This window comes from Paenibacillus sp. Y280 (assembly GCF_056786335.1).
Map to the genome: position 1 here is coordinate 1 of NZ_JBXCIW010000004.1, position 57,671 is coordinate 57,671.

Genomic DNA, 57,671 nt, shown 5'->3' on the forward strand with positions numbered 1-57,671 from the left:
ATCGCTCAAGTATTTCATTACTAATATTGGCCGTAAACATATGAAAACACCTCGTCCTCTACTGGTCTTTTAATTTCCAGTATTGACAGGTCTTTTAATTGTTAACGGCGAGGAAGCATTTTTCTAAACCATATTGCAAGAAGATACCCTAATATAGGAGCGAACCAAAGAGTATGAGCAATCTCATCTTTTAGCAACAATTTAGAAATATCCGGAGCAATTCCTGCGACTCCTCCGATTAAAAGCAGCAGTAAAGATTGCAATTTGGTCAATTTCGTTTCTCCAAATGCAACGATTAAATAGCATAAAGTCGATCCAAGCAATAAATGCGTCATATGAGCAATGATTATATCAAACATATTACGACCTCTTTAATGTTTTGTTAGGCAAATTGCCCAGGAGATAAATACACCTGGGCATTTTGCCTATTCTTACGTATCCTATTGATTTACTGATCCCCAGATATGAACAGTTTTTGATGAACTGCTGCCGTCTTGGTTATTCCAATTCCAGCCTCTCAAGTAAGCATTTTTCCCACTTCCGGCATTAGAGTTACCAGTAAAGGTATTGCTATAGCTGCCAGCATTTGAATAGGTACCGCTAGTGCTATAGCTTGTGCCAGTAAGCAGAACATCGTCCGAAGGATCCGTCGCCTTTGTTCCTTTATCTACAAACGTATATTGAATGTTTAAACGTTCCATCATAATCAAAAACGGTAGCAGCAGAACCTCCGGATCATGTCAAGCACTACTGGGAAGCAGATTTGACAACGACCGAAGAGAAAATTTTATCGATGGTCGCCGACAAATACACGAACAATAAAATTGCCAGCATCATCCATGTTAGCGAGAGCTCCGTCGAAAATTATCTGAAAAAGATTTATGGCAAGCTTGGTGTTAAATCAAAAGCTGAGGCCCTTGCCAAAATTACGAAGGATGACCGTTTTCAACGCATCGACAATTAAAATCCCACAGCGCTTTAAAACGCAATGATGCCTGACGAGTAAAGAAAGACGAGCAACACTAGAATCGGCGCTACGTAGCGCAGCATGAACATCCACAGCCTCAGCCACCATGTAGACAAGCCTGCTTCCTCCGCCGCACCCTTCCATGCATAGCCGACGAACAAGGTAACCGCTAGCCCGCCGAGCGGAAGGACGATATTAGAGCAAATGAAATCCATCCAATCAAAGAAAGACTTGCCGCCAAACGTCAGCCACGGCGCTTTATCTCCTAATGATAGAGCGGAAGGCAGCCCGACTAAGAAGCAAAGCAGCGTCAGGATCACGACTGAGAATTTACGGCTCCAGCCGAATGCTTCGCGGACGAAGGCAACGGGCACCTCAAGCAGCGAGACCATGGAGGTCAGCGCCGCGAAGGCTAGCAGCACGAAGAAGAGTCCTCCAAAGATGGCTCCCAGCGGCATCGCTGAGAAAGCAGCCGGCAGCGCAACGAATACGAGACCAGGACCTTGCGATGCTTCTAGTCCGTATACGAACGTCGTAGGGAATATGATCAATCCAGCAAGAAAAGCATAGGCTAAATCCCCAATGCCAATGGCTAGCGTAGCGAGTCCAAGCGATTGCCGCTTGTCGACATAAGCGCCGTAGGTCATAATAGCCCCCATGCCGAGCGATAACGAGAAGAAAGCATGTCCAAGCGCAACGAGCGCTGACTCAGCCGAGAGCTTGCTGAAGTCGGGCTTTAGGAAAAAAGCGACGCCCTCCCCTGCTCCCTCTAACGACAATGCGCGCACGCAAAGTACAATGAGCAAAATAACGAGCCCCGGTATAAGAATCTTATTAAACTTCTCGATACCGGCTGACACACCCTTGATAATGACGAAGCCCGTCAGCAGCATGACGATAAATTGCCAGAGTACAGGCATCCAGCTTGCGTTAAAATTGCTGAAGAGCAGCGTATAATCCTTAGTTTCGAACAGCTTTCCCGTAAAAGACAGCATTGCATAATGCAAGGTCCAGCCAGCCACCACCGCATAGAAGGACAATATCACAAACGCACCTATAATCGTAATAAATCCAAAGCCGCCCCAAATCTTCCGTCCACTGAGTCGAATGAGCGAGGTGGCTGCATTTCCTCTGCCTCCCCGTCCCACCGTCAGCTCGGCGAGCAATACGGGCAAACCAACAAGAAGCAAGCATATTACGAATAACATGAAAAAGGCCGCGCCCCCGTATTGGCCTGTAATATATGGAAACTTCCACATATTTCCGAGACCGACTGCACTTCCGATCGCCGCCAAAATAAATCCCGAGGACGAGAACCTCTCTTCCTTATTTTTCACCTTGCCATGCAAAGGCCCTGACTGAAACTGATCCTTCATTAAATAATTCCTCCCAAATTTCTTTGCAAAATTCCTCTAAGGTGCTGATGGGTAGTATGACCATTTCCTTAAACAAATCTGCATTCGTACTAGCCAACATAGCACAAGATTCAATTCATAAAACAACCCTATCGATCAATATCCAATGTACATTATATCCGAAGGCCTCGTCTCTGCACAGACATTTGCAGCAATAATCTCACTTTCTTTGCAATAAATAGATATTTTCAAAATGCCGTAAAGTGCTCTGCGCTATAGCCACTAACTAGCATTACTTCCCCGCTATTAGCGCATATATGCGCTTATTGCTCTTTTTCGATGTGATTTCTACTCAAACTTCACTCTATAAGAACATATAGGTGCTTAAAGGCCACAAATTCGCGTTACTCCTTCGCTTTAAGCGCATATATGCACTTATAGCTCTTTTTCGATGTGATTTCTACGCCAAATCCACTCTATAAGAACATATAGGTGCTTACAGACCACAAATTCGCGTTACTCCTTCGCTGTAAGCGCATATACGTGCTTAAAGCTCTTTTTCGATGTGATTTCTACTCAAACTTCACTCTATAAGAACATATAGGTGCTTAAAGGCCACTAACTAGCATTACTCCCCCGCTATTAGCGCATATACGTGCTTATAGCTCTTTTTCGATGTGATTTCTAGGCTTGGCCAAGATTATGAGAATAAAACAGTGACCGATGCGACGAAAATTACATGGCGGGCGGCATAACTAAAGGGGGATTTTACCAGCATATTTCACACCCTTTCCCCAGCGCCTAACCCGATCTCATTAATCAATTTCATTTTCATCAAAATATGAGTGTATATTTATTATTTTTGTATAATTAAACTCTTTCAAATGGATAGACACATTTCTACCATTATTCAAATAAAATACTATAATTAAAGGAATTCAAGCACACTTAAACTTAAAAACTTCATCATTTTTATTGCACATAAACAACTTAATATCACACTTATTTAAGCGTAATATTGCATACCAATCGGTCTCCAAGGCATAAAAAATAGATAGAAACAGGATATCCGTTTCTATCTATTTTCAACCTGTCACGACAAATAGCAGCACATCCAAAAATCAACCCAAGTTCAACAAATGCAGATGCGTTGGCGCACGAATGGAGTGACCAAACTGCGAAGCAACCAACCACCTAAACTGCTGCTGCAGAGTAACCAAGCCCCAATATGAGGCGTGTTCTACGTGTGTAAAAGGAGTAAGCAAGGGGGGCAAAGCCAGCCTTTTGTATCTACAGCATTTTCGCCATTAATGCGATCCTCTTGCATGAGGCGATGCTCAGCATCTATTGCCCCCTGTATAGAGGAGTCGCCTCTTTTCCTACGTATGGCACGCGTACCGCAGGTGCTTATCCGTCATTCGCCGCACAAGAGATCGCCAGCTTGCGTCACTTCTCGCTCTAAAACGACTGAAACAGCCAATAACTGGGCTTTTTTTCGCCGGGAAGCCGCATGTATTTCATTTTTTAGTGAGGGAGCACTACAGCAGCTGCTCGATATCGGCCTTCATCTCGAGGGGCTCGTCGGTCGATTCGAACCGTTTGACGACATTTCCTTCACGATCGATCAGAAACTTCGTAAAGTTCCATTTGACCGAATTGCCCTCGAGGTAATGAGGGAGCTTCTCCTGAAGAAAGGCATGAAGCATTTTGCCGCTAGACTCGTTCACATCAAAGCCATTGAAATGCGCTGCTTCCGTCAAATGCTTAAATAACGGATGAGCTGTTTCGTCCCTTACATCGGTCTTAGCGAAGAGAGGGAACGATACCCCATAATTCAACTGGCAAAAGCTTTGCACATCGGAATTCGCACCAGGCTCCTGGTCGCCGAATTGGTTGCTTGGAAAGCCAAGAATTTCGAGCCCCTGATCTTTATACTCTTCATACAACTTTTGCAGATCGGTATATTGCGGCGTAAAACCGCATTTGCTAGCTGTGTTGACGACGATCAACACCTTGCCCTTATATTGCTCCATGCTTATTTGCTCACCTTTAATGTTCTCTAGCTCATACGAATAAATGCTCATGGCCTGAATACCTCCTGTTGATCTGCGTCTATTTGAGTAAATTAAATTGTATACAACTTAATTATTAGAAAAGAATACCATAAAGAGAATCTGCTTGTCAAACGAATCTATGCTGTCCATTTGTGCGGCTTGCCGTCGATTTCTTTCGAGTATATTTTCAAAAACCCCTCCTGAAAAATAAAAAGACTGCTCCCGAGGCAAAGGTTTCGCCTTCTGAGAGCTGTCTTATTTGTGTACGGCTATTTATAAATGCGATTGCTTCTTTCTTCCGCTTAACCAATCGGTGAACAAAGCGTAATCATGCTCAGCTTGATCTGCATAGGAAATCGCCCAATTCGCAATCGAAGTACAGAATGCGTCCTCATCATTGCCCATTGCTTTCACGATTTCCACTTCGCTGTGGTAAGCCAAAATGCCTTGAGCAACATCGGCATCGGCACGCGCGTGCATCTTTGCCGTCAATTTCCCCATGCTGTCCGTGACCGATAGCAAATCACCTGCCGTTTCAAGCGATTCAAGCTTAAGCCGCTTCTTATACGGGGATCGCTCACGCACATAGAATTGCCGATCGCCTATAGTCAGCCACCCAAGGTAAGGGTCCGCTTCGTGATGCATCGCCTTCTGCGTCATCGTCACCCGCTGGCCCTGATGCTCGAACATGGTCCAGAATGACTCGTCATAAGGCATGAAGTAAGCAGGAACGGGAACGCGCACCTCTTTCACCTCTAGCACGATATCATCCTCACCCTGTGCTTCTTCGCCCGCTTCAATGAGCACATAGAACCGGTCAAGCCCGATAGAGGCCGTCCCCGAGCCATGCTTCACCGCAATATCCTTCACCTGAAAATGTCGCAGCTCCTCCGTATCATCCGCTGCAACGGTAGTCAAATAATCCGGCCATGCTTCCAGCAGAGCAGCCCGCTCCTCATCGGTTGGCGGTACGATTTCATCGGTCGCCGCAAATTGCCGATGCTCCTGAACGAGCGCGGTTACCTTCTCCAGAAAATGCTGATCCTTGCGCTTCTGCAGCTTTTTGAGCAGCTTCTTCACCGGGCCTTCCGCCTGCTCCATATCTATCGAATACGTGCCAGGGTCATCCTTCCCCTTTGCGAATCGGCGCATTTGCTTGGAATAGGCCTGCAAGTAAGCTTCAATCGAGCTGAACTGGCTTTCATAGGTCTGTCCCTTGAGCCTGCTGACAAGCGCAATGCTCACTGACATCCGCAGCAAGTCATACAAATACGAGCCCAAGTACCCTTCATCAAAATCGTTCACGTCATAAACGAGCGTACCCCGCTCATTGCGGAAGGCGCCGAAGTTCTCAAAGTGCAAATCGCCCTGAATCCAGGTTGGACGGCTAAGCGGCGTATGATAGGGAAACCATTCCCGTGATACGTCAAAATAAAACAAATAAGCGCTGCCGCGAAAAAACGAAAATGGCGTTTCTGACATTTTCAAATACTTTTCCTCGCGCTTGCTGCGATCAAGCTTCATAATCTTTTGATCAAACTCTTGAAATATCGCGGATAATGTCCGTTTTCTCAGTTTGTTCTGCGTCAGCTTTACACGTTCTGCGAGCTTCGGATCCATATGCCTTCCCCCATTCAATCTATGTCTCTACTTTTTGAAGCCTCATATAATCGCTAATCATAGCAAGCCGCCACGGAATAATCATGCCAAACGCCAGCAAGTAGAAGATAGCGCCGGTTTGCGGAATCGACATATACTGCTCCACAACGCGATGAAGCGCTAGCCTACTGACGAACAGCGTCAGCATAATAAATATGAACGCCTTCGAGCGCCTGACGTAGATTTCGGATTCCACACGCTCCAGGCGGGTTGTGACGATTAGCGGAAACGCAAAGATCAGCAGGCCGGTTAAAAACGAGGACAAGCCCCATACCCATGGAATGTGCGTCGCCGAGAAGGCAAACATCATGAAGCCCGTTGCCATGCCAAGCGGCGGAATAATAATTTTGCGCAAAGAGGTTGGCTGCTTCCCTGCACGAATGCGAAGGATAATAAGTGTAAGCCCAGCCAAAGCCGATACGATGATCGAGCTGACTTGAATAAAATATGTAGAGAGCAATACGGCGTCCTCCCCTATGTAATGGTATGAGTGCCCTATTATTTCTTACATCGTACTGCAAAACAGGGATCACTGCAAACCGCCCTAGCCTCTTATTCCGTCTCGCCCAAGCGGTATGCCTTCGGTGAGATGCCCTCGGCGGTGCTGACTATGGCGCATCCCTTAAAACAAAATTTGCTGCCGGCGACGCTCCTGACATTTTCTCCAACGGCGGCTTTGCAGAAATGGAAATGTGGCTGGACAAGCTGGAGGATCTATCCGACCAAGCATGGGTGAAGGATCTTGTTCCTTTAGCTGCTGAGCCGATGACCAAGGACGGCAAAGTATACGGCATGGCGATGAACCTTGAAGGGTTCGGCTACATTTACAACAAGGATCTTTTTGCTAAAGCAGGCATTACGGAGCTTCCAAAAACGTACTCTCAGCTAGAAGCGGCCGCAAAAACATTAAAAGCAGCCGGCATTACGCCATTCGCTAACGCATACCAAGAGTGGTGGTTGATGGGTAACCAAGGCATTAACCCTGCATTTGCGCAACAACCGGACGTGAATGCATTTATCGCAGGACTTAACGATGGCTCCGCAAAAATTCCCGGCAACGAGAAATTTGCGGAATGGGCTAAGCTGATGAAGCTGACGGTTGATTACGGCAACAAAAACCCGCTTACAACCGACTACAACACGCAAGTATCGCTATTTGCAAGCGGCGAAGCGGCAATGATGCAAGAAGGCAACTGGGCACAAGTGCAAATCGACAGCATCAACCCTGATATGAACCTTGGCGTTCTGCCAATGCCGCTTGGCGAGGATGCTGAAGCGAACGACAAGCTGAACGTTGGTATTCCGGCTAACCTTGTGATCAACAAAGAATCCGATGTGAAGGAAGAGGCCAAAACATTCCTGAACTGGCTCGTGACTTCTGATATCGGTAAAGAATACATCGTGAAAAAATTCAAATTCATTCCGGCTCTTTCCACGATTACAGCTACTCCCGAGGAAATGGGCGATATCGGAACCGAGGTTTACAACTATGTACAAGCTGAGAAAGTACTAGGCTTGCAATCCTCGAAATTCCCCGATGGTGTAACGCAGGAATTTGCCAGCGTCATTCAACAGTACATCGCAGGCAGAATCGATGAGTCCGCATGGGAGACTGGCATGCAAGGCGCATGGGATAAGCTTAAGAAATGATAGAAAAAAGGAAACAGCCGTTTAACCGTCCATCATGGAGGTTAAGCGGCTTTTTTTCTTGACCTATAGCTGCAGCGAATTACCTGCCGTTATTAACGTCTGGCTCTTCGCTTCTATTCTTTCCCCAGCTTGCGCGACAGCAGCTCGGCAGCTTGCTGTACCGCTTGAATCGATAGATGTCTTAGCTTGTCATCAAAGCGGTATTTGGGACCGGCAATAGACAAGCTCGCAACTAGTGTGCCTCTCGAGTCGAAAACAGGTGCGCCAACGGCGAATGCATCGGGATCAATCTCCCCCTGCGTGAGCGCATAGCCCTGCTCGCGAATGCCGTGCAATTGCTGCAGCAGCGACTCCTTAGACAGATCCGGCGCCCACCTGTCTAACACATTCTGAATCGTTTTTTCGCTCTCGTAGGCTAGAATCGCTTTGCACGACGCCCCCAAGAATAGCGGCAGCATTCTTCCATTTTCAGCAGAATACTGGATGAGCGCCTTGCTCCTAACTGTCTGGATGCTGATTGCGCTCGTGCCCGAACGGATGAACAGCAGCGAAGTTTCATTCGTTGCCTGAGTCAATTCCTCCATGACTGGAAGCGCCAGTGGTACAATTTCTCTATGCATCTGTTGACTAAGGCTCCGCGCAAGGTCCAAAATCCGCATGCCAAGGCCGATCTGCCCTTTCCCTCTGCGCTCCACGATTCCGTTTTGCTCCAGCGTCTGCAGGAATCGATAAATCGAGCTCTCCGGTATAGCCACCTTCTGTGCGATGTCGGTAACGGACAATGCCCCGTCCGCTTCGGCAAGCGCGAACAGGATGTCCAGCGCTCTGCCTAACGTTTGCGTGCCATTAATAGACCTTGCCTCGGCGTTTACATTTGAATTTGCTTCTATCGCTTTGGTGGTCATCATCCTATTCCTGAATGCCTTCCAGCGCATAGATCGCGAGCGGTATCCCAAGTGCCTTCTCTACTTCGGGATATACGGTAGGGTCCTTGACGCTTGAGCTTAGCGGGACATGGTTCTTGTTGATAGAAAGCACGGCAAGCTTGCTGCCTACCTCCACATGTCCAACGCTGACAGGCAATCCCGTATCGGTAGACAGCGTCGTAATGACATCAGGGTACGTCGTTAACCGGTTGCCGCGACTGTCGTCCGCAGCCATATATTCGTTCATGACATGAAACTTGATGGTGTCACCCTCAATCTCCACATCAATCGTTCCGATATCGAAAGCTCCTGAATAATGAACGTCTCTGCGCGTAACAACGCCTTGCCCCAGAATAGTGCCTTTTGTCTGAGTTACAATCGTATCGATAACCGCTTGAGCGCCTTGCGGCTGCGCTGCAATAATCGCTTTCCCAAGCTCAATTGCGATCGTAATGCCGCCGATTGCAGCATGCTCTTTAATATAGGAAGCCGGAAGCGGATGGCGCGCCGATGCGATGAAGCCTCCTGCTTGATCGGCGGCTGTGCGCAATATGTTTGACGTCTTAGAGGGCGAGCCTTTGACGACGAGCTCAAGATAGGAGCCATGCTCGCGTTTTCCTCCCACGACCACTTGAATCGTTTCGTAGTCCTCCAAAGCGGCGAGGCCCATCGAGCCCATTTTTCCGGTAGGATGCGCGCGGATGTCCCCAGTTGCATCAACCACCGCCAAATCAAGCAGCGCGGCCGGAAGCCAGCCGTTGATCGTGCTGGACATTCCGTTTTGAGGAGTCATGACGCCTACGATTTTGCCGTCGTAGTTCTCTTGCAGCAGCTTCACTGCTTTAATATAATCCGTTCCGAGCATTTGCCAATCTGTACCCGCAGGCGCACCGATTGCCGTTGCTGTAATAACAATGGCATCATCCGGCAGCTCATGGACAGAAACGAGCCGCGGCTTCCCGATCGCTACAGCTGCTCCTCCGATTTGCAGCCCATGGTCCACCCAGCCACCGCCTCCGCATGCAAAGACCGAGCCTCCTCTTACCGCTGCCCATACATCCTCATCCGTCAGAATACGCATACGATTTCCTCCTATTTCAACCTCGATTACGAGTTTTTTTGTAACAATTGATTATCCAGACTTCCCTGCCTCTGCGCTTGGTTTCCGATTCCATGAATAGTTGGAAATAAATACGCCAGCCAAAATAATCACTCCGCCCAGCATCTGAGACCCTTCAATGGCATCTCCCAATATCAAATAGCCGGCAAGGAGCGCGATGAATGGCGGCAGGTTATTGAATATTGAAGCGGTTCCGGCACCCACAACAGCAACGCCGCGGGTCCACCACCAGCCTGCCAGCACGTTCAATAGACTTGCGGCAGCAAGCAGCACCCACATCATGCCCGCTCCGCTTGCTTCAAACTTGCCAAACACGCCTTCACCAGCTGCAATCGGGAGCATGAGTGCTCCCCCCAGAAACGTGGAATAGAGATTGACTGTAAATGCCGAAAGCCTTTGCGATAGCCTGGGAATGAACAGCAAACTGATTGAGAAGCCAAGCATCGCAATGATTAAATAAAGATCGCCAATCGATACGCCAAAGTCTGATCGGCCTGAGGCAACGATGGCGAGAACGCCGGAGAAACCAAGAAGCGCCCCGCCCAGCTTCCTGCCCTCCAGCCTCACTCGGAAAAATATAGCCTCCAGCAGAAGGGTCGCAAGCGGGGCAACTGCATAAATCAGGGCGCCTTTGGCAGCAGTCGAATACTGAAGACCAAGAAAGTAAAGGGGCTGCTGAATGAATGTGAAAAAAAAGGAGGACGCGAGCAGCAGCAGCCACTCGGTCCTTGTTGGTTGCTGGAGGGACTGCGTCCTGCTGATCACCAGCAAGATCACCGCTGTCACTAAGATCCGAAGAAAGGATAGGAGCACGGGGGAAAAGCCTCTAAGCAAATAGGCGCTAAGCACGTAGCCGATTCCCCACAAAACCGTAACGGCAAACAGCCCAATAAAAGCCGATTTTCTTGATGGCAGCGCAGCTAGCATTACAACCACTTCCCGAGTTGCTTATTCATCAGGAATGAGACGCGGCATTTTTATACGGGAGCCGGGCCGCTTCCTGCAGCTTCCACTGTACGCCATCGACATAAATGGCATCGACTTCCTCATTATAAAAGCTGAGCCGCCCAGCTATTTCATGCACCTCCGGAAGCGCATCGGCATAGCTCCACACAATATCATCGATCGTTTGCCCATCCTCGCGAGCAGCCGACCAGTAGGAGGCCGTCCCTTTGTACGGGCATTGCGTCGTCGTGGCGGAAGACTTCAGCAGGTCGAACCGAATATCCTCTTTCGGCAAATAATAGCGGGGCGTCAAGCCGGTTTCGTACAAAATAACCGGACGACGACTGTCCGCTATCAGCTTGCCGCCTATGTATACCTGCACATGGCGGGAGCTTGGAATCGCATCGATTCGGGAATACGGATCTCTGGTATGAACGAAAATTTGCTCTTCTTCCTCATACCAGGCATCCGCCAATTTTAAGACAAAGGAGACATAGCCTTCTATGACCGAGCTCTCGCCTGCTGGCTCTGGATATTGCCAGGCAGCACGCTCAAAGATCCGGTCTCCGACTGTAATATCCCCATAGACAGTCTCACCCTTGTTCCCTTGCTTCTCGCGCTGCTCCGACCAAGCGATAAGCTCCGTTTTCACATCCGCCAGAGGGAAATAGTAGACAGGCAGCCGTCCCGTTTCCGTAACGACCAATACCTGCTTGCTACCCGCTACAGTAATTCCGCCAAAGATGACGCGAATCCATTTGGGGCTGCGCTCCGCTCTGATTTGCCACCCTTCCTGCTGACCATCACGCAATGACCATTGGGGATCGATATGCGACATATTCCATCACTCCTTATCTCATTAGATACGTACGGACGTATGCCGATTGGACGGGCGCTGCAAATTCAGATGCTCGCGAAGCGTACGGCCCGTATATTCCGTGCGGAACAAGCCGCGGCGCTGCAGCTCGGGAATAACCAAATTAACAAAATCGTCCAGACTGCCAGGCAAATGAGGGAAAGCGATATTGAAGCCGTCAGCCGCTCCATTCACGAACCATTCCTCGAGATGGTCGGCGATTTGCTCCGGCGTACCGGCGAAGCCGCGCTTGTTCGTTACCCGCTGATACAATTGACGGAGCGTTAAAGGCTCTTTCTTCAAAATCTCCAGTATTCGCTCCAGACCGCTCTTGCTCTGATTGAAGCTGTCTAGTTCAGGAATGAAAGGCAGCGGCTCGTCAAGCGGATAACCGGAAATATCGTGGCCAAGATAGTGCGACAGCAGATCCAGTCCCAGCTTCTGCGGCGTAAGCTCCTCAATTACAGCGAGACGCTCCTTGGCTTCCGACTCCGTCCGGCCGATAATCGGCATAATGCCCGGCAATATTTTCAGCTCGTCAGGATGTCTGTTGTATTTGACCATTCTATCCTTGATATCCTTGTACAGACGCTGTCCATCCTCGAGCAAACCGCCTGGCGCAAACGTCGAGCCCGGGGCAAATACGACCTCCGATTTGGCGGCAGCCAGCTCCTTGCCAGCCTCGGATGCACCCGCCTGAATGAGCACGGGATACCCCTGCGGCGGACGAGAAACGTTAAGCGGACCTCGTACATTAAAATCGTTGCCTTTGTGATCTAAGTTATGAAGCTTATCCTTATCGGCAAAATAACCGGTTTCCTTGTTGAAGAGCAGGGCATCATCCTCCCAGCTGTCCCACAAGCCTTGCGTCACATCTACGAACTCGCTTGCCCGCTCATATCTCAGCGCATGCTGGAGATGCTTCTCCTTGCCGAAGTTGCGTGCTTCCTCATCCGTTTGAGAGGTTACGATATTCCACGCCGAACGTCCGTTGCTTAAGAAATCAAGCGTAGCCAGCTTTCTGGCGATATGATAAGGCTCGTTATAAGTAGTGGAGATCGTCGCGGCCAGCCCTATGCGCTCTGTCACAACCGATAATGCCGATAAAAGGGTGAACGGCTCCGGCCGAATGCTGTTGGAATGGCTTACGCCGGATTCGAACCGATCCCACACGTATAGCTCATCCGCATAAAAGAACATGTCGAATTTTCCGCGCTCAGCCGTCTGCACAATTCGTTTGTAATAATCGAAATCAAGCACTCCTTCCGCTTCCGCCTCCGGATGGCGCCAGCTGGAAATATGCTCCCCAGCCGGAAAATACATCATGGCGCCTAGTGCCATCTGTTTTTTTGGTGTGCTCATTTACAATCACTACTCCTTCAAATTTGTTATTTTTCAAGCAATCCGTTAGCTGTCAGCCACTCTTTAGCAACATCCAGTGCTGGTCTTTGCTTTAATTCCACTTCACCATTTAATTTCTGCATTTCTGCATCTGTAATTTTTCCGGAAAGCTTATTCAGCACTTCTTCCAGCTCTGGGTGATCCTTCAGCACTTCGTCACGAACGATCGGTATCGCGTAGTACGGTAGAAAAACATGCTTATCATCTTCAAGCACGACAATTGGCTTCACTGTAATTTGGCTGTCAGTCGTGTATAGAATCATCGAATCAATCAGCTTCTGCTCAATGGCTTGATAAGCGAGCCCATGATTTTGAATCGTTTTGATTTCTTTGAATTTCGGATTGTAGGTTTCAAGTATCGGAGGCCAAGCGTCAGGACGGTTAATGAATTCCTCGCTCGCGCCAAAGGTCAGCTCGCCGGATTTCTCAGCCAATTGGCTGGTCGTCTTAATGCCGTATTTCCCCGCTTGATCCTTATGCAGGCCGAAAGCATATGTGTTGTTGAAGCCAATCGGGTCCAGCACCGTTAGCTGGTTCTTCTCTTTAAGCTCGCTTTTCACCTTATCATAAGCCTTCTGAGGATCAAACTCCGGTTCTGCTTTAAGAAAATTGATGAGTGCTGTTCCAGTGTACTCTGCATATACATCCACCTTGCCCTCCTGTATAGCGCCCCAAAGCAAGGAGTTGTCAAGCGTCTCTACATTTGCCTTCAGCTTCGTGTCATTCTCAATGAGCAGCTTGAACGCATTCGCCAAAATATCCGATTCGGCAAATCCTTTGGTTGCGATGTTTATCGTGCTTGATTTGCCTGAGCCTGAAGACGAGCATCCGCTCATCACGGCAATCAATAGTGCCGCTGCCCCCAAAGCGATCGTCTTGCGCAGCGAATATTTCCCCCTGCTGTCGTTGCCTGCTGTCCATTTTCTTATGTACATTCTCTTCTTCCCCTTCCGTAATTTCCCTTTTATGTTTTGTTTTGCTGCCGCAAGCCCTTAGGCGTTAAGCGATGGTTAATCAGCAACAGCAGCAAATTAACAACGATGACAAGCAATGAAACTGGAATGGCCCCCGCTAAAATAACATTCGTATTGATCATCGAGATGCCCCTCGTAATGATATCGCCAAGCCCGCCTGCTGCTATATAAGTAGCTATCGTAGCCAAGCTGATCGTCTGTACCGCCACAACGCGAACGCCTGCCATTATAAAGCTGCGTGCGATTGGAAGCTGAACCATCCTCAAAATTTGCCAGCGCGTCATACCCATTCCTGTGCCGGCTTCAATTAACGCCGGAGTAACGCCGGATATACCCACATACGTATTTTGCAGAATAGGAAGCAGCGCGTAGAGCGTCAAGGCGATTATGGCAGGCTTGGTGCCAATGCCCACCAGAGGAATCATAAAGCCGAACAAAGCGAGGCTTGGTATGGTCTGAATAACAGACACAACCGTTATGATGCCATTGGCTAGCTTCTTGTGCGTCGTCAGATAAATGCCGATCGGAATAGCGACGAGGCAGGCGATAATCACTGAAATGAGCGACAGCTCCATATGCTCGATCGTCTTTTGCAAAATATGCTCCCAGTCCGCTTTGACCGTGTTCCAGAATTGATTCATGCAAGCATCTCCTCCTTGTTAAACTGATTCCCAAACGCCTCGATCAAGCTCGTTTGCTTGATTTCGCCGAGATGAAGCGCATCGACTGCGATGAGGTCATGTGCGGAATCGTCGTTTTCCAGCATGAATCCCGCGCCATAATTTTCACTTGCCTGCTTGAACTCCACGGCAGCTTCGCTCATCCCCATCCATCCCTTCTAAAAAATAAAAGGCCCCACTTTCCCCTAAAGGAAAATGAGACCTCCTAGCGTAAGGTTGACCTCAAACATTATTAACATATGATAACCAATGACAATATCGCAATAATAGTATAGGCATTATCCGTTGTCAATTATTATTTATACTAATCCTATAGGAATTAAGTGTTTAAATGAAAATATAAAAAAAGACCTCCTGTTTACAGGTCAGTCATCCCTAGCTATGCCATGTATTTCGGGCTATCGCTTAATTTCGCTCGCATTAAAAAAGTCTAGCGCAGAGCGGTACCAGCTTGGCTTCTCTTCCTTCACTCCGTCTACAAAAATAGCGTCTACCCGTTCATTGTAAAAGGAATGCAGGTTAGCGATTTTCGGTATTTCCGGAATCGGATTCGGATAGCTCCATAAAATATTTTCATACGACTGGCCGTTGATGTCAGCAGATAAATAGGCAGCCGTCCCTTTGTAAGGGCAGCTCGTTTCCAGGTTTGATTCGGTGAAGTACTCCTGACGAATATCCTCGATAGGCAGGTAGTAGCGCACAGGCACACCCGTTTCAAAAACGATAACCGGCCGCTTGCTCTCCGCTACCGTCACGCCGTTCAGCACGACCTTAATATGACGGGAACTGGCGATAGCATCTACCCGCTTGTACGGATCGCGAGGATGAACAAAAATTTCTTCCTCTTCCTCCAGCCATTTGTCGACTTTATCCCAGTAAAAAGCGACATATCCGCGCAGCGCTTCACTCTGAGGAATCGGGTTCTGGTAGCCCCACACCGCATTTTCAATCAAGCGGTCGCCTACTTGGATGCTCCAGTACGAGGCGTCTCCCTTCAAAGGGCAATGGGTTTGATGCCCGGAGGGCACCAGCAAATCCTTGCGGACATCCGATTCCGGAAAATAATAGACCGGCAAATGCCCCCGTTCATGCAGCGTCAATACGGATTTGCTGTCTGCAATGGTCACTCCTCCGACCTGTACGCGAACCCAACGGGGATTCAGCTCCGCTTTTACATTTTTCTTCGACGTATCCGCCACCTGACAGGATTTCTGCTCCGTTTCATGAAGACTCATCCAATTCCCTCCCTCTTAATATCAACTATAGATAATTAATTATCACCACTACATAATATCATCGTGTTTTTCATTTCTCAACAGTTATTCAGATAAAACCAATAGGAATTTAAGTATATAGATTCTGAAATTAAAAAAGCGCCTCACGAGCCGCCTTGCGACCGTGAAACGCCATTCCTCTTCGTGCTCTACTGCCTCATACACAACTTGAATAACGAAAATATTTTTTTATGTTTATGCAGCTGCTATATATCGGTATAATACAAAAAAAGAAATCATTGTTGATTATTCGTGGAAAGGTGGGGACTTTATGCTGGCGAGTGTCGTATTAGTTAAACCGGTATTGGGATTAAAAGAAGCTTATTTGTCCTTTTATCAGGAGTGGTTGGATAGCGGAGAAAACATTGTTCCATGGGTGGTCAGCATAGACCCAACTGATTTTCCAGGCATGCTGCAAACTCTGCTTGCTAACGAGAAAGGCGAGAATTTGCCCGTGGGCTGGGTGCCTGACTCTACCTTTTGGCTTGTAGCTGAGGACGAACGGATCGTCGGAGCCGTGAACATTCGACATGCGCTTACCGAGAAGCTGATGAATAGCGGCGGTCATATTGGCTACGGCATTCGCCCATCCGAGAGAGGCAAGGGCTATGCGACAAAGCTATTGGCGCTAGCGTTAGAGGAAGCGCGGCTGCTAGGAATCCACAAGGCTCTTGTCGTATGCGACGAGAGCAATATCGCCTCGGAGAGAACGATTATCCGCAATGGCGGCGTGCAGGACAGCTCGTTCGCGGAGGAAAACGGAAACGTGATTAAGAGATATTGGATCTAATTCAGGTGCAGACTTCATCAATTTGATAGAATCTACGCGGTCGAGCTTGGTAACCCCGCATAATTTAAGCCGAATTTTAAACAGTTTTATACTAGCAAGCTAGTCGAACGGTATTCTCCTAGTCATCTAAGTAACGAAAGAAATCATGAGCAAGCTCATATCGGACAATCCGTTCACTATTGCCGCGATAATAGGGCAGCAGCCAGCCCTTGGCACATAGCTTTTGCAGAAGGATAACCGCCGTTTTGTGGTCTATTTCAAAATGCCGCTCCACGTCCTTTGGCCGAATGGGTTCATCTCGCTGAATGGCAAGCCGAATAATTTCTTTCTCCGCAAGCAGGGCGCGCGAGATTGGCGATTGTCCGGATTGATACCTGCTTATCACCATGCGAAGCATCGTCATGCAAAGTTCAGGATTTTTCTCTACGTCATCGTAAGCGAAAGAGATAACATGATAGCCCATCACGTGCAGGAAAGCTTCCCGGTTTAGTTCGTTGCTGTACTTTTGCCGATCCATGTCGCGTACATGCGAAGCAAAACCCTTGATTTCAAAAATCAATTTCACCCTCCCTGGAAGCCAGGCAAAATCGGCAAAATATGATCTCCCACGCCAGTCCAACACCTCATACTCAGGATGCAGATGCTGAAAGTCCCCGCGAAGTGGCCACCACACATTGCGCAAAAACAACGATTCGGCGTGTCCATGACCTCTCTCCAATCTGCCCCGGCGTTCTCCCGACCTATTGTCGATATGATTCTGAATAAAGGCGCGATGCGCCTCTTCATATCCCATTTGCATACATCCTCTCTCTCTCGAAAATAGAAAACGCCCCGCTATCACTCACCTAGGAGTGTTAACGGGACGTTCTTCGTCTCTTGCCTCTGATTATAGGACAACTTGCTGGATAAGGCCAGTCCTAGTTTAAAATTGTTTTAATACCTTCACACTTTTCGAACTGACTTCATACGTCAACTTTCTCCAAACACTTGTGCTGCACCAAAATGCTCGTAAGTCGCCACTACCAAACACACTAACCATTTCGTCAACTACTAGGCATTTCCACCTTCTCTGGGATCCAACACCCGCTGCCTCTCAATGACACATTGAGCTGATTTATCGAATGACATTCGATTGGTCCTGATATTACAACTAATTGATATAGAGCTCGTCGGATTGATTCGAATGCGATTCAACCTGGACCATCACCGACTGCAAACCCACGGCAGCTATACCAAAATGTGCCATAATTTCCTGACTCGAATGATTTAACTGGAATTTCTCCCTCTAAATCATACGATTTTCGAAGGAAATCACACTTAACAGGAATTTCTCCTGTTAATTTTTAGCAGAAGCCTTCGAAACGGCCATTTTCGATAAATTAACGGGAGTTTTTCCTGTTATTGGTCGATATCTAGCCGCAGACACGTAATTAGAGGGAGTTTTTCCTGTTAATTGGTATGGTATCGGGTTACAGGCACGTCGTTCGTGGGTTAGTGGTGCAATAACGGGTCACAAACATGCATCTAGCGAGAGGTCTTCCTGTAACAGGCACGATATCGGGGCACAGACACGGCGTTTGTGGGTCAGTGGTGCAATATCGGGTCACAAACTCGGCCACTTATTGCTGGCGTTGAACCGATGCGGCTTAGGCCTATCGGCGGAAAAGGGCTTTAGTGCTTCGCGAGTCAATTACCGTAGGGAACGAGACTATAGAGGATGGCGAGTCAGGCAAAAGAGGACACTTTATTCAGCACATGTTGCCCATTAGAGTGCCCTTCTTCTTGCAAAAGCCGATATGATTGCAAGGAAGCGACAGCATGCCTTCAATCGACAAGAAAGCCAATACATTTTTTAGCAAATGGACCGTCCCATGCTTCTGATGCTCTTCCACTATACGCTGAACACTGCCCAATAAACGCATAAAAGGGGAGGCACAAGTCATGCTTCCCCTAATTGCATTATCCCCTCGGGATAAACTTGCTTATATCAACATCAAGTGCTTGCGAGAGCTTCATGCCAAACGTCCGGTCGGCGCGGAAAAAGTTGCAGATAGCGCGGAGCCTAATATCATCATTCGTTTGCTTCAGCTCACCAACCACGTTGGCAATAAGATTCGCCTGCAGCTCCTCCGGCAAAGAGCGGTAGCGCTCCCCTGCTTGGGTGAAGTCGTCGGTTTTGTCGATCTGTTGGCGTCCAGCCGAGCCTTGAAGAGGAACATAGGAATCTGCGTAAGCTGGCGCCTCCTTCGGGCTTTCTGAGGAGCTGTTAGGCTCGTAATTGACTGAAGACGGGTTAGCCTGCATCGTCATCGCGCCATCCCTCTGATGGTTGCGCACTGGCGCATAAGGACAGTTCACCGGAATATGCAGGTAGTTCGCGCCCAAGCGGTAACGCTGCGTGTCCGGATAGGAGAACAAACGACCCTGCAGCAGCTTGTCCTCAGACGGCTCGATGCCTGGCACTAACGCGCTAGGCGAGAAGGCCGACTGCTCCACCTCTGCAAAATAGTTGACCGGATTGCGATTTAATGTCATTGTTCCTACCTTTTGCAGCGGATACATATCCTCCGGCCACACCTTCGTTGGATCCAGCGGATCGAATGCATACCGCTCTACATGGTCAACCGGCATCAACTGCACGTGAAGCTCCCACTCGGGAAAGTTGCCAAGCTCGATCGCATCATGAAGGTCGCGTGTCGCATGGTTAAAATCTTTGCCCTGCATCTCGCTTGCCTCGGCCGCCGTAAAGTTGCGTACCCCTTGCAGTGACTTCCATTGATATTTGACATAGGTTGGCTTGCCCGCATCGTTTATCCATTTGAAGGCATGTACGCCAAAGCCGTCCATTTCGCGGTAAGTGGCAGGCGTCCCGTCATCCGAAAACAGCCAAGTCAGCATATGAGTGGATTCCGGCGATAGCGTCATGAAATCCCAGTAGCGTGCGGGATCTTGGATATTTGTATTTGGCGCAGGCTTCAAGGAATGAACCATATCAGGAAACTTCATTGCATCGCGGATAAAAAAGACCGGCAAATGGTTGCCTACAATATCGTAATTGCCTTCCTGCGTATAAAATTTAACCGCAAAGCCGCGCGGATCACGCGCCGTCTCCGGTGAGCCCGTTCCGTTGATTACGGTCGAAAACCGTACGAACACCGGTGTTTCCACACCAGCCTCCTGCATAAAATGAGCCTTCGTGTAATTCTTCATGCTAACCTCTGTACGGAACACGCCGTGTGCGCCTGCCCCTCTTGCATGCACGACGCGCTCGGGTATGCGCTCCCGATCAAAATGTGCCAGCTTCTCTAGCAGATGGTAATCCTCTAATAATGCGGGTCCGCGCTGTCCTGCCGTTCGTGAGCTTTGATTATCGCCTACAGGCGTTCCTAGATTGGTCGTTAGGTCGTTTTCCATGATAGCACCTCATCGATAGTTTGTGTATTTAGACTTGATCTAAATCTTTAAACCAATCATATCGAATCCGTGCTGGACTGTCATGAAAACACTATGAATAATCAATGAACGTTTCATGAAGTCAGCCAGCCTCCCCGCCGCATCAAGCAACAATGAGGAGTTCCATGTTCCGAGTGCTTATCGGTCGCGTAGATCCGCAAGCCGGTAGCCTGTGCCGCGCACTGTCACAATATATTTTGGCGTTACGGCGCTGTCCTTTAGTTTTTTGCGCAAGCTCTTAATATGCGCGTCAACCAGGTTGCTGCCGCCATAGAATTGCAAACCCCATACCGTATCTAGCAACGATTCCCGCGTGAGGACAGAGCCGTCCGAGGATATGAAATGAAGCAGCAAATCATATTCCGTCTTCGTGAGCTCGATGCGCTGTCCGTCGCGATCCACTGTCATTTTCTTCAGATCGACCGTTATATCCTTGAACGAGCGAATATCGTCCGTTGCTGCCTTGGCAGCGCCATTCGGCCGATTCAGCAGCATGCGGTTGATTTGCTTGACCGCTTGCTCCGGCTTAGCCGGCCACACTAGCAGCTCCGCTGCTCCAAGGGCGAATGTGCCGCGCGTATCATAGGACTTCTGATCCAATAAAATCAGGACAGGAACGGCATGCATATCGGCAGATTCCAGCAATTCCGCTCCTGCCTGCAGCGTATTGCCGCTTGCCGCATGCACAACCGGAATCGCATCATAAACAAGCAGCTCCGGCTGAAGGCTTTGCAGCATGCTTTTGTTGAAATCATGCAGCGAAAACACGTCAAAGCATTCGGACGACAACGCCACGAGCAAGCTTTTGACCCGTTCGGGCAGCGGGCTAATAATCATGACTCGCTGGGTGAGCGAGCAAAGCATTCCGTTTTGAAGCAGGTCTTCCTCCGAAAGGCTTGCGGCCTCGTTCTGATCAGAGGAAGCTCCCGCTTTCAAGGAGGATTCATCTGCCGCGATGGATGCATTGCTTTGCTCTAAGGAAGCCAGCCTTTCCCTTGAAGCCTCGTCTTTTATGATTGCTTCGTCGCGCATGATTCGCAAACCCCCTCTAATACAACCTGAGCATGTTCAATTGTATACTTCGTCGCAAGCGCTACATTCTGCAGCCATTCGCTTGGCAATTCGACAAGAACCTCATCCACCCGGCCGCACACCGTGCACACAATGTGCTGATGCTCGTCGGTCCGTGCATCATACCGGCTTACCGCCTCGCCCAGCTTGAGCTCACTAATAAGTCCTGCATCGGTCAAATAGCGCAGCGAATTGTACACTGTTCCGTAGGCAAAGTTGAAGCCTTTCGCGCGCAGCCGATCAATGACGTCCGCCGCCGTAGGGTGATCTACAGCATGCTGCACCACTTCCAATATCGCTTTACGCTGTATCGTTAAGTTAATTTTGTTCATAAGAACATCAATCCTTCTAGTAATGACTTTAGACTAAGTATAAATTCATATGCATAATTGGTCAACCTCGATAGCTTCTGCGCGTGCCCTAAACACTCTGAACCGTCAGCTAGTTTTGTTTTGAAAGCGGTGCAATTTTTTTGTCGAATTAAATAATCTGAATATTTACAAAATTCAAATAATGATGTATACTGAGCCTATCTTAACCGAAAGGGGATATGCCATTTAAGTAGATTAGCGAAGCATGTCTTATTAAATCGGGAAGGAGTACCGAAGCAAATATTGGACATGCGGGGACAATAGCGAAAGTGATGCAAACGACCCTTTGGATGAGAAGTACTTATTGAAGGAAAGGATTTGAAACAAATCGAAAGGATGTTGATCGAGGTCAAGAAGGATAGGATCGAAGTCGATAAGGTTTGTAACAAATTCGAAAGGACAAAGAAGAATCAAGGCAAGCAGCGGATTGGAGCGTTTGAATAAATTGAATAGTAGTTTTCCAAGCACGTGAAGGGCTTCTGGTTATCATAGATAAGCAGAAGCCCTTCTTACGTCTGTCTACAGGATTGGACTGAGCAGTCTGGAGATCGATTCCTTGAAACGATTCATGAGCGGACGCTTGCCATAAATTTCAGGCGTAAGCTTCGTACAGCTTTTCATATCCGTCTCGAAAATCCGTTGCAGCTTAGCCGCCGTCTGCGTATCATAGATAAATGCATTCATCTCAAAATTCAGCTTGAAGCTTCGGATATCGAGATTGGCTGTTCCAACAGATGCGACCTTGCCATCGATGACCAGCGTTTTCGCATGAAGGAACCCTTTCTCGTACAAATAGCATTTGACCCCGCCTGCGAGAAGCTCGCCCAAATAGGAATGAGTCGCCCAATAAACGAAGAAATGATCCGGCTTGCTCGGCAGCATGATGCGCACATCGACTCCGGACATGGACGCAATCTTCAGCGCTGTCATTAAGCTTTCATCCGGTACAAAATAAGGCGTTTGCAGGCAAATCGTCTCTTTCGCGGCATAGATCATTTTGATATACGCATCTTTGATTTGCTGATATTCAGTATCCGGTCCGCTTGCGACCAGCTGCATGCCAATCGTGCCAATATCATCGCTCATGATCGGAAAATACAAATCATTCAAAATGATTTTTCCGGAAGCAGCCAGATTCCAGTCCATTAGAAACTGCGCCTGCATTTGCAGCACCGCATTGCCCTGCACCCTCAAATGCGTATCTCTCCATTCGCCGAAATGCTCGTTCAACCCCAAATATTCGTCACCGATATTAAATCCGCCAATATATCCGACCTGACCATCAATAATAACGAGCTTGCGATGATTGCGATAATTGATTTTCAAATTCAGATATGGAATTCGCGATGGGAAAAAAGCCGCTTCCCGGCCTCCGGCCGCGATCAGCTCTTGAAAATACCGCTTCGGCAAGCTGGAGCTTCCAATATGGTCATACAAAAACTTAACCTCAACGCCTTCTGCCGCCTTCTTAGCTAGCGCTTTCACCAGTCTTCTGCCAAGCTCATCGTCGCGGACAATATAATACACAAGATGGATATGATGCTGAGCAGCTTCGATATCCTTAAGCAGCGCGTCGAACTTTTGATTGCCCTCGGTGTAGATCTCAACCGCATTGTTGCTCGTGAATACCGCATAGCTCGTTTTCAGGTTCATATAGATCATATCCTGATAGCTGTGCATCGCCGGATCATGAAATGAGATTTCACCGTCGCGGAGTTGGCGCATCTGTCTCTCTATCGTATGCTCGATAATGCGCTGGCTGTCGCCGAGGAGCTTATAAAGCTTTCTTTTGCGTACCTTCTGCCCCAATATTAAATACAAGACAAACCCGAAAACGGGGATAAAGAAAAGAACCATTAGCCAAGCCCATGTCGTACTCGCATTGCGTCTTTCGAGAAAAATGACGGTAACCGCCAAAAAAATGTTAAGAATCATAATCATTGCGTATGCGTTTTGCATAATGGCCATTCGTATAATAAGCACCTCAATCTGATATAAAAGCTAATGCGATCATACTCCAAGCAAGGTGTATGTTCAAGCTTCATAATATGCTACAATTCAAGCAGAAAAGCCTAACGCTTCATTAAAGAGAATAAAGATTCACCCTACTTTAAAAATAAGCCATAAACATTAGGCTGAAACAATAGTCTCATTTCTTTTAATAAAACGCATAAATGGTACTGGAGGGACAACGATGGACATACGCAAATTTAGGCTCGACGAGAAAGCGCTCAGTACCTATAGTGAAGAGCGCGACGAATATGAGCGGGATTATGCAAGGCTCATACAATCCCCTGCCTTTCGCCGCCTGCAAGGTAAATCGCAGGTATTTGGCGCAGGTACGGGCGACTATTACCGGACAAGATTAACCCATTCGCTGGAAGTTTCCCAAATCGCGCGCGAGGTTGCACGCAGGCTGGGCAAGCAATACGGCTTCCTATCCCGCAAAGAGCATCCGGGACTCGTATTGGACCCCGCGGTCGTAGAGATTGCTGCGCTTGCCCATGATCTCGGCCATCCGCCGTTTGGACATAAAGGCGAGGAAGTGCTTAATCATCTGCTTATGGGGGAATACGGCATTCCTTACGAGGGCAATGCCCAAAACTTTCGGATCTTGATGTTTCTGGAGAAGCGCGCAGGAAGCGGAAGCGGCCTTGATTTGACCGCAGCCGTCTTGCTCGCCATTAATAAGTATCCGTTCAGTCTTGATGAGCCCGGACGGCTCAAAGGCTTATACCGTTCCGAATGGGGAGAAATCGAGCAAATTCGCCAGTCCTGGAAAATGCCGATCGGCTGCTCGACGCTGGAAGCCCAGCTTATGGATCTATGCGATGACATCGCTTATTCGACACATGACATCGAGGACGGCATCCGTGCCGGCAAAATTCAAATGAACCACGCCTTCTTCGAGGACAGCAGGCTCATTGACCATGTCGTTCAAGAAATTGTAGAGGACAAGGTCAATAACGGCATCGGCTGGGACGAGGTCGACATTTCCGCCATGGTTAAACGTGTGCTCGTCTCTTATTTCCAGCAATGGGAATCGCTATATGTTAGCTGCGAGCGCGAGCCCTCCCGCACGAGACGGGAAATGAAAGCGCGCTGGGTCAGCCTGTTCGCAGGCAAGGTTGGCATTATTGACGATACTTCTCGCGGCTGGAAGAAGGTCACGTTCGTCAACAACGGACAGCAGGATATCGAATTGCTGCGGACGATGGAAATATTGAAGAAGCTGGCATGGGTGACGCTCATTAAGGATTTCCGCGTTCAGCGTCTGCAAATGCGCAGCGAGATTATGGTCCGCAGGCTGTGGGACAGCTTTAAGGTGCCCGACTCCGGCCGTCTCATCATTCCGCCGGACTGGATCGAGAATTATGAGCTCCATAAGAACAAGTGGAGCTGGCCGCGCTTTGTCGCGGATTATATTTCAGGCATGACTGACGCCTACGCGGAGAAGGTCTATGCCGAGCTTTACGCCAGCAAATCCGGCTCGATTTATGAAATGGATTAACATCGCTTCTAGTCCTGTTCTACATTCACACTAACCGCGCCTGCGGACAAATCCGTAATGTAATCAAAGAAACGAACCGGATCTACGTCATAGACGAGGCTAACCGGACGGCCATCCGCACGCTCTACCGTTCGGCCTTGGCTAGGACCATCCTTAATGACGCCGCTATTCACCGTCTTAATCTCTACCAGTTCGGGATTGCCAACGACAGCCGTCGTAAGCACATCCCATAGATAATAGGTCGAATTGGTTTCCATGTAGACAAGTGGAGGACATGCCGCATAGCATTGCCCAACAAAGTCCAGACCCTCGTGCTTCCGAAGCGAAGCCCAGCGATTGCGAACGTCCATCGTAAGAGGAACCTTATTCGTGCTCTCCAGCGCGACAAGCAGAATCGGTATGCTGCTTGCCCATACGCGGTGCACAGCTTCCGGGTCCCAGAAGGCGTTCCATTCCGCTGTACCGTCATGCTCAGGCTCTTGGACGTTGCCCCGTTCATTATAGGTGCCGCCCATCCAGACGAGCTTCTCGATTTTCGCCTCCACGTCCGGCGCTTCATCCAATGCTCTTGCCAGATCGGTAAGCGGACCGGTAAACAGCAAGGTCACCTTCTCGTCGGAGCCGCGAATCTGCTCGATCATATGTTGATGCGCCGGCAGCGCCGCAACCTTCGTGCGAATCGTGCCCGACTCATTCAAAATAGGGAGCGCGTCTACAAAAAACGTATGCATCCGCCACTCAGCGGGGAATGGATTTACGCCGCGCGAATTCGACCTTGCGACCTCGATCTCCCCCGTCTTCGCCGGGTTGCCGAAGCGATCGATGATTTTTCGGCTAGCCTTCTCGCCAGGCTCCAAATAGCCGTCAGCCGGAATAACCGATACGCCAAGCAGCTCAACATCTTTCATTTGCAGCAAAAGAAATAACGACACCAGATCATCCACACCAGCATCATGATTGAAATAAAGCTTCATTCCCATACGAATCCGTCCTCTCAGCGTATAAAACGATATATCGTTTGTCCATCCTATAAATAAGGAGGTGATTGGTCAATGGCTAAGGACGTGCTTTGCGAAGTGAATTCATGCAAGTACTGGGCAGCAGGAAATCACTGCGCAGCCTCTTCGATTTATGTTGTCAGCAACCGTGGCAAGCAAGCCAGCAACTCCGAGGAAACAGATTGCAAAACGTTTGAACCAAAGATCTAACGAATGGCTTTATCAATAGAAAGCAGCGCAAGCACACGGAGCTAACTAAGTTTCAGCTACAGATATCGCTTGCGCTGCTGCTATTGCTTCTTATTTTGCAACCGGAACCGCGTCAAAATACTCCTCAAGCGTCTCTCCGCTCTTCACAATCTTGACTGCCAAATCCTTGCCTACATAACGAAGATGCCAGGGCTCGTATTGGTAGCCCGTAATTACTTCCTTACCCTCCGGGTAGCGGATAATAAATCCGTAATCATGAGCATGCTGCTCAAGCCACAGCGCTTCCTTCGTATCCGCAAAGCAATCGGCCGCCGCGCATTTGCCGTCACTGCCGGACACATCGATCGCCAGACCCGTCTCATGCTCGCTCGTTCCAGGAAAAGCGCTGTATGTTCTTGCCTTCTCAAGACCGTCTCGCTCCACATAGCGCTCAAACAGCGTTTTTTGCGTGCTGTGCGAGCGATAAGCGGAAACGCCTGCCAGCAGAATGTTGTTGTCCTCGGCCGCTCCAAACATCTTCTCAAGCGCCTCAGCCGCCTCTTGCCTCATTTTACGCTTGTCCACTTTTTCGGAAAATATAAAACGTACGTCCGGATATACTAAATCTGAAGGGTTATATTCCTCAGGGAGCTTATGCTGCTTATTGACGAGCACCGCCATTTCCTCAGGCTGCGCGATAACAGCCATTCCATCCTCAGTCTGCTCATCTTTTCCAGCTCCAGCGTTTTCGCTCGGCTTATCTGTCGGCGCCGACGTTTTGGTGTCCGAATTGCCGTTAGCAGCATCGCCATCTGGCTCAGCACCGGCATTGCCAGAAACTTCCCCGCCGCTTTCAACCGTTCCATTTCCAGCAGCCTGCTTCGCCGGCAGCGTTTCCGAATCACCGGTTTTCAGAAAAGAGTAACCAATGACCATGGCGGTGCATACCATAACGAACAAAAGCAGCCTACTTCTTCTTCTTTTTTTCATGTTAAGCCTCCAACTAATATTTTACATATATTTCATGTAACTATACTTGTATTCATGCTATCTCTAATTGCAGCTAACTAATAGACTACTAAAACCGAAGTAATGTTTCAATCAAATAGCTTGGTAATCATGTAACCATATAGAAATAGAACAAAAACATGTATGAACTGCTTATTTGATTATTATGAGATTGGGCATGAAGGAGCCTTTTGCCTTTTGACATTCGACTATAATTAGGAGCATAATGGGATAAGAATTTACAGAACGCATATATTTTATTATGAGCTTGCTGGCTGACTCGGAGAGAAGGCCTGTTTTTGCTGTGAAAGGTAGGCGGTTATATGACATTTTTAACACCCAAACGAATGCTAAGCACTCGTCCCATCCTGTTTTTCTCGTTTATCATGCTGCTCAAGAGCTACCTGGCTTGGTTGGTTATTTTCGAGGATGGGTTTTCTTGGACCACGATTCTAAAAGAAATTCCGTTTGTACTGATCGTGTACTGCCTCATTGAGTATTTTGCATCCAAGCGCAAGCTTATTTACTATTTGATAGCGAATCTATTGATGACTCTCATCCTATTCGCCGTCATTATGTATTATAAGTATTATGGCGTCATCGTGACTTATCTCGCGCTAGAGCAGGTCAATCAGGTAACGGCGGTCAAAAACAGCGTATTCTCGCTGATGGACCCTTACTATCTGCTAATCTTTATCGACATCATTATTATGGCAGTTGTATTGTTTCGCCCAAAGAGGGCGATTAATTGGAAGAAAGCCAGCTCCCGCAAGGAGAGCAAACGACTCGTTGTTGCCCTGTTTACCATTTCAATTGCGCTTTGCTTATTCAATATTTTGCCAAATCGTGCCAGCATGAATGAGATCGTTAAAGCGGAGCAAATGGGTATTCTCAATTACGAGGCTTATATGATTTTCAAAAATAAAGATATTGATTTCGTCGATCCAAACCATATTACACAAACCAAAATCGATAGCGTCAAAAAAATCGAGCTGCCGGCAGCACCGCAGCTATGGAAGACGGCAGCCGGTAAAAACGTCATTATTATTCAAATGGAATCGTTCCAAAACTTCCTCGTCAACCTAAAAATCGACGGGAAAGAAATTACGCCGAACATTAACAAGCTCGTGAATGAAAACTATTATTTCAAGCATTTCTATCAGCAGGTCGGCCAGGGCAACACCTCCGACGCTGAATTCGTCGTCAACACATCCTTCTACATCCCGCCGCGCGGCGCGGCAACGATGATCTACGCCGATAAAGAGCTTCCAAGCCTGCCGAAAATTCTCAAGGCAAATGGCTATGACACAACAACATTCCATACGAATGTCGTTGAGTTCTGGAACCGCGGCGAGCTTTACAAGGCGCTTGGTTTCGACCGCTATTATGATCAGAAGTTTTTTGGCGATGAGGATGCCGTATTTTTCGGAGCCTCTGATGAGCATCTTTATAAGAAAACAGCAGCCGAAATGGATCGCATGAGCCAAAACGGCAAGCCGTTCTACTCGCACGTCATTTCAATGACATCGCATCATCCGTATACGATCCCTGCGGATAAATACAAAATAACGCTTCCGGACCGTTATGAGAATACTTTTGTCGGCGACTATATCCGCGCCCAAAACTATGCCGACTACGCGCTTGGCGCGTTCATTGCCGATTTGAAGGAACGCGGCATTTGGAATAACAGTCTGATATTGCTCTACGGCGATCATCTCGGCCTTCCGATTTACTCGCTGGACCGTGATGACAAAGACCTTATGGCTGAAATTTACGGGCATGAATACGGCTATACCGATATGATCAATATCCCGCTTGTTGTCGCATCGACAGGTGTAACAGAAGGAAAAGTATTCGATCAGCTCGGCGGTCAGGTAGATATTTTGCCAACGATTGCGAATATGCTCGGCATTTCCTTGGATGATCATATCCACTTTGGCCAAGATTTGTTCAATCAATCCTATAACGTGCTCCCACAGCGTTATTATCTCCCATCCGGCTCATTCTTAAGCAGCAAAGAGCTGTTTATGTCCGGCAGCGGATACGAGGACGGCAAGCATTACTCGTTAGCTGGCGATGGCATCAAGGAGCAGGAGGCAACCGAGGATGAGTACCAGCGTGCGCTGGAACTGCTCAATCTCTCCGACAGCTACGTAAGCCAGTTGCCAAGCTGGAAGAAAGAATAAGCGAACGATAAAAGGCTCACCTTGAAGCGCGATACGCTGCTTCAGGGTGAGCCTTCTTTTATGTCGCAATCATTTAGATGCTTTTTACCGCCTCAAGCACTTCCTTGACATGTCCGTCTACGCTCACACTGCGCCATTCCTTTGCAAGCTTGCCCTGCTCATCAATTAAGAAGGTTGAGCGCTCGATTCCCATAAACTCCTCGCCGTTCCAGCTGCGCAGCTTCCATACGCCAAACAGCTCTGAAACCGAATGCTCTGTATCCGACAGCAGCAGAAACGGCAGCTCATGCATACCCACAAACTCCTCATGCGAAGCCAAATCATCGGGACTAATGCCGATAACCGCTGCGTTGTTTGTCCCGAATTCACCGTTAAAGTCGCGGAAATCGCACGATTCCGTTGTGCAGCCAGGCGTCATATCGCGCGGGTAAAAATAAATAACGAGCTTCTTGCCTGCATAATCAGCCAGCTCTACATCCTTGCCGTTTGATGCTTGCAGCTTGAAATTTGGAACGAGATCACCTATTTTTAATTGCTCTCTCATTACGCATGCTCCTCTAATTTATATTTTCAATCGTCAAACCGTGTTCATTCTTGCTCAAATACAGCTCTCCTGCCTCGCGTACGGTAACCCGCACTGGGAAGCTCTTTGCCGTTTTGTTCGAGAAATGCCATCTTCTCCCCACCGCTACAACCAATAACAAGCCGTTATGATCACCGATCGAATAAAATCTATCATTAAACGTCGAATATGTCATTAGGCCAAGCCTACCCAAATTTTCCACCATAGCAGGAACGTCCTGAGTCGGAACGCCAATCTCGCTGATGCAAATGATGTCCTGCTTCGGATCGAATGGCCGCTCTACGCTATTGTCCATCGTGTGGCGAGCGATCAGCTCCAAAATATTGCCGGCGGGGTCTTCAAAATAAATACCATGTGAATTCCACGATTCACTGTACGACACGTCCTCGCCTTCCTCCGTACTAAGTGGAATCATCGCCTCAATCCATGCTTTTGCCTCAGGCAGCTTATTCTCCGAAATGGTAAAAGCAAAATGGTAATAATGCTCCTCATCGCTGCGATGACCTTTCTCTTGAAACGTCAGCTCGCTCCAGCCAGCCTGCACCGTAAAGCTGCCTTTCCCTGCGCGAATAACCGGAAATCCAAGAACATCGCTGTAGAAGGGCTGAAGGCTTGCCGCGTTTGCCGTTATTAGCACTAGCTTTTCAATAATCATTTTACACCTCATTATGTACATAATACAAAGTGGCTTGCGATACAAATGCTTTGACCTCTTCTTCCAGCTGTTAGGCTGGATAGTCAAGCAAGAAGTCAGGGATACTGCGTGTATACGCCCAGCTTCACGTGAGAGAAGATTTTTTTGTTACAGGTTAACACCTTAAATGCGACATGTTCGCTCACATCCTTCGTTTTTTCATATTATTTTATAAATTGTAAATAATAATAATTATCATTGTCAATGCTGTAAGAAAGGCAACTGATTGTTAAGTATTGCAAATTACATGAGCCTCGCCGGTTAGATCAGCCGGTTAGGCATGAGCTAGTCCTGCGTTGCACTCTATGATAAAGACCGAGGTGACTCAAAAGATGGATCAAGTCAACGAAGACGAGCGCCGTGACTTCGGCAAGCGATATTTTAGCCGCGGCGGTGTCAAATTTGCTCTGTTAAAGCTTCTTGAGCAAGAGCCTATGCATGGCTATCAGATGATAAAAGCAATAGAGGAGCAATCAGGCGGCATGTATAGCCCAAGCGCAGGCTCCATTTATCCCACGCTGCAATTGCTCGTAGAACGCGGCTTTGCAGCTGTTATGGACGAGGACGGCGGGAAAAAGGTGTATATGATTACCGAACAAGGCCGCTCCGCGATACCTTTGCTTCCTCATACAACGAAAGATGATGCTGCTCGGAATGGCCGTTATGCACCTAAGGCCGAGCCGTTTCGAAATGATAAAATCCGTCTCAAGCTCGGACTTTCGAACGAATCTTATCATCTGCTTCAATTGGTGAAACAAGCCGAGCAGGAAGCATCCGCCAGCATGGAGCGCAAGGAGAAGCTGCAGCGTCTGCTGAGCGATCAGCATCAGCAGCTTAACGCGTTTTTGGCTGCGCGCGAGCAAGACTCGGCCGATGCAGCCCACGAGGCCCTGCTTGCTAAAAAATGAACTTGGAAAAGCCGCTGCTTGGTTATACGTGCAAGATAACAAAAAAGGGATCACCTTAATGTCTTTGCTAAGACTTTAGGCGATCCCTCTTTACATTTAACGATTAATGCGTTGAATCATGCGAGACAAGGTGGCCCTTAAGCTTTTGACCGTCATGAACGTGATTGTCTTGCTCAGCGTCCTGCTTGCGCGGCATGAACGGCCACCAGTTGGCTGGTCCGAACGTGCGCACCATTACTGGAATGAACAATGGAAGCATCAGGAGTGCGTACATGAACAGCCCGCACAGCACGATCGTCGCGATTTGCAAGAGCGACATGACGCCTGAAGGCAGCATTGCGGCGAACGTTCCGCCAAGAATAACAGCTGCCGACATAATGACTGTACCCATATTTTTCATCGCTTCCAGTATGGCTTCCTGCGGCGACAGATGACGGTATTCCTTAAAGCGGTCCATCAAGAAAATACTGTAGTCGATTCCGAGCGCCACCAGCATGACAAAGCCGAAGAACGGCACTGCCCAGCTTATGCCCGACTGTCCAAGCAGCCTTACGAATATAACCTCCGCAATCGCCATCGAGGAATAGAACGTAACGAGCAGCGATGCGATCATATACAGCGGCATTACGATGGAACGGAACAGGATGATCAGAATGATCGATATCCCGATCAGCATCAGAATAACGGTACGCGAGTAATCGGCGTTCGAGATGTTGCTTAAATCATGGTTCATGCTCGTTACGCCGCCGATAGCAACCTGCGCACCTCTGTAATCCGTGCCTTGAATGGCACGATTCACGGCCGCTTCAAGCCCATCAATCTGAGCCATCGTATCTTGGGAATACGGATTGCCGCTAAATACGACATCGAATTTTGCCGTTTGGCGGTCTTCTGACATATAAACATTAAGCGCAGTTTGGAATTCCTCGTTCGCAATGGCTTCCTCTGGAATATACCAGCCCGTCATTTGCTTATTAGGCGATCCGGCAAGACCGTTCAAGTAACCGCCGGCTGAGGTCAGCCCTTCCGTCACCTGCGATAAGCCGTCAACGCTTTGATCAAGCCCGCTCGTAAGCTCGCCGAGCTGATCATTTAACGATGCGAAGCCCGCCTGCAGCTCCTTCTGGCCATCCGACAGCTCATTAAAGCCCTGCGTTACGCTTGGCAGCTTCGAGACGATTTGACCTTGGCCTGCCGCTGCCTGCGCGATTCCCTTCTGAAGCTCCGCAAGTCCAGCAGCCAGCTTGCCTAGTCCTGAAGCTAGCGCGGATTGCCCTTCCGATGCTTGCAATAATCCGGCACTCGCTTGCGTCATGCCTGCGGATAGGCCTGAAAGCTGTTCATTCAGTTGCGACAGCTGCCCGCTAATGCCTGCTGCTCCCGCTTGCAGCTGTCCAAGCGTACTAAGCGCTTGGTTAAATGTCTCATCGTTTTGCAGCTCTGGATAGCTCTCTTGCAGGCCAGATAGGCTCTGCTCTACGCCTGATAGACCGTCAGCCAGCTTCGCCTGCTCCGATGCGATGGCGCTATAAGCACCTGTCAACTGACCAAGACCTCCGCCTAGCTGCTCATAGCTGCTTAGCAATTTGCGGCTTGCGCCAGCCAGCTGCTCTGCACTAGTTTGTGCCTGCTTTAGACCTTCGCTAAGCTCCCCGGCACCTATTGAACCATCCTTCAGCCCCTGCTGAATTTGCTTCAGCCCAGCGCCTAGCTGTACGATACCCGCTTTCAGCTCATTCGTACCTTCGACAAGCTGACCAGCTCCATCCACCGCTTCATTCAGCTTCGGGGCATTTTTGCTTAGCGCGCTGCTTGCCTCGGAGAGACCGTCACCGATTTTGCCTAACCCTTCACCGCTCTGGCCAAGACCGTCCTCTAGCGTAACGACTTGATCGGATACGAGAAATTGCTCCATCACATCGCCTGTCGGACGAGTGGCGCTGCGAACAGCCTTGACGCCAGTCGTATTCGCAAGCTCGCGGCTCACTTGCTCCAAGGCTGCCAGCCCCTCAGGCGTATCCAGCGGCTTGTCGGTTTTGACAATGACCGTTGTCGGCAATGAATCGCCAGGCCCGAAGCTATCCGAAATAATATTAAATGCCTTGACTGAATCATATTTGTCGCCAATCTCATCAAGCGAGTTGAATGAGATCGTACCTTTGTAAGCGGTCAGGAAAGGAATGATGATAACCGCCAAAATAATGAGCGCCCACACGGGCCGTTTCAATGAAAATTTACCGACTGTGCCCCATAGCTTGCTAGGCTTATGCTCCAAAGAACCCTTCGCCGGCCAAAACAGCTTCGTGCCGAGCACCGCCATAAAAAACGGCACGATCGTAAACAACGCGATCAGTAGAACCGCTACCCCGACTGCAACGGCCACCGCCGAGCGGTACAGCATAAACGTCGAGAAGCCAATAGCCGCAAAGCCGACAAGCACCGCTAAACCGGAAAATAATACGGTTTTGCCCGCTGTTCGGTAGGTCTGGATAATCGCTTCCGTCTTGTTGCCGCCGCTATGAGTCAGCTCTTCTTTAAAGCGGCTTATGAGCAGGATGCAGTAGTCCGTTCCAATCCCGAACAATACGGCAACGAGAAATATTTGCGTAAAGTTAGAGAGCGGAAAGTCAAAGTAATCGACTAAGAATGCAATAATGGATTGCGTAGTTAAGTAAGTGAAACCGACCGTAACAAGCGGTACGAGGGGCGCTACCGCCGAACGGAATACGACGAACAGGATAACCAAAATAAAGCCAAGCGTAATGAACTCCGTTTTCTTAAGCCCTTCTTGAGAGCTCTGCACGACATCCTCCGAGATGATCCAATTGCCTGTGTAATAATGCTCCACCTTCACATCGGAGATCGCCTCATATAGACCGTCGCGGAGCTCAACAAGCTCGCTGTCGCCTGCCTCGACATTGACGAGCGCAAGGACAGTGCTTCCATCCTTCGATACCATCTGCTTTTCCAGCTCTTTGGTATCAAAGTGGGTCGTGACAGAAAGAACGCCGATGGCCTCCCCTTCGCTCTTCAGCTTATCGATGCCGCTCTTCACATCGGTCAAATCAGCGTCTGATAAGCCGCCCTCCTTGTGAAAAACAAGCACGGTCGCCATGCCGCTGCTAGATCCGGCGCCGTCATTCACTCCGATTTCCGCTTCCAGCTCGCTAGCTATAGTCGATGAATAACCATCAGGAACGAATACCTGCCCCTTCGTGCGAACAAGCTCCTCCATGTTTGGCGCGCTGAGCATCAAGCCTGCTGCAGCAACCAGCCATAATGCGAGTACGACCCATCTTAATTTCAGTACGGTTCTCATCTCTTTAGTCCCTCCAATAAAATAGTACTAAGATTGCATCATTTTCCTCGCAAGCTTCTCGAATGTCGTAATAAAATCAAGCGCTTCTTTCTCGTCAAAATGGGTTATATATTGGGCTAGCAGCACTTGAATCTTTTCCTCCATCCCGTCGCATACCCGGTAGCCTTCTTCGGTAAGCGCCAAATAAATGACGCGGCGATCCTTCTCGTCAGGCAGCCTTTGAATCAAGTTTTTGACGAATAATCGGTTAATGATCGCGGTAATTGAACTCTTGCCTACGCAAAATATATCTGCCAGCTCGGAAGAGGTGCTCTTATCTCGCGTTCGCAAATAACGCATGACAGTAAATTGGTCAACGGTCAGATCTTGCGGCATTAACTCACGGATCATCGCGTTTAGTCTACGATTAACGACAAAGTTGGCGGCCTCATAGCGATCGATGATTTGTTTTAATAACGCTCGATCCACACAGGTGTCCTCCTTCAAGCGCAGTCATGAAATGACCGCTAAATTAATTCTATTATAGAATAGTTTCACAATAGAACTATATCAGACAAATATACCCAAATCAACGCTTCAATTATGAAAAGTTCGTGAACATATTTTGGAAATAAATTCGGTAATATGCAATCCTGTCGGCAGCTGCATAAGGAAAAAAGGATTATAGCTGATACTGTCGAATATTAGGGAAAATGAGTGGTGCACCGTATCTTTTGAGAAAGAGGATGTCCACGCCTACTAACAATCGTTTTTGTCACACTTCAGGAGGCCGCAGGTGAGCAAACCATTCGATCAGCCACGCAACAAACAAATGACGATTGTTTTCGCATTTGCCATATGCATGCTTCTTGCATTAGCGGCCGAATCGAACCATTTTCATTTTTTGTATGGCATTACCTTTTCATTTACGAGCTTGTTCGTACTTCTTGGCATGCGCCTATTCGGCTTTTGGCCAGGGCTCTTGAACGCTGCAGTTGTCCTCGCCTTCGGCACGCTGCTGCATGAACAGCTTGCCTCCCATTTCATCCTATTCCTTGAAGCAGCAATAGTTGGACTGCTCCTCCGTAAATATAAGAACCAGCTGTTCGGGCTTGATGTTGGGTTCTGGCTCCTAGTCGGAATTCCTTCCATCTATTGTTTTTACATAACCGAATCTACGCTTGGCTCAAATGATTTGCTGCTTATAGCAAGCATTGTCGCTCTGAACAGCATGATCAATGCCTTATTTGCCGAGATGATCTATCAATATATGCCTTTGCCAAAATGGAGCGGCATCTCCTTCGAAATGCGCCGCCCTAATTCATTCAGCAAGGTGCTGTTCCATTTCTCGATCGGAATTGTTTTCGTTTCTTTTTTACTCAATATATTTATGAACAGCTTAAGCTCCTTAAAGGAAGTTAGCCTGTACGCCGAGCGGCTCTCCTCTGCTGAAGCAGGGCGCGTCTTGGAGGCATGGGCTAATTGGTCGCTGCCGAGCACCCGCATGCTCGTGCCGGAGCATATCAGCTTTTTTCAATACTTGCTCGAAAGCACACCCGCAGACATGCGGATTGCAGTGACGAATTCAGCGCATAAAATCGTTGCATCCAACCATTCGAGCGATATCGGTCAAATACTCAACATTTCCAAAGGCAGCAAAATAAAGCCGGTAAGCCCCAAATTCGATATAGCCATACCTAATGGAAAAAAGAAATCAATACACCGTCAAACATGGCATGATGGATATTTCGTATATACAGAGACGATCGCTGCAGATCAATGGTTATTAAACATTCAGATTCCGATCAAAAATTATCAAAACTACTTGTTCTCCAAATATTTTACTCATTTCGTTTATTTGATCGGGCTCGCCGCCTTTACCGCAATCATAGTCTTTTTGATTAATCGCTGGCTCTCGCGCGGCTTAACGCAGCTAGCCGCTGCGACAACGAATCTACCGCTGAAGCTAAAGGAAATGAATACGATAGAATGGCCCGCCAGCAGTATCGTGGAAGTTCACTCGTTAACTACGAATTTCAAGCATATGTCGACCAACCTTGTTCATATGTTCCAAGAATCGCAAAAAAATAACGAGCGGCTTGAAGCGCAGGCCTTCATGCTTCAACAATCGGAGGAGCGGCTGCATCAGCTAGCCTACTTCGACATGCTGACCGGTCTGCCGAATCGGCTGCAGTTCTCGAAGAATATTCAAGATATGTTCGCCAATCACGCCAATATAACTAAATCGATCGCCGTTATGTACACGGATATCAATCGGTTTAAGCAAATTAATGATACGCTCGGCCATGCCGTTGGGGATATATTGCTGCAAAAGGCAGCCGATCGCTTCGAGGGGGCAGTCATCGGCAATTGCTCGGTCTTTCGATTGGGCGGCGATGAATTCGTCATCGCAGGATATTATGAGAATGAGGCTGAGCTTGCTCGTTACGCTCAAGCGGTCGTTGATTCGTTCAACGAGCCCTTTGTCATCGATGAAGCCTTGCTCTACTTGACCGTAAGTGTTGGCATAAGCGTATATCCGAGAGATGGCGACGATATGGATACCATTATCCGCAACGCCGATATCGCGATGTACAATGCCAAGGAGCAAGGCGACGGCTGCTATCGTTTCTTTATGCCAAATCTCGTCTCTGCGATGACAGAGAGGATGCAGCTCGAAAACGGCTTATACAATGCGCTTAAAGAAAAACAATTCTTCCTGCACTACCAGCCGAAAATGAATGCTGCTACCGGTGAGCTGTGCGGCATCGAAGCGCTCATACGCTGGAAGCATCCAGAGCTTGGCATGATATCGCCAGATAAGTTTATTCCGCTTGCAGAGCAGTCCGGCTTTATTCTGGATATTGACAGCTGGGTATTCCGCGAGGCCTGCCGTCAAAACAAAGCGTGGCAGGATGCAGGCTTGCAGCGCATATGCGTTTCTGTAAACATATCAGCAAGACATTTTTACCAGGGCCAATTGTCAGAGATGATTGTTAGGGCGTTAAAGGATACCGGTCTGGAGCCGCAATACGTCAGTCTGGAAATTACGGAGGGCGTATTCATGCGAAACCTGGATCAAGTCATCGAGACGATTCTGTTTCTGCGAGGGCTTGGCATCCAAATTTCAATAGATGATTTCGGAACGGGCTACTCCTCCTTGAATCAGCTGCAGCGTTTGCCGATTTCAGACGTGAAGCTCGATCGCTCCTTTATTCAAGGCATTGTGGATGACGAGAAAAAATCGTCCATCGTCAAAGCGATTATCGAGCTCGTACATAGCATGAACATGAGGGTAGTAGCGGAAGGCGTTGAGACAGCAGCCGAATCGCAGTTCTGTACCGATCTGAACTGCGATGAGCTGCAGGGCTATTTATTCAGCAAGCCGCTGCCGCCGCAGGAGCTTGCGCTTATGCTTAAAAAGACCAGCTGATGCAGAAATCAAGCAGCATGCAAAAAGGAGCTGTCCTCCAAGGTCAAAAACCTTGGGGACAGCTCCTTTCCCGCTATTAAGGAGTGCTTATGCTGTTGCTGCTGACGAATCAGCCGTTTCTGCCGCCGACTGCTCTTTGGAAGCAGCTCCATCCGGACATTCGCCGCGCGGGCCTTTGCCGCCAGATCCACCCTTGCCGCCCTCGCCTGGAGCTGGCAGTTCGCCGTTCACATGCTTTGTTGCATGCTCGACTGCTTCAGCCAGCCTTGTGTCGTACTGCTCCTGTGTGATCTCTCCGGCTGCAAGCTTCTCAGCCAGCTTCGTCTTCCGATCACTTGCAAGAGCATCAATAACGACTTGTACTTTAACACCCTTCTCGGCTGCAATAGCGGCAAGCGTCTTGCCAGCCTCTTGCTCAGTCCTCAGCCCTTCCGCCGTTAAGCCAAGCGCCGCGGCCGCGGCATCAAGATTTTTGCCAAACCCTTTATTACCGCCGCCGTCATGCTTCCCCATGCCGAGGCCCTTGGAATCGAGCAGCTTTTCCGCTGCCTTGGACGAATCCGGCTTCTTTAGCTCTGTCCCGGAATCCGGCTTCTTTTGCTCTGTCCCGGAATCCGGCTTCTTTTGCTCTGTCCCGGAATCCGGCTTCTTTTGCTCTGTCCCGGAATCCGGCTGCTTGTCCGTGTTCTCGGCAAGCGCAGCCGCTTCCAGCCACACTACAAGCTTCGCCTTCAGCTCCGCTCTTGTCTTCCCTTGCTCGGCCGCAACCTCCGCCAGTGTCAACGTTTTGAGCTTTGTCCGAAGCGCATCTTCTTCTAACCCTAAGTACGTCAGCAGCTGCTTTTGGATTTGTGCAAAGCCGTGTCCGCCGCGCTTGCCTGCGCGATCCTTCTTAGCTGAAGCATTCTCTGCTTGCGTATCCTGCACCAGATGCTTGTCGCTGCTGCTTGCCATTGCCGCATTTACGTATTGGCTTGCCCACAGGCCTCCGCCTCCAAGTGCCAGCGTTAGTGCGATTGCACCTGCTGTCATTACTTTTGCTTTCTTCATTGTATCTTCCACCTTTCTCTTTCGATTTGTTGTTGCAAGACCTATCATAGCCAGCATTGCTTAAGCCTCCTTTAATGCAAGCTGAAAGTTGGCTGAATATTGGCTTTATATGGATACTTTCCTTTTTTTAGCTGCTTTAATTGAATACTTTTCTAACCTAGCTGCCAGCCGGTTCAAAGCCTAGCATTATAAAATAAAAACGGCTAAGCAGGATTTAATCCCGCTTAGCCGTTTTATTTATGCCGGTAAAGCTGCGCCAAATTGCAGCTGATACATAGCATAATACTTGCCCTGATGCTCCATAAGCTCATCATGGCTGCCGCGTTCGACGATAACACCGCGGTCAAGCACGAGAATTTGATCGGCATTGCGAATCGTCGACAGACGATGCGCGATAACGAAAGTCGTGCGGCCTTTCTTCAGCACGTCAAGCGCCTCTTGAATAATTGCTTCCGTCTCCGTATCAATGCTTGCTGTCGCTTCATCGAGAATGAGGATCGCCGGATCATAAGCGAGCGCCCTCGCGAACGAGATCAGCTGCCGCTGGCCGGCTGACAGCGTGCTTCCCTTCTCGATAACCGGCGCATCAATGCCGCCAGTCAGCTGGCTGAACATTTCATATGCTCCTACATCGCGAAGCGACTGCTCGATCTTCTCCCTGCTAATCGCCGGATTGTCCAAGCTGATGTTGGAGGCGATCGTTCCGGTGAACAGGAATGGGTCCTGCAGCACGATACCCATATGCTGACGAAGCATCTGCTTCGGCATATGCTGCACATCCGTGCCGTCCACGATGATCTTGCCCTCATTCGAATCATAGAAACGGAACAGCAGGTTAAGGATCGAGCTCTTGCCGGAGCCGGTATGGCCGACTAGCGCTACGGTCTGGCCTTGGTGTGCGTGGAAGGAAATATGCTTCAGCACGTAGTCATCCTTTTTGTAAGCGAACGAAACGTCCTCGAACTTAACATCGCCCTTGTAGCGCTCCATTTTGCCCGGCACAACATCGATTCCTTCCTCATCCATCAGCTTGAAGACGCGCTCTGCGGATACGCGGGCCGTCTCCAAATTGGACAGCTGGTTGACGATTCCGACAATCGGCGCAAACATCCGGTTCATATAGTCGACGAATGCGTATAGCACGCCAACCGATACAGCCCCGCGGAGCGAATCGCCCCAGAACATCCAAATAACGATAAGGAACAAAATGTTCCGAATGACGTTAACCAAATTATGCGACGTAATCGAATTGAGGCTGAGCAGCTTGTTTTGATACTTGTAGTAATACTCGTTCATTTCCTCGAATTCCTTGGTCGTCTCCCTCTGGCGGCGGAACGCCTGAATGATCGTCATCCCTTGAATCGACTCATTGATCATGCCGTTAATTTCACTCAGCTTCGACCGTATAATCCGGTTGTAACGCGCTGCAAATTTCCGGTAAACAATAATCCAAACGATCAGTATAGGGATCAGCGGCAGCGCGATAAGCGCTAAACGCACATCCAATAGGAACAACGCTCCATAAATCGCAACCATATAAATAATGCCTGTGAAAAAATTCGCCAGCACCGCGACATAAAGCTCGCGAATCGCTTCCGTATCGTTCGTTACGCGCGAAACAACCTGCCCTGCCGACAAATTGTCGTAATAGTTCACTGGCAGCCGCTGTGTATGCGCGAAAATATCAGTACGCATCTTCCTAACGATGCGATTGGCCGACGTTTGCAGCATAAGCCGCTGTCCATAAGTAAATACCGCAACGAGCAGCAAAAATCCAAAATACATAAAGGCCAGCTTCATTAATGATGGAAACTCCGGCTTATAGAAGGAATAAAGCTCCTGCTTGCTCAGCTTCGTTACCGGGTAAGAAACGGTCTCTCCCGTATCCTTGTTCGTCACACTCAGGGTATTCCCCTCTACGACACGCTTGCCTTCCTCGGACTCGAGCGCCCCGTCCAGCCAATAAAATTGGCGTCCGACCTGAAGCACGCGAACCTCTTTGCCCTTCTGCTCCCCAGCGCCAGCGGCAAAGTGATCCTCGCGCTTATACCATTTATCTTTATAAAGAACCGCAAAGTCTTGCTCAGCCTCGACCTCATGCCACTTTTTCTCGATACCGAGAATGTTTTGGTCAATCATCCGCTTTGCAATCAATGGTCCTGCAAGCTCTGCGCATACCGCAAGCACAAGCAGCAGCAAAGCAACCAGAATCGGTTTTTTATAAAGCATGGCGTATTGAAACAATCGTTTTCCTGTGTTGCCCATTGTCCTTCACGCCTCCATTTTATTACGTTTCAATAATGGCCTCCAGCTGCTGGCGATCATACTGCTCGCGATACCAGCCGCCTTGCTCCAGCAATTGCTCATGCGTGCCTTCCTGCACGATTCGTCCCTCATCGAGGACGATGATCCAGTCAGCATGCTGCACCGCCGACAAGCGATGCGTTGTGATGAGCGTCGTCTTGCCTGCTCTTTCCGTACGGATGCCCTCAATAATTTCGGCTTCCGTCTTCCCGTCAACCGCTGACAAAGCATCGTCCATCAGCAATATTTCTGGATCGGCAATGAGCGCGCGCGCGATGCTGACCCGCTGCTTCTGACCGCCGGACAAAGCGACGCCTCTCTCGCCAACCATCGTTTCCAACCCATCAGGCAGAAACTTAATATCCTTCGCAAACGATGCGCGTTCAAGCGCCCGCTGCAAATCCTCGTCCGTACCTTCTTTGAGTCCAAAAAAGATATTTTCGCGAATCGTCTTCGAGAACAAAATAGGCTGCTGCGGCACATAGCCGATCCAGCCAAGCAGGTCGTCGATCTTCAAGCTGCTGAGCGATGTGCCGGAAATGCTGATGTCGCCTTGGCCAAGCGGATACTCCCGCAGCAGCTGCTTCAGGAGCGTCGTTTTGCCGCTGCCGGTTCTACCGACGATCCCAAGCGTCTGCCCTTGATGAAGCTTAAAGGAAACATCGCCGAGGTTATCCGTCGTAGAAGTAGGATAGCGGAACGTCACATTGCGGAATTGCAGCGACGTTGGCTCCTCCACCCGTGACGGCACGCTTGCATCCGCCACATCCTGCTTGTAGCCAAGCGTCTCGCTGACACGATCCAAGGAAGCATTGCCCCGCTGCATAATGTTAATGAGCTCGCCGATGGCGAACATCGGCCAGATGAGCATCCCAAGAAATACGTTAAAGGATACCAATTCGCCGAGCGTAATTTCGTTGTGGAACACGAGGTAGCCGCCATAGCAAAGGCCGATCAAATAGCTCGTTCCGACGAGTATTTTCATCGTTGGCTCAAATAAGGCGTCGATGCGCGCTACTGCGATATTTTTGCTAAGCACCTCATCTGTTTTGGCGCTAAAGCGCGCCTCGCTTGCTTCTTCCTGCACGAAGGCTCTAATGACCCGAACGCCGGATACCGATTCCAGCACCTGATCGTTCAAATCGCCGAACGCGTCCTGCGCATCCATGAACCGCTCGTGAATCTTTTTGCCATAATGCTTCATCGCCAGTGCCATGAGCGGCAGCGGCAGCAAGGCGGCAAGCGTGAGCTTCACGCTAATGAGCCCCGCCATAACGATTAGAATCGTAATCATAAACAAGGTCGAATCGATCAATGTCAAAATACCAAAGCCCGCCGTTTGCGCTACTGCTCCAAGGTCATTCGTTGAGCGCGCCATCAGATCACCCGTGCGATTACGCTCATAGAAGGTAGGGGTCATTCGTAGAAAATGGCCCATTAACCGCGATCTAAGCAGCTTCTCCAGTACGAATGCCCCGCCAAACAGCTTGTAATGCCATATGTACGTGATGCCGTAACCAACAACCGTGAGTGCGATCCAGCTGTACAGGATGCGATCAAACTCTGCCTGCCCGAGCAAATCCTGATGGATGCCATCAATCGTATAGCCGATTAGCCATGGAGGAATGACATCGATAAAGCCTGTGAAAATAAGGAGTGAAACGGCGAGCGTATAACGCTTCCAATTCATTTTGAAAAACCAGCTTAATTTTTTGAGTACACTAAACATGCTTCTCTACCACACCTTCCGCTATCCATCCATACATCGTTTACCTTTAATTTATTCCCGAAGCAAGCGCAAACGGTTGTCTCCGGCCTTAGACGGCTGAAGCAAGTTTTGCGTTGAAATAGAGGTGCATACCACCTCTATATGCAAAAAAAGAAGCGTGTCGCCGTAACGACACGCTTCTTTATCTTGCAGAACGCGGCCTGGAAAACGGCTGGGTCCCGCACACATAAAAAAGGCGCATGATTACAGTGACGTAACCATGCGCCTCTAATGATCGGAATATCCTTAATCAAAGAGAAACGACGCGCGGATGGATTACGTTATTCATGTTCAAACGATCGTTCATTGCTGCTGTTGGGTGAAAATCAATGTGAATGTTCATGGAACGCAATCCTCCTCTCGATAAAATATATTAGTCACTTTACCATTGGTTCAAAATACTGTCAATACCCGAAAGCGCTTTTTTTCCAGCTCGAATGTAAGACGAGCCTCCTATCAACCTCATCCAAATGCCACTGCTGTCACAAATTGTTGCGGATTACTGTGATTTGGATCACAAGGCAAGCCGACCCCTGCGTCTATACTTGGCTTATAACCAAGTAGACTTTGGAGGGATTATTCATGTTAAGCCCACAATCGGTTCAAATCATTAAATCAACGGTACCCGTACTGGAAGTTCACGGCGTAACGATTACGAAACGCTTTTATCAACTGCTGTTCACCAATCACCCTGAGCTGCTGAACCTATTCAATCACGCTAACCAGAAGCAGGGCAGACAGCAAACCGCGCTCGCCAATGCCGTTTATGCGGCCGCACTCCATATCGACAACCTGGCAGCTATTATTCCTGTCGTGAAGCAAATCGGGCATAAGCATCGCAGTCTGGGCGTTAAAGCTGAGCATTATCCGGTAGTCGGCAAATATTTGCTGATGGCAATCAAGGATGTGCTGGGCGAAGCGGCTACCGAAGACATTTTAAATGCATGGGCAGAGGCTTACGGCATCATTGCGGACGCTTTTATCAGCATCGAGAAAGAGATGTATGTGGAGGCGCACACGCAGGCTGGCGGATGGGAAGGCTTTCGCGCGTTTCGCGTGGATCGGAAGGAGATGGAGAGCGATGTCATTGCTTCTTTATACCTGGTGCCAGAGGATGGCGGCGCACTACCAAGCTTTGAGCCGGGTCAGTACGTGAGCGTCAGGGTCGATCAGGAAGGCGCGGAGCATACGCAGATCCGTCAGTACAGCTTATCTGATGCATCTGGAAAGCTCTATTACCGAATTTCGGTGAAACGCGAGGATGCTGCAGCAGGTCGTCCCGCAGGCCAAGTGTCCGCCTATTTGCACAACCATATAGACGTAGGCGCCACGTTGTGGCTGTCGGCTCCTGCGGGTGATTTTACGCTGAATACAGCAGATAAACGTCCGGTGGTGCTGCTTAGCGGAGGGGTCGGCTTGACGCCTATGCTCAGCATGCTGAATACGCTCGTTGACCGCTATCCGGAGCGTCCGGTTACGTTCATTCACGCCGCTCAAAACGGAGCTCTACACGCCATGAGGCAGCAAGTGAGCTTGCTTGCCAGCAAGCATCCTCAGCTTTCTGTCTACTACTGCTACGAGAATCCGATGGAAAGCGACAGGAAGCAGCAGCTCTTCCATAAGGAAGGTTACATCGATCTGCCTTGGCTGCAGACGGTGATTGCGGAGAAGAATGCTTCCTTTTACTTCTGCGGTCCGACACCGTTTATGGCAGCCATTAATCATTCGCTTCGACAGCTTGGTGTTCCAGATTCGGATATCCATTACGAATTTTTTGGCCCTGCAGCTAGTCTGGAGCTTGCCTCCGCAAACGGCTAGAACACTTACTCTACCTTTCCCTTGGACTGCGCGCGCAGCAGCCGATTGACCGTCTCGCGGCGAAGGCCGATAAGCTGTCCAATCTCATCTTGGGTCAGCACATCGGTGATCGCAGCGGGCGAAGTGTAAGCCGCGAACCATTGCTGCAGCTTGCTCAGCTTATCGGCGGGCGCAACCTGCGTCAATTGATCGATTCGCTGCTGCATCATTCTCAGCTTGCTTTGCAGGAGCAGCGCAACCTGGCGGCTTTTCTCTGCGCTTTGCTTGAGCTCCTCGTACCATTGCTGAGGCGGTACGATATCCACCTCGCAGGTTACGAGCGCAACCGCCGTACCATGATAAGGCATCGGGCTGATCAGCGAATGATGCGGAATGATTTCATTTGGCAGGATGATATTGACGAGATATGGATTGCCATCCTCATGCACGCGAACGATTTTCAGCAAGCCGCTCCTCAGGTGAAAGAGCGAGCCGCTTTCCCCTTGATGGAACAACGTTTCTCCTTTATGCAGCAGCATCGAATTCCCCTTTTTCTATTGAGTCCATCCGGTTTTCCGGCTGGGCTTTTTTTTGTTTTGGCGCAGCAAGCCGAATATCGGCTAAACCGAAATCCGACACCGCCATGTTACAGAAACGGATTACCCCTTCCACTCCTCCGGCAAAAGCCGCTGGTAATGCGATTGCAAATACCGATCGTCTATGAGCACGAGCGTTCCGCGATCAGTTTCCGAGCGAATGAGGCGCCCTCCCGCCTGCAGCACCTTGTTCATCCCCGGGAAGACGTAAGCATAATCATAGCCGCTCTTGCCCTGCTCGTTAAAATACTCCTTCAGCATATTCCGCTCTACACCCAGCTGCGGCAGTCCAACGCCAACCACGATTACACCGATTAATCGGTCGCCAGCCAAATCAACGCCCTCCGAGAACACGCCGCCCATCACCGCAAAGCCAATCAAAGACTTCCCGCTCCCAGCCTGAAAGGTCTCCAAGAAACGATCGCGCTCTTCCTCCGACATATCCGGTCTTTGCAGCAGCACCTCTGCATCCGAGTCATCGCCGGCAGGAGTCGACCACTCCTTCAGCTCCATATACGTCTCATAAACCGCGTTCATGTAGGCGTAGGAAGGGAAAAACACGAAATAATTTCCCGGCCGCTCGCCCATTAGCTTCAATATCAGCCTCGCGATCGGCAGCTTCGATTCATCCCGGTCATGATATCTGGTAGAAAGAGGATTAATGACGACATCAAGCTGCTCCTTTGCAAAAGGTGACGGCACCGCGAGCGTATAGTCATCCTCACCCGCTCCCAGCATGTCCATATAATACGAGACCGGCGAGAGCGTGGCAGAGAAATAAATATGCGAGCGGTAGCCTTTGCCCATCTGCTGCAGCAATTGCGAAGGATCTAGGCAAAACAGCTTCAGCCTTACCTCGTTTTTCGATAGCTCAATATAGACGACATAGCGCTCATCAAACAGCTTTGCCGTTCGGATAAAGTTTTGCGCGTTAAAATAAGCATCCAGAAGCGTTCCGCTTCCGGTAATGCCTGCCGCCAGCGCTTGCTCCGCTGCAGACGCGAAAGCATCCGCCAGCCCGACCAGCTCCTCCGGCAGCTGGCGCTCTACCAAATGCGGAGCGCCGTCGCTGTTTTTGCGCAGCGCGATAAAATAATCGTTGATTGCCTTTGCCGTCCGGTAGCCCTCGTTATGCACGCCCTTCAGCTCACGCTGCAGCGCAAGGAAAGGAGCCTTCGTCAGCTCCCCGGAGAACATCTCCCGCGCCCGGTCGACAAGGTTATGCGCCTCATCGACAAGCAGCGCCGTCCGCTTCTTCATCTCTGCATATTGACGCTTAAACGAAATACGCGGGTCAAAAATATAATTGTAATCGCACACGACCGCATCTGCTGCGTAAGCCAAATCGAGCGAATATTCGAATGGGCATACGCGATGCTTATGTGCGTAGGCTTCGATCACCGATCGGGTCATGACCGTCTCATTTTCCAATATATCAAACACCGCTCCATTGATGCGATCATAATAGCCTTCCGCATACGGACAATGCTCCTTCTCGCAGCGCACTTCCTCTTGAAAGCAAATTTTATCTTTCGCTGTTATCGTAACGGCATGCAGGTGCAGCCCTTTGCCTTGCATCAACAGCAGAGCATCCTCGGCTGCCGCTCTCGTCGTCGTTCGCGCCGTCAAATAATAAAAGCGCTGCAGCATGCCCGCGCCCATCGCTTTGAGAGTCGGATAGGTCGTCGAAATCGTTTTGCCGATGCCGGTGGGAGCTTTCGCAAATAAACGAACGCCCTCCTCAATCGATTTATAGACTGCCCCTGCAAGCTTCCGCTGCCCGGCGCGATAGGTATCAAACGGAAAGGCCAGCTCGCGAATGCTCTCGTTTCTAACCTGTTCATGCCTGCGGCGCAGCTGCGCATAAGGCGCGTAACGGGAAATAACCTCATGCACATACTGCTCCAGCTCCTCGAAGCTAGCCTCTCTAACGAATCGCCGCTCCTCCTCCGTCGCAGTCTGGACATAGGTGAGTTGCACGCGCATCGCCGCCTGCTCATGCTCCTTAGCGTACATATAAGCATAGAACAAAGCCTGCGCCCAGTGAACGGGATAACCATCCTCGGTTATTCGATCCAAATCACCGCCAGTCGACTTTATCTCATCAACAGTAAGCAACGGTTCTGTCCCAAGCAGCCCGTCACAGCGTCCATCCACAACAAACAACAGATCATCCACCGCGATGTCCGCTTTGACGTAGACCTCCTTCTGATCCTGCTCGCCGTAGGTACGCTGCACTCTCTGATGCGCCTTCGTACCTTCATGCATCGTATCGATTGCATTTAGTCTGACGTCGATGCTTCCGCTAAGAAACACATATTCGACTAAGTTTCTTACCGAAATCGTGACCGTATCATGGATTTGCATAACGTATCATTTCCGCTCCCATAAAGAACATTTGTTCTTCATTGTAACACAAGCCGCGCTTGCGCAACCTTATCCCATGCATAAAAAAGGGACGCCGCTGCGTCCCTCCTTACGTTACTTAGTCCTATTAGAGCACTTCCTCATCCGTCTCATCCTCCGGATGATTGCCGACGCCGTTCAACAAGTCAGTGCCATGAAACTCCTCGCTTGGCGATGCAGGGTCAATCGGACTGCCTTTCGCAACGGCATCCGCATCGGGTACAGCTGCCAGCTCCTCCGAAATCTCCTCTGCTGTATCGACCTCATCAGAGCTTAGCTCATCTTCACTCTCTATTGCTGCTGGAATATGCGACTCATGCACATGCGCGTTCTCATGCGGATGCTGCTTTTGCAGCAGCTCCGATGCGTCAGAAACCGCACCGTCTTGCACCTCTTCCGTAAATAAACCAAACGATGGGTCTATATCCTTCTCCGTCACTAAGCTGCTCGATGTATGGTTATCGCGATCATGTCCGTTTGCCATTTCAATTACCTCCTCAGTCGTTTCTACCCTATAGTACCCACAATCTGGGCTGTTCTAACCAAAAAAAATGCTACAGGCTGCAATCACGATGGTCGCATTATCTTGATAGGGCCTTTGCTTCGCGAGGACATGCTCCAAAATAAAGGCTGCGGCATCTTGAGGGGATTGGCGCACCGCCTCCTCCAGCAAAGTCCCCGATAAATCATCATAAAGGCCATCGCTGCAGAGTATAACCCAATCACCTGGCGCCAGTTGCAGCGACATTTGGTTAGCATCGATCTCGATTATGCGGGGAATGCCGAGATAGCTCGTCAATAAATGACGCTCTGGATGCGAATCGGCTTCCTCTTGGGTAAGCTTGCCTGCCTGAACAAGCTCATTCAACCGATTCGCAAATAAATGGTCCCGCGTCAAAGGTATAAGCACGCCGTCTCGATACAAATAAATGCGGCTGTCCCCAGCCGATATCCAGTGCAGCTGTCCCTCCTGAATAACGACGGCAATAAGCGTCGTTCCAACGCTCCATTCCAGCTCATGGTACAGCGCCAGCTCATAGACCGCTTTATTCGCCAAATGCAGCGATTGCTCCAATACCCGCGGAATGGAATCCTCCCCTTCCGTTATGCTTGTAAACTCGCTTAGCATCGTCTGCACCGCCAGCTCACCTGCCTCCTTGCCCATCTCATAACCGCCCATCCCATCAGCCAACACGGCAAACACGCCATTGCTCTTCATTTCATCCGAATTAGCCAAGACCGCTAACCCAAATGAATCCTGCTGCTCCTCGCGCTCGCCGATATGCTGCGCATAGCCGGTTATAATTTTGATTGCGGCAGCTGCGGCGGCTGCGGTGGCTCCGTTATCGGAGCTTTGTTCGGCAACGGCTGTGCCTCCATCTACAGAGCTTTGTTCAGCAGTAGTTGCGACTCCATCTTCGGATATATGTACATCAGTGACTTCGTCTCCATCTTCGGATCTTTGCTCATCAATGGCTGCTTCTCCATCATCGAATCCTTGTTCATTAGCTGCTGCGTCTCCAGTATCTGATCTTGGATCTTCAGCGGTATGTGCAGCCGACGCTAGCGGTTCCATGGATAGCTTATCAATGGGTGGTTGTATTAGACCATCTTTTGGAATAATTGTTGAGGGAACTTTGGGAGGGTCTGTTGGAGGGTCTGTTAATGTAACTTTGGGAGGAATTATTAAAGGTACTGCTGCTGTATGCGTATTAGTCGTCGCTATGGCGAGATCCACTTTGGGCCTAAGTTTAGGATGAGCAGCCTGCACAGAGGCATCTCTTTCATTGCTTGTGCGTCTCCGACTTGAAGGCAGATCGAACACAAATACAGCCAGCAATGCCCCAAAGCCGATCATGGTGCCTACGAGACCCCTTTCGAAAAACTCGAGTTGCTGCTTGCTCCACAGCTGATCAAGCTGCTCATCCGGTATAGCCTTTATTCCGATAAACGCCATTACGAGCAGCAATAGAACAACTGCCAAACCCCTATTTATCCATTTTCTGATCATACGATCCCCCGCCTCGCCTCAGCTTGTCACTCATCTACATTTTTATTTCTCGGCGCTTCGATTTATTCCGAATCCATTATCATTGGCCGAATAGAATGACAACATAATGAGACAAGTCAAGCTGTGCGACAAAATCGCATGATGTTTAGGACATATTGTATGAGAATTGCTTAAGTACCGAGGCGACTCATCTACGATCAAGCGTGATTTTGGAACAGAAAAGAAGCCAAGCTCGGCATGAACGGCTGCTGCCATTCGTGCGAAGCTTGGCTTCACTCTGCGATTAAGAGCCACCTATGCGATCGGTGTGCCCTTCTTGAGCATCTTCATATCACTATTGGAGTTATTGAGAGCGGGCAGCATTTTCTCGCCGCTGACCATCGGTTCATGGCAGATCAAGCAAGTAGGAACGTGATCAAAAGCAAAGTTATCCCGCATCCAACTGTTGCACCCTTCCGTCTCACATGTCCATACCTTCGTGTTTTCTTCCGGAATCTCTTCAAGCGGTTTTTTACGATTGTACATGGTCAGCCCCCTTTGCGCTAAAAAAGGAAAAACTGCCTCGAACTTATGAGTAAGGGGCAGTTATCATTTATAAACAGCAGTGTATTGTGAATATTTGCTTCAAACTTGCAATTGATTTCATTGTACCATATTTCGTCCAATAAAGGCAAATCTCAGCCTATAGTTTTGCGCCTTTTTTTTTGGAAAATCGCTGTAATAAGCAAATATCTGCTCTACGGGCTTGAAATACAGATGTCCGTCCTCCCATGGCTGAAAATGCAAGTCCATTCTGGCGATCGGCCAATGGACTGGCGTCCCGGATGTGCTTAATTTGCCGGGCAGCACAGGCTCCTCCACGATTGCCGGGAATTCCTGATAGCCAAACAGCAAATTTTCGTGCAAGCTGATGCACCTCTGTTCCCTGCTTCGCCGCTTCAATCGCTTCCTCTTCAAAGCCTTCCTTTATGTACGCCCGCGCCATTGTATTATTCATTTGTTGTCCCTGTGACACATATCGCTATCATAAGGGAGGACAAGCGCTGCTTTCAATCGCTATTTTACCAATATACGGGCTGAGCGCCGGATTTTTTTGTTGATTGGATATTCTAATTAATGAAGTTGTGAAGCATTGCTCAAAATAGAGGAGGATGAGTGTATTGGAAAGCACAAGCGAGTTTGTCGCAAAGTTAAAAGCTACTCAGCACAAGGCTGAGCTTAACAAAAGACGCAACGGTAACGGCAACCCGGCTGAGCGGCTGAGCACTAAGCAGCACAGCACCAATAAATAGCAGCGAAAGCAAAAGCAGACCCCTAGCGAACTACAGCTAAGGGTCTGTCTCATATGGTCTTCAACCCTCGAAAATTACGCTAATGAGCTAAATTAGTGAGAGGCTCCAGCTCGCCAAGACGAATTAGGTCAAATATCTCCCTGCTCCAACTCGTTCCTTCCGCTTCATTAATCGTCTCCAATAGAACAAACCCATTCGTGCTCGGAAGCGCGGCTAGCTCCCTTCCATTCACCTTGATGGATGTTAACTACATTGGTTTAAGCTCCTTTTCATTCGCTCCATAAGCTCCTTTTCATACGCTCAATGGCTTTATCCTTACAGCCACTCGGTCAGCTACCCACTCCAGCAGCCTCATATCTTGATTTCGGCCCGCGATAAAGGAAATGCCAATTGGACAGCCCTGCTCGCCCGCAATCGGAACCGTCACCTGAGGCAGTCCTGCAAGTCCAGCCACGCAGCTCATTTCGAGCGTTTGCAGCCTGCGTCGCTCGACCTCTGAGCCCGTCATATTTAGCGGCGGCGCAATAGCAGGCACAGTCGGCGCAACAAGCACGATATCCTCACCTAGCCATTCATCCATCCTCATGCGTATCTCTTCTCGAAGGATATAAGCTGCTCCGCTTTCCTCCAGCTTAAGCGTGCTTGCCCAGGCAAATCGCTCGGCGATGCCCGGCCCGAAGGAAGGGTTCTCGCGTGTAATCCACTCCTGATGCTCCCGCCAAATTTCCAGCCCTTGAATTGTGCGAAAAGCATTCATCCATTCCCGCAATCCGTTCGGTGCTACAACGATATCCTCCAGCTGATCGGCTAATTCGCGCAAAGCCGGAAAATAACGCGACGCGGCAGCATATGAATGCTCATCCGTTAATGACCATAAATCATCTGCAAATGCCATTCGTGGAAAAGCCGCTTTTCCACTCCTTTGCGAATCCAGCAGCACACGACCCACATCTAGCAGCGTCTTCGCATCGCGGGCCATCCAGCCCACCGTATCGAAGCTTGGCGCAAGCGGGATAAGCCCGCTCACATCAATAACTCCATGAGTAGGCCGGATGCCGTAAATGCCGCAGTAAGCGGATGGAACACGAACCGAGCCTCCCGTGTCGGTGCCAATGGCAAAGTCAGCCAAGCCAGCTGATACCGCAACCGCCGAGCCGCTTGAGGAGCCTCCCGGAATGCGTCCTATCGCTTTCGGATTCACAGGCGTGCCATAATGCGCGTTCTCGCCATTAATGCTGTACATGATCTCATCGGTAATCGTCGTTCCCATTAGCTTCGCGCCGCTGCCAAGCAGCTTATCTACAACCACTGCATTTCGAACTGACGGTTCATGTGTTCGAAGCCAATCCGGATTGCCTGCTCCCGGCGTGTGGCCTGCAATATCGAACACATCCTTAACTGCAAACGTCTTGCCGCTCAAGCTGCCTTCACTTAGAGGCAGAGCAACCACTTGTTCATTCGCATACGCATTCCAGTTACGCTTCATCTATATCTCTGCCTCCACGTCACTCATCTTCGATCTACCAACCTATAGCCGCGCCATCGCTCCGCGGGTCCGAGCCGCCTTGCAGGAAGCCCTGCTCGTCGCGCAAAATCGCATGAGCATGCCCCATAACGCCGTCAAAATCATTCACCTTCCGCACGATATGGCCGGCTTGTGCCAGAGACTCCAATACTTCGGCGGAAACGCGTCCCTCTATTTTCAGCTCCTGCGTAGCCTCTCCCCATGTGCGGCCCCATACCCACCTAGGCTCGTTAATCGCTTGCTGCGGGTCCATGCCGTAATCAATCATCCTCGTAAAAATCGCAGTCTGCGTTTGAGGCTGTCCTTCCCCGCCTTGCGTGCCGTATAGAACAGCAGGCTTGCCATCAAGGCAAGCCAACGCCGGCATAAGCGTGTGGAACGTCCTTTTGGCCGGCTTCAGACTGTTCACATGGCCCTGGTCCAGCGAGAAAAACGAGCCGCGATTTTGCAATAAAACTCCCGTATTGCCTGCCACGACGCCAGATCCAAACTCGAAATACAAGCTTTGGATAAAAGAGACCGAATTGCCCTCCTCGTCCACGACGGCTGCATAGGCGGTATCGCTGCCAAGCACCTCTGATTTTTCCGTTGAGGCACGATTTAATTCAATAGAAGCAGCTAGGCTCGCTGCATAGCTTTTGTCCAGTAGCCGCTCAAGCGGCACGTTCGTAAATGCGGGATCGGATAAATATTTATTACGGTCGCGGAAGCTCAGCTTAAGCGCCTCAATGCAAAGCTGATAATAATCATGCGAGCCATGGGCGATATCGCCCAGCTTGAACTGCTCCAATATATGAAGCGCCATAATGCCAGAGAAGCCCTGTGAGTTCGGGGGCATCTGATGAAGCGTGTAGCCTCTGTATGACCCCTCGACCGGCGTTACCCAATCGCCATGGTGATCGGCAAAATCATCCGCTGTCAGAAGTCCATCATGATTCCTAAGGAAACTCGTAATCTCCTTTGCGGTCTCGCCTTTATAAAATTCATCGCGTCCAAATTCGGCTAAGCGGCGCAGCGTCTTCGCAAGGGCAGGCTGCTTGAAGCGCTCCCCTGCCTTAACCGCATGGCCGCCAGGCAAGTAAATATCCGCGGTCTCAAGCGTCCTGGCAAGCACAGCTTCGTTTTGAACCGTATTGTTATATTGATCCTTCGTCATTGGAAAGCCGTTCTCAGCATATTCAATAGCGGGAGCCAGCACCTCCGCCCATTCCAAGCGCCCATACTCGCGATGAACCGCATCCCAGCCGTCTACCATTCCAGGAACCGTTACAATGCTGCCTATGCCTCGGTTCGGAATCGCCGCCATCCCTGCATATGCGCTGATGTTTGCGTTATAGCCCGATCTGCCGCTAGCGTTATAACCGCGAACCTTGCCCTCGGACTGCTCATAGCTAAGCCAAAAAGAATCTCCTCCGAGACTCGTCATATGCGGGTAAACGACTGCAAGGCAGGCGCTGACAGCGACAGCGGCGTCAAACGCATTGCCGCCCTGCGCTAAAATACGAGCGCCAGCAGCAGTAGCTAAATAATGAGGGCTTACGACCATTGCTTTTGTACCGATTACGGACTGATTCACGGCTACCACTCCCAAAAATAGTGTCATATTGAATGAGTCATGCAAGGCGATTTGCAATATGGTAGATAACATAACATCTTATCTGAATTTAAAATACCATCTAAATAGGAGATAGGCAACTAAAATGTAATCACTTTTAACATAATGTATTGAAAACGAATGAGTTTGTGTATATATTTATACATATGGTAATTAAATGATGATATTACAAGACATCTTGAATTGACACCAAATGAAATTGGAGCTGATATAAACTATGCAAACAAAACCAGCCGTTGAAACCTTCACAATGGAAATTGATGATATTGATCGTAAAATCATAGCTGAACTCAATATTAATGGAAGAATATCTTACACAGACCTCGCAAAAGAGATCGGTTTATCGCGCGTAGCCGTTCAATCCCGCATTAATGCGCTCATGGATGGCGGTGTAATCGAGCGCTTTACGGCCGTTATTAACCCAGAGCGGATCGGCATTCACGTTTCAGCCTTTTTTAACGTTGAGGTTGAGCCCAAGCATCTTCACGCTGTTGCCGATCAGCTTTCAAACGAGCCATTCGTAACGAGTCTTTACCATATGACCGGTCCGAGCAAATTACATATGCACGGTCTATTCCGCAACAATCAGGAGATGGAGCATTTTCTGAAGGAGAGGCTGTACACGCTGCCCGGCATCATGAGCGTTGACTGCCAGGTTCTTATTAATCGTTATAAGAGCCGTATGGGAATGAGGTTGTAACGCATGGCGAGCAAAATAATGAGCAACCACTACATGCAGCTGTCGTGGGCCATGATGAAAACAGGCATTATCGGTTACGGCGGCGGACCGTCCGTTATTCCGCTTATTCGCTACGAGGCGGTTACGAATTACAAATGGATTGAGGATGAGGAATTTGGCGAAATTCTCGCTCTTGCAAATGCTTTGCCCGGTCCCATCGCAACGAAGATTGCAGCTTATCTTGGCTACCGGGAAAAAGGGACTCTAGGCGCCATCGTCTCCGTGCTTGCTCATATTGTCCCGTCAGGCATTGCGATGATCTTGCTGCTATCGACCGTTCAATTTCTAAGCAGCGCCGCCTTCATTCAGGGAATGATCGGCGCGGTCACACCCGTTATTGCCGTCATGCTTGGCATGATGGCCTATGAATTCGGTGAACGGGCCGTCAAAGGGCTAGGCAAATATGTCGGATTCGGTTTCTTTGCTTTGGCATTCGGATTGCTGCAGGGCATTCATATTCATCCCGCTATCGTTATCGTTTTATTTCTTGGATATGGCGCCTTTCATCTCAGAACGGTCGCTGCCCTTCAGCGAAGAAAACAACAGAAGCAGCAGCGCAGCGCACAGCAGAAGGAGGATGTAACGCGTGGAATGGATTAATTTGGTCATCGGCTTCTTTATTGCCAACGTGCTCGGCTACGGCGGCGGCCCCGCTTCGATCCCGCTCATGTACCGGGAAATCGTGACCAACCATGAGTGGTCGACGCCGGTCGAATTCTCGAACATACTCGCCCTAGGCAACGCACTCCCAGGCCCGATAGCAACAAAGATCGCCGCCTTTGTCGGCTACGATGTTGGCGGCTGGATCGGCTCTATTGTCGCCTTGGCGGCAACCATCGTACCCTCAGCCGTTGCGCTCATTCTACTGCTCAAGGTGCTCCAGAAGCATCGCCAATCACCCGTCGTAAAAGGGATGACCCTGCTCGTACAGCCCGTCATCGCCATTATGATGTTGCTGCTCACTTGGCAAATGGCCCAGAGCTCCGTCGAATCTATCGGCATTATTCAATCGTTGATCATTGCCGCCGTCGCCTTCTGGGCGATGCAATTCCGCAAGATCCACCCAGCCATTGTCATTGTGATCGCATTCGTATATGGCGGACTTGTAATTCCTCATTTGAACGTGCTGTGATAGCATTTGTAAACAAACAGGACTGCCCACCCGCTACGCTTTCTTTTTGGGGAGGACAGTCCTGTTTTAACATCTTGCGATCGCTTTGGGAAAATTTCGACTTTTCATTGCTCTTGACACAATCCGAGATATTCAAACGAAGCGGAGCACCGTCATGGATGCTTTGCTTTATGTACGTCATCGGATTGATCTCTGAATGCTCATCGGTTGTACAAATGAGCGCACTGGCTGGCAACGATGCTCTACTTTAACTCATGTTTAAACCCTACAAACTCGCACAATACACGCTCAGCCGGTTTTTCACATTCCCCCATTCATGGCTGACCTTTGGGAATAAACGTGTTGCAAGACTTTATGAAGAACTAGAAACTGCGCTTCAAGAAGGCGATGTTATTAATCTCGACGATACGCATAACGTTCATCCCTATGCAAAGAAGCTACCGTTTCTGAGCTGGCTCATGGACTCTTCATCGAAAACATACAACTGGTGTATGAACCTCGTTTTCCTGAAGGCGGTGCTCGGAAATGGACTTGAATATCCGTTGTTCTAACGCGCTTCACAAAGTGTCTGGCGATGAGGCTGGCATAACCAAGTTTGATTTAGTCAGACAAATGCTGCTCATGCTGCGTGAGTCGGTCACTTGCCGCCTCTGGGTAGCGATGGACCGATGGTATTTATGTAAAGACTTTTTCGTTTTCTTGGCCCAAGAATCTCTCCATGAACATGTAGCCGATTTATCCAAGCATAGATTCTCACAATTACCGATTAATCTCATGAACTACATGAATCTCTGCATGAATAAACCGGCCACCAAGGTTTCAGAAGAGTCTTTGGCCCGTACGAAGAAATAATGCTTACAAAGCGGAAGAAGCTTGTAAGCGCGCCACGTATGCAGCTTTTTTCAATGCTCAATGATCGATCTTTTTGCATGATAGCAGTCATTTGGAAAGATTAAATTCGCAACTCATAAGCAAAAAGTATGATTATTTTTCATGGTTATCCACAGTTCTGCCCACAGCGCTCTAAACGATCACACCGATAATGTACTGATCGATAAATAGGAAGGTAAGAATCATAAGGG

Annotated in this window: 52 protein-coding genes and 1 pseudogene; 14 read left to right on the plus strand and 39 right to left on the minus strand. The window is 49.2% G+C overall.

Features of this window, described 5'->3' with window-relative positions; genetic code table 11:
• Positions 1 to 101: 101 nt before the first annotated feature.
• Positions 102 to 359: a hypothetical protein gene (locus AC1TPC_RS06165; protein WP_482065992.1), complete on the minus strand. Its 258-nt coding sequence runs from the start codon at positions 357 to 359 to the stop codon at positions 102 to 104.
• 404 nt (positions 360 to 763) lie between these two features.
• Between AC1TPC_RS06165 and AC1TPC_RS06170 the strand changes: the two genes are divergently transcribed.
• Entirely contained in the window at positions 764 to 964 is a 201-nt protein-coding gene (locus AC1TPC_RS06170; protein ID WP_482065993.1) for a helix-turn-helix domain-containing protein, read from the plus strand.
• Between the two features lie 14 nt (positions 965 to 978).
• On the opposite strand, the gene AC1TPC_RS06175 is transcribed toward AC1TPC_RS06170, so the two are convergent.
• The 4 genes from AC1TPC_RS06175 to AC1TPC_RS06190 all read right to left on the minus strand — a co-directional run bounded on the left by AC1TPC_RS06175 (position 979) and on the right by AC1TPC_RS06190 (position 6,495).
• On the minus strand, positions 979 to 2,343 hold the full coding sequence (locus tag AC1TPC_RS06175) for a sodium-dependent transporter (protein WP_482065994.1): 1,365 nt from the start codon (positions 2,341 to 2,343) through the stop codon (positions 979 to 981).
• A gap of 1,517 nt (positions 2,344 to 3,860) precedes the next feature.
• Positions 3,861 to 4,406, minus strand: a complete 546-nt coding sequence (locus AC1TPC_RS06180; protein ID WP_482065995.1) for a glutathione peroxidase — start codon at positions 4,404 to 4,406, stop codon at positions 3,861 to 3,863.
• A 243-nt stretch (positions 4,407 to 4,649) separates the two neighbouring features.
• Positions 4,650 to 5,996 (minus strand): DUF2252 domain-containing protein, encoded by a 1,347-nt coding sequence (locus AC1TPC_RS06185; RefSeq protein ID WP_482065996.1) that lies wholly within the window; start codon positions 5,994 to 5,996, stop codon positions 4,650 to 4,652.
• Positions 5,997 to 6,015: 19 nt separating this feature from the next.
• On the minus strand, positions 6,016 to 6,495 hold the full coding sequence (locus tag AC1TPC_RS06190; RefSeq protein WP_482065997.1) for a CcdC family protein: 480 nt from the start codon (positions 6,493 to 6,495) through the stop codon (positions 6,016 to 6,018).
• A 137-nt stretch (positions 6,496 to 6,632) separates the two neighbouring features.
• On the opposite strand from AC1TPC_RS06190, the pseudogene AC1TPC_RS06195 reads away from it, so the two are divergent.
• Positions 6,633 to 7,685, plus strand: a pseudogene (locus AC1TPC_RS06195) (ABC transporter substrate-binding protein); the annotation flags it as partial.
• 113 nt (positions 7,686 to 7,798) lie between these two features.
• On the opposite strand, the gene AC1TPC_RS06200 reads toward AC1TPC_RS06195, so the two are convergent.
• The 9 genes from AC1TPC_RS06200 to AC1TPC_RS06240 form a co-directional block, all read right to left on the minus strand.
• Positions 7,799 to 8,593 (minus strand): IclR family transcriptional regulator, encoded by a 795-nt coding sequence (locus AC1TPC_RS06200; RefSeq protein ID WP_482065998.1) that lies wholly within the window; start codon positions 8,591 to 8,593, stop codon positions 7,799 to 7,801.
• Between the two features lies 1 nt (position 8,594).
• Positions 8,595 to 9,692: a DUF917 domain-containing protein gene (locus tag AC1TPC_RS06205; protein WP_482065999.1), complete on the minus strand. Its 1,098-nt coding sequence runs from the start codon at positions 9,690 to 9,692 to the stop codon at positions 8,595 to 8,597.
• 51 nt (positions 9,693 to 9,743) lie between these two features.
• Entirely contained in the window at positions 9,744 to 10,658 is a 915-nt protein-coding gene (locus AC1TPC_RS06210) for a DMT family transporter (protein ID WP_482066000.1), read from the minus strand.
• Positions 10,659 to 10,686: 28 nt separating this feature from the next.
• Positions 10,687 to 11,514, minus strand: coding sequence for a DUF427 domain-containing protein (locus AC1TPC_RS06215; RefSeq protein ID WP_482066001.1), 828 nt, complete (start codon positions 11,512 to 11,514; stop codon positions 10,687 to 10,689).
• 21 nt (positions 11,515 to 11,535) lie between these two features.
• On the minus strand, positions 11,536 to 12,894 hold the full coding sequence (locus AC1TPC_RS06220; RefSeq protein WP_482066002.1) for an LLM class flavin-dependent oxidoreductase: 1,359 nt from the start codon (positions 12,892 to 12,894) through the stop codon (positions 11,536 to 11,538).
• Positions 12,895 to 12,920: 26 nt separating this feature from the next.
• The gene (locus tag AC1TPC_RS06225) at positions 12,921 to 13,868 is read right to left on the minus strand and encodes an ABC transporter substrate-binding protein (protein ID WP_482066003.1); all 948 of its coding nucleotides are present in this window, start codon (positions 13,866 to 13,868) and stop codon (positions 12,921 to 12,923) included.
• A 29-nt stretch (positions 13,869 to 13,897) separates the two neighbouring features.
• Entirely contained in the window at positions 13,898 to 14,548 is a 651-nt protein-coding gene (locus AC1TPC_RS06230) for an ABC transporter permease (protein ID WP_482066004.1), read from the minus strand.
• Positions 14,545 to 14,730 (minus strand): hypothetical protein, encoded by a 186-nt coding sequence (locus AC1TPC_RS06235; protein ID WP_482066005.1) that lies wholly within the window; start codon positions 14,728 to 14,730, stop codon positions 14,545 to 14,547. Before AC1TPC_RS06235 ends, AC1TPC_RS06230 begins: the two co-directional genes overlap by 4 nt.
• Before the next feature lie 255 nt (positions 14,731 to 14,985).
• Positions 14,986 to 15,822 (minus strand): DUF427 domain-containing protein, encoded by an 837-nt coding sequence (locus AC1TPC_RS06240; protein WP_482066006.1) that lies wholly within the window; start codon positions 15,820 to 15,822, stop codon positions 14,986 to 14,988.
• Positions 15,823 to 16,132: 310 nt separating this feature from the next.
• Here AC1TPC_RS06240 and AC1TPC_RS06245 point away from each other — a divergent pair, with 310 nt between their 5' ends.
• Positions 16,133 to 16,651, plus strand: a complete 519-nt coding sequence (locus tag AC1TPC_RS06245; RefSeq protein WP_482066007.1) for a GNAT family N-acetyltransferase — start codon at positions 16,133 to 16,135, stop codon at positions 16,649 to 16,651.
• 118 nt (positions 16,652 to 16,769) lie between these two features.
• Here the strand turns inward: AC1TPC_RS06245 and AC1TPC_RS06250 are convergent, their stop codons facing one another.
• The 6 genes from AC1TPC_RS06250 to cls form a co-directional block, all read right to left on the minus strand.
• Positions 16,770 to 17,444 (minus strand): DUF559 domain-containing protein, encoded by a 675-nt coding sequence (locus tag AC1TPC_RS06250; RefSeq protein WP_482066008.1) that lies wholly within the window; start codon positions 17,442 to 17,444, stop codon positions 16,770 to 16,772.
• Between the two features lie 955 nt (positions 17,445 to 18,399).
• Positions 18,400 to 18,594 carry a hypothetical protein gene (locus AC1TPC_RS06255; protein WP_482066009.1) on the minus strand — a complete coding sequence of 65 codons (195 nt, stop codon included), beginning with the start codon at positions 18,592 to 18,594 and terminating at the stop codon, positions 18,400 to 18,402.
• A 16-nt stretch (positions 18,595 to 18,610) separates the two neighbouring features.
• Positions 18,611 to 20,065, minus strand: a complete 1,455-nt coding sequence (locus AC1TPC_RS06260; protein ID WP_482066010.1) for a catalase — start codon at positions 20,063 to 20,065, stop codon at positions 18,611 to 18,613.
• 177 nt (positions 20,066 to 20,242) lie between these two features.
• Complete coding sequence (locus AC1TPC_RS06265) at positions 20,243 to 21,136, minus strand: winged helix-turn-helix transcriptional regulator (protein ID WP_482066011.1); 894 nt, start codon at positions 21,134 to 21,136, stop codon at positions 20,243 to 20,245.
• On the minus strand, positions 21,115 to 21,507 hold the full coding sequence (locus AC1TPC_RS06270; RefSeq protein ID WP_482066012.1) for a Fur family transcriptional regulator: 393 nt from the start codon (positions 21,505 to 21,507) through the stop codon (positions 21,115 to 21,117). The genes AC1TPC_RS06265 and AC1TPC_RS06270 overlap by 22 nt, the downstream gene beginning before the upstream one ends.
• 558 nt (positions 21,508 to 22,065) lie before the next feature.
• On the minus strand, positions 22,066 to 23,514 hold the full coding sequence (gene cls, locus AC1TPC_RS06275) for a cardiolipin synthase (protein ID WP_482066013.1): 1,449 nt from the start codon (positions 23,512 to 23,514) through the stop codon (positions 22,066 to 22,068).
• Positions 23,515 to 23,740: 226 nt separating this feature from the next.
• Between cls and AC1TPC_RS06280 the strand changes: the two genes are divergently transcribed.
• Positions 23,741 to 25,057, plus strand: coding sequence for a deoxyguanosinetriphosphate triphosphohydrolase family protein (locus AC1TPC_RS06280; protein WP_482066014.1), 1,317 nt, complete (start codon positions 23,741 to 23,743; stop codon positions 25,055 to 25,057).
• An 8-nt stretch (positions 25,058 to 25,065) separates the two neighbouring features.
• Here AC1TPC_RS06280 and AC1TPC_RS06285 read toward each other — a convergent pair whose 3' ends face one another.
• Positions 25,066 to 26,037 (minus strand): nucleoside hydrolase, encoded by a 972-nt coding sequence (locus tag AC1TPC_RS06285; protein WP_482066015.1) that lies wholly within the window; start codon positions 26,035 to 26,037, stop codon positions 25,066 to 25,068.
• A gap of 72 nt (positions 26,038 to 26,109) precedes the next feature.
• On the opposite strand from AC1TPC_RS06285, the gene AC1TPC_RS06290 reads away from it, so the two are divergent.
• Positions 26,110 to 26,265, plus strand: coding sequence for a DUF1540 domain-containing protein (locus AC1TPC_RS06290; protein WP_169084362.1), 156 nt, complete (start codon positions 26,110 to 26,112; stop codon positions 26,263 to 26,265).
• 90 nt (positions 26,266 to 26,355) lie between these two features.
• On the opposite strand, the gene AC1TPC_RS06295 is transcribed toward AC1TPC_RS06290, so the two are convergent.
• On the minus strand, positions 26,356 to 27,234 hold the full coding sequence (locus AC1TPC_RS06295) for a M15 family metallopeptidase (protein WP_482066016.1): 879 nt from the start codon (positions 27,232 to 27,234) through the stop codon (positions 26,356 to 26,358).
• A 341-nt stretch (positions 27,235 to 27,575) separates the two neighbouring features.
• Here AC1TPC_RS06295 and AC1TPC_RS06300 point away from each other — a divergent pair, with 341 nt between their 5' ends.
• Positions 27,576 to 29,438, plus strand: a complete 1,863-nt coding sequence (locus AC1TPC_RS06300) for an LTA synthase family protein (protein ID WP_482066017.1) — start codon at positions 27,576 to 27,578, stop codon at positions 29,436 to 29,438.
• 73 nt (positions 29,439 to 29,511) lie between these two features.
• Here the strand turns inward: AC1TPC_RS06300 and bcp are convergent, their stop codons facing one another.
• Both bcp and AC1TPC_RS06310 read right to left on the minus strand, forming a co-directional pair.
• Positions 29,512 to 29,982, minus strand: coding sequence for a thioredoxin-dependent thiol peroxidase (gene bcp, locus AC1TPC_RS06305; protein ID WP_482066018.1), 471 nt, complete (start codon positions 29,980 to 29,982; stop codon positions 29,512 to 29,514).
• A 13-nt stretch (positions 29,983 to 29,995) separates the two neighbouring features.
• Entirely contained in the window at positions 29,996 to 30,676 is a 681-nt protein-coding gene (locus AC1TPC_RS06310; RefSeq protein ID WP_482066019.1) for a VOC family protein, read from the minus strand.
• Between the two features lie 371 nt (positions 30,677 to 31,047).
• On the opposite strand from AC1TPC_RS06310, the gene AC1TPC_RS06315 reads away from it, so the two are divergent.
• Positions 31,048 to 31,623, plus strand: a complete 576-nt coding sequence (locus tag AC1TPC_RS06315) for a PadR family transcriptional regulator (protein ID WP_482066020.1) — start codon at positions 31,048 to 31,050, stop codon at positions 31,621 to 31,623.
• Between the two features lie 103 nt (positions 31,624 to 31,726).
• Here AC1TPC_RS06315 and AC1TPC_RS06320 read toward each other — a convergent pair whose 3' ends face one another.
• Together AC1TPC_RS06320 and AC1TPC_RS06325 are read right to left on the minus strand one after the other, a co-directional pair.
• On the minus strand, positions 31,727 to 34,942 hold the full coding sequence (locus AC1TPC_RS06320; RefSeq protein ID WP_482066021.1) for an MMPL family transporter: 3,216 nt from the start codon (positions 34,940 to 34,942) through the stop codon (positions 31,727 to 31,729).
• A gap of 27 nt (positions 34,943 to 34,969) precedes the next feature.
• Positions 34,970 to 35,410 carry a MarR family winged helix-turn-helix transcriptional regulator gene (locus AC1TPC_RS06325; protein WP_482066022.1) on the minus strand — a complete coding sequence of 147 codons (441 nt, stop codon included), beginning with the start codon at positions 35,408 to 35,410 and terminating at the stop codon, positions 34,970 to 34,972.
• Positions 35,411 to 35,717: 307 nt separating this feature from the next.
• Here AC1TPC_RS06325 and AC1TPC_RS06330 point away from each other — a divergent pair, with 307 nt between their 5' ends.
• The gene (locus tag AC1TPC_RS06330) at positions 35,718 to 38,354 is read left to right on the plus strand and encodes a putative bifunctional diguanylate cyclase/phosphodiesterase (protein WP_482066023.1); all 2,637 of its coding nucleotides are present in this window, start codon (positions 35,718 to 35,720) and stop codon (positions 38,352 to 38,354) included.
• An 87-nt stretch (positions 38,355 to 38,441) separates the two neighbouring features.
• Here AC1TPC_RS06330 and AC1TPC_RS06335 read toward each other — a convergent pair whose 3' ends face one another.
• From AC1TPC_RS06335 to AC1TPC_RS06345, 3 genes are all read right to left on the minus strand, one after another.
• Positions 38,442 to 39,461, minus strand: a complete 1,020-nt coding sequence (locus AC1TPC_RS06335) for a hypothetical protein (protein WP_482066024.1) — start codon at positions 39,459 to 39,461, stop codon at positions 38,442 to 38,444.
• 180 nt (positions 39,462 to 39,641) lie between these two features.
• Positions 39,642 to 41,669: an ABC transporter ATP-binding protein gene (locus AC1TPC_RS06340; RefSeq protein WP_482066025.1), complete on the minus strand. Its 2,028-nt coding sequence runs from the start codon at positions 41,667 to 41,669 to the stop codon at positions 39,642 to 39,644.
• A gap of 22 nt (positions 41,670 to 41,691) precedes the next feature.
• On the minus strand, positions 41,692 to 43,437 hold the full coding sequence (locus AC1TPC_RS06345) for an ABC transporter ATP-binding protein (RefSeq protein WP_482066026.1): 1,746 nt from the start codon (positions 43,435 to 43,437) through the stop codon (positions 41,692 to 41,694).
• Positions 43,438 to 44,058: 621 nt separating this feature from the next.
• Here AC1TPC_RS06345 and hmpA point away from each other — a divergent pair.
• Positions 44,059 to 45,294 carry an NO-inducible flavohemoprotein gene (gene hmpA / locus AC1TPC_RS06350; protein WP_482066027.1) on the plus strand — a complete coding sequence of 412 codons (1,236 nt, stop codon included), beginning with the start codon at positions 44,059 to 44,061 and terminating at the stop codon, positions 45,292 to 45,294.
• 5 nt (positions 45,295 to 45,299) lie between these two features.
• Here the strand turns inward: hmpA and AC1TPC_RS06355 are convergent, their stop codons facing one another.
• From AC1TPC_RS06355 to AC1TPC_RS06390, 8 genes are all read right to left on the minus strand, one after another.
• On the minus strand, positions 45,300 to 45,812 hold the full coding sequence (locus tag AC1TPC_RS06355) for a Crp/Fnr family transcriptional regulator (protein WP_482066028.1): 513 nt from the start codon (positions 45,810 to 45,812) through the stop codon (positions 45,300 to 45,302).
• A complete protein-coding gene (locus AC1TPC_RS06360) occupies positions 45,799 to 45,945 on the minus strand; it encodes a hypothetical protein (protein WP_482066029.1) in 147 nt (48 codons plus the stop codon). The genes AC1TPC_RS06355 and AC1TPC_RS06360 overlap by 14 nt, the downstream gene beginning before the upstream one ends.
• The gene (locus AC1TPC_RS06365; protein WP_482066030.1) at positions 45,933 to 48,236 is read right to left on the minus strand and encodes a helicase C-terminal domain-containing protein; all 2,304 of its coding nucleotides are present in this window, start codon (positions 48,234 to 48,236) and stop codon (positions 45,933 to 45,935) included. The genes AC1TPC_RS06360 and AC1TPC_RS06365 overlap by 13 nt, the downstream gene beginning before the upstream one ends.
• 127 nt (positions 48,237 to 48,363) lie before the next feature.
• The gene (locus AC1TPC_RS06370) at positions 48,364 to 48,759 is read right to left on the minus strand and encodes a hypothetical protein (protein WP_482066031.1); all 396 of its coding nucleotides are present in this window, start codon (positions 48,757 to 48,759) and stop codon (positions 48,364 to 48,366) included.
• 54 nt (positions 48,760 to 48,813) lie between these two features.
• The gene (locus AC1TPC_RS06375) at positions 48,814 to 50,286 is read right to left on the minus strand and encodes a PP2C family protein-serine/threonine phosphatase (RefSeq protein WP_482066032.1); all 1,473 of its coding nucleotides are present in this window, start codon (positions 50,284 to 50,286) and stop codon (positions 48,814 to 48,816) included.
• 42 nt (positions 50,287 to 50,328) lie between these two features.
• Entirely contained in the window at positions 50,329 to 50,562 is a 234-nt protein-coding gene (locus tag AC1TPC_RS06380) for a hypothetical protein (RefSeq protein ID WP_482066033.1), read from the minus strand.
• 18 nt (positions 50,563 to 50,580) lie between these two features.
• Positions 50,581 to 50,811: a cold-shock protein gene (locus AC1TPC_RS06385; RefSeq protein ID WP_482066034.1), complete on the minus strand. Its 231-nt coding sequence runs from the start codon at positions 50,809 to 50,811 to the stop codon at positions 50,581 to 50,583.
• A gap of 157 nt (positions 50,812 to 50,968) precedes the next feature.
• Positions 50,969 to 51,283, minus strand: coding sequence for a hypothetical protein (locus AC1TPC_RS06390; protein ID WP_482066035.1), 315 nt, complete (start codon positions 51,281 to 51,283; stop codon positions 50,969 to 50,971).
• 163 nt (positions 51,284 to 51,446) lie between these two features.
• Here AC1TPC_RS06390 and AC1TPC_RS06395 point away from each other — a divergent pair, with 163 nt between their 5' ends.
• Positions 51,447 to 51,578: a DUF4023 domain-containing protein gene (locus AC1TPC_RS06395; protein WP_482066036.1), complete on the plus strand. Its 132-nt coding sequence runs from the start codon at positions 51,447 to 51,449 to the stop codon at positions 51,576 to 51,578.
• Between the two features lie 292 nt (positions 51,579 to 51,870).
• On the opposite strand, the gene AC1TPC_RS06400 is transcribed toward AC1TPC_RS06395, so the two are convergent.
• Entirely contained in the window at positions 51,871 to 53,064 is a 1,194-nt protein-coding gene (locus AC1TPC_RS06400) for an amidase (RefSeq protein WP_482066037.1), read from the minus strand.
• A 34-nt stretch (positions 53,065 to 53,098) separates the two neighbouring features.
• On the minus strand, positions 53,099 to 54,679 hold the full coding sequence (gene ggt, locus AC1TPC_RS06405) for a gamma-glutamyltransferase (protein WP_482066038.1): 1,581 nt from the start codon (positions 54,677 to 54,679) through the stop codon (positions 53,099 to 53,101).
• A 256-nt stretch (positions 54,680 to 54,935) separates the two neighbouring features.
• Here ggt and chrS point away from each other — a divergent pair, with 256 nt between their 5' ends.
• The 4 genes from chrS to AC1TPC_RS06425 all read left to right on the plus strand — a co-directional run bounded on the left by chrS (position 54,936) and on the right by AC1TPC_RS06425 (position 57,441).
• Positions 54,936 to 55,418 (plus strand): chromate efflux transcriptional regulator ChrS, encoded by a 483-nt coding sequence (gene chrS, locus AC1TPC_RS06410; RefSeq protein WP_482066039.1) that lies wholly within the window; start codon positions 54,936 to 54,938, stop codon positions 55,416 to 55,418.
• Positions 55,419 to 55,421: 3 nt separating this feature from the next.
• Positions 55,422 to 56,057: a chromate efflux transporter ChrB gene (gene chrB, locus AC1TPC_RS06415; protein WP_482066040.1), complete on the plus strand. Its 636-nt coding sequence runs from the start codon at positions 55,422 to 55,424 to the stop codon at positions 56,055 to 56,057.
• Entirely contained in the window at positions 56,044 to 56,589 is a 546-nt protein-coding gene (gene chrA / locus AC1TPC_RS06420) for a chromate efflux transporter ChrA (protein ID WP_482066041.1), read from the plus strand. The genes chrB and chrA overlap by 14 nt, the downstream gene beginning before the upstream one ends.
• A 525-nt stretch (positions 56,590 to 57,114) precedes the next feature.
• Positions 57,115 to 57,441 carry a hypothetical protein gene (locus tag AC1TPC_RS06425; RefSeq protein WP_482066042.1) on the plus strand — a complete coding sequence of 109 codons (327 nt, stop codon included), beginning with the start codon at positions 57,115 to 57,117 and terminating at the stop codon, positions 57,439 to 57,441.
• The last annotated feature ends 230 nt before the right edge of the window (positions 57,442 to 57,671 follow it).

Excerpts from the sequence above, each read along its gene's own strand:
- AC1TPC_RS06165 (WP_482065992.1), bottom strand. The coding sequence starts at position 359 with ATGTTTGATATAATCATTGCTCATATGACGCATTTATTGCTTGGATCG.
- AC1TPC_RS06175 (WP_482065994.1), bottom strand. The coding sequence starts at position 2,343 with ATGAAGGATCAGTTTCAGTCAGGGCCTTTGCATGGCAAGGTGAAAAAT.
- AC1TPC_RS06180 (WP_482065995.1), bottom strand. The coding sequence starts at position 4,406 with ATGAGCATTTATTCGTATGAGCTAGAGAACATTAAAGGTGAGCAAATA.
- AC1TPC_RS06185 (WP_482065996.1), bottom strand. The coding sequence starts at position 5,996 with ATGGATCCGAAGCTCGCAGAACGTGTAAAGCTGACGCAGAACAAACTG.
- AC1TPC_RS06200 (WP_482065998.1), bottom strand. The coding sequence starts at position 8,593 with ATGATGACCACCAAAGCGATAGAAGCAAATTCAAATGTAAACGCCGAG.
- AC1TPC_RS06205 (WP_482065999.1), bottom strand. The coding sequence starts at position 9,692 with ATGCGTATTCTGACGGATGAGGATGTATGGGCAGCGGTAAGAGGAGGC.
- AC1TPC_RS06210 (WP_482066000.1), bottom strand. The coding sequence starts at position 10,658 with ATGCTAGCTGCGCTGCCATCAAGAAAATCGGCTTTTATTGGGCTGTTT.
- AC1TPC_RS06215 (WP_482066001.1), bottom strand. The coding sequence starts at position 11,514 with ATGTCGCATATCGATCCCCAATGGTCATTGCGTGATGGTCAGCAGGAA.
- AC1TPC_RS06220 (WP_482066002.1), bottom strand. The coding sequence starts at position 12,894 with ATGAGCACACCAAAAAAACAGATGGCACTAGGCGCCATGATGTATTTT.
- AC1TPC_RS06225 (WP_482066003.1), bottom strand. The coding sequence starts at position 13,868 with ATGTACATAAGAAAATGGACAGCAGGCAACGACAGCAGGGGGAAATAT.
- AC1TPC_RS06230 (WP_482066004.1), bottom strand. The coding sequence starts at position 14,548 with ATGAATCAATTCTGGAACACGGTCAAAGCGGACTGGGAGCATATTTTG.
- AC1TPC_RS06235 (WP_482066005.1), bottom strand. The coding sequence starts at position 14,730 with ATGAGCGAAGCTGCCGTGGAGTTCAAGCAGGCAAGTGAAAATTATGGC.
- AC1TPC_RS06240 (WP_482066006.1), bottom strand. The coding sequence starts at position 15,822 with ATGAGTCTTCATGAAACGGAGCAGAAATCCTGTCAGGTGGCGGATACG.
- AC1TPC_RS06245 (WP_482066007.1), top strand. The coding sequence starts at position 16,133 with ATGCTGGCGAGTGTCGTATTAGTTAAACCGGTATTGGGATTAAAAGAA.
- AC1TPC_RS06250 (WP_482066008.1), bottom strand. The coding sequence starts at position 17,444 with ATGGGATATGAAGAGGCGCATCGCGCCTTTATTCAGAATCATATCGAC.
- AC1TPC_RS06255 (WP_482066009.1), bottom strand. The coding sequence starts at position 18,594 with ATGACTTGTGCCTCCCCTTTTATGCGTTTATTGGGCAGTGTTCAGCGT.
- AC1TPC_RS06260 (WP_482066010.1), bottom strand. The coding sequence starts at position 20,065 with ATGGAAAACGACCTAACGACCAATCTAGGAACGCCTGTAGGCGATAAT.
- AC1TPC_RS06265 (WP_482066011.1), bottom strand. The coding sequence starts at position 21,136 with ATGCGCGACGAAGCAATCATAAAAGACGAGGCTTCAAGGGAAAGGCTG.
- AC1TPC_RS06270 (WP_482066012.1), bottom strand. The coding sequence starts at position 21,507 with ATGAACAAAATTAACTTAACGATACAGCGTAAAGCGATATTGGAAGTG.
- cls (WP_482066013.1), bottom strand. The coding sequence starts at position 23,514 with ATGGCCATTATGCAAAACGCATACGCAATGATTATGATTCTTAACATT.
- AC1TPC_RS06280 (WP_482066014.1), top strand. The coding sequence starts at position 23,741 with ATGGACATACGCAAATTTAGGCTCGACGAGAAAGCGCTCAGTACCTAT.
- AC1TPC_RS06285 (WP_482066015.1), bottom strand. The coding sequence starts at position 26,037 with ATGGGAATGAAGCTTTATTTCAATCATGATGCTGGTGTGGATGATCTG.
- AC1TPC_RS06290 (WP_169084362.1), top strand. The coding sequence starts at position 26,110 with ATGGCTAAGGACGTGCTTTGCGAAGTGAATTCATGCAAGTACTGGGCA.
- AC1TPC_RS06295 (WP_482066016.1), bottom strand. The coding sequence starts at position 27,234 with ATGAAAAAAAGAAGAAGAAGTAGGCTGCTTTTGTTCGTTATGGTATGC.
- AC1TPC_RS06300 (WP_482066017.1), top strand. The coding sequence starts at position 27,576 with ATGACATTTTTAACACCCAAACGAATGCTAAGCACTCGTCCCATCCTG.
- bcp (WP_482066018.1), bottom strand. The coding sequence starts at position 29,982 with ATGAGAGAGCAATTAAAAATAGGTGATCTCGTTCCAAATTTCAAGCTG.
- AC1TPC_RS06310 (WP_482066019.1), bottom strand. The coding sequence starts at position 30,676 with ATGATTATTGAAAAGCTAGTGCTAATAACGGCAAACGCGGCAAGCCTT.
- AC1TPC_RS06315 (WP_482066020.1), top strand. The coding sequence starts at position 31,048 with ATGGATCAAGTCAACGAAGACGAGCGCCGTGACTTCGGCAAGCGATAT.
- AC1TPC_RS06320 (WP_482066021.1), bottom strand. The coding sequence starts at position 34,942 with ATGAGAACCGTACTGAAATTAAGATGGGTCGTACTCGCATTATGGCTG.
- AC1TPC_RS06335 (WP_482066024.1), bottom strand. The coding sequence starts at position 39,461 with ATGCTGGCTATGATAGGTCTTGCAACAACAAATCGAAAGAGAAAGGTG.
- AC1TPC_RS06340 (WP_482066025.1), bottom strand. The coding sequence starts at position 41,669 with ATGGGCAACACAGGAAAACGATTGTTTCAATACGCCATGCTTTATAAA.
- AC1TPC_RS06345 (WP_482066026.1), bottom strand. The coding sequence starts at position 43,437 with ATGTTTAGTGTACTCAAAAAATTAAGCTGGTTTTTCAAAATGAATTGG.
- hmpA (WP_482066027.1), top strand. The coding sequence starts at position 44,059 with ATGTTAAGCCCACAATCGGTTCAAATCATTAAATCAACGGTACCCGTA.
- AC1TPC_RS06355 (WP_482066028.1), bottom strand. The coding sequence starts at position 45,812 with ATGCTGCTGCATAAAGGAGAAACGTTGTTCCATCAAGGGGAAAGCGGC.
- AC1TPC_RS06365 (WP_482066030.1), bottom strand. The coding sequence starts at position 48,236 with ATGCAAATCCATGATACGGTCACGATTTCGGTAAGAAACTTAGTCGAA.
- AC1TPC_RS06370 (WP_482066031.1), bottom strand. The coding sequence starts at position 48,759 with ATGGCAAACGGACATGATCGCGATAACCATACATCGAGCAGCTTAGTG.
- AC1TPC_RS06375 (WP_482066032.1), bottom strand. The coding sequence starts at position 50,286 with ATGATCAGAAAATGGATAAATAGGGGTTTGGCAGTTGTTCTATTGCTG.
- AC1TPC_RS06385 (WP_482066034.1), bottom strand. The coding sequence starts at position 50,811 with ATGTACAATCGTAAAAAACCGCTTGAAGAGATTCCGGAAGAAAACACG.
- AC1TPC_RS06390 (WP_482066035.1), bottom strand. The coding sequence starts at position 51,283 with ATGAATAATACAATGGCGCGGGCGTACATAAAGGAAGGCTTTGAAGAG.
- AC1TPC_RS06400 (WP_482066037.1), bottom strand. The coding sequence starts at position 53,064 with ATGAAGCGTAACTGGAATGCGTATGCGAATGAACAAGTGGTTGCTCTG.
- chrS (WP_482066039.1), top strand. The coding sequence starts at position 54,936 with ATGCAAACAAAACCAGCCGTTGAAACCTTCACAATGGAAATTGATGAT.
- chrB (WP_482066040.1), top strand. The coding sequence starts at position 55,422 with ATGGCGAGCAAAATAATGAGCAACCACTACATGCAGCTGTCGTGGGCC.
- AC1TPC_RS06425 (WP_482066042.1), top strand. The coding sequence starts at position 57,115 with ATGGACTTGAATATCCGTTGTTCTAACGCGCTTCACAAAGTGTCTGGC.